The 55,297-nt window shown below is 57.0% G+C and carries 59 protein-coding genes (2 of these 59 only partly in view); 26 read left to right on the top strand and 33 right to left on the bottom strand.

The genetic code is table 11. The features are described 5' to 3' along the window. Together MWU55_RS03880 and MWU55_RS03875 are read right to left on the bottom strand one after the other, a co-directional pair. Positions 1–873: the 5' portion of a heparinase II/III family protein gene (locus MWU55_RS03880; protein ID WP_246934413.1), read on the bottom strand. 819 nt of this gene lie to the left of the window's left edge; only the first 873 of its 1,692 coding nucleotides appear in the window; its start codon is at positions 871–873; its stop codon lies off the left edge, out of view. 178 nt (positions 874–1,051) lie between these two features. Next, positions 1,052–2,311, bottom strand: a complete 1,260-nt coding sequence (locus MWU55_RS03875; RefSeq protein WP_246934412.1) for an RsmB/NOP family class I SAM-dependent RNA methyltransferase — start codon at positions 2,309–2,311, stop codon at positions 1,052–1,054. Positions 2,312–2,379: 68 nt separating this feature from the next. Here MWU55_RS03875 and MWU55_RS03870 point away from each other — a divergent pair, with 68 nt between their 5' ends. Beyond that, the gene (locus MWU55_RS03870; RefSeq protein ID WP_246934411.1) at positions 2,380–2,607 is read left to right on the top strand and encodes a DUF1674 domain-containing protein; all 228 of its coding nucleotides are present in this window, start codon (positions 2,380–2,382) and stop codon (positions 2,605–2,607) included. Positions 2,608–2,622: 15 nt separating this feature from the next. Here the strand turns inward: MWU55_RS03870 and truB are convergent, their stop codons facing one another. Further along, a complete protein-coding gene (gene truB, locus MWU55_RS03865) occupies positions 2,623–3,528 on the bottom strand; it encodes a tRNA pseudouridine(55) synthase TruB (protein ID WP_246934409.1) in 906 nt (301 codons plus the stop codon). Further along, entirely contained in the window at positions 3,528–3,950 is a 423-nt protein-coding gene (rbfA, locus tag MWU55_RS03860) for a 30S ribosome-binding factor RbfA (RefSeq protein WP_246934407.1), read from the bottom strand. Before rbfA ends, truB begins: the two co-directional genes overlap by 1 nt. A 97-nt stretch (positions 3,951–4,047) precedes the next feature. Between rbfA and dapB the strand changes: the two genes are divergently transcribed. Further along, a complete protein-coding gene (gene dapB, locus MWU55_RS03855; protein WP_246934405.1) occupies positions 4,048–4,857 on the top strand; it encodes a 4-hydroxy-tetrahydrodipicolinate reductase in 810 nt (269 codons plus the stop codon). Between the two features lie 22 nt (positions 4,858–4,879). On the opposite strand, the gene deoA is transcribed toward dapB, so the two are convergent. After that, entirely contained in the window at positions 4,880–6,187 is a 1,308-nt protein-coding gene (deoA, locus tag MWU55_RS03850; RefSeq protein WP_246934403.1) for a thymidine phosphorylase, read from the bottom strand. 88 nt (positions 6,188–6,275) lie between these two features. Between deoA and MWU55_RS03845 the strand changes: the two genes are divergently transcribed. Next, positions 6,276–6,782: a DUF1643 domain-containing protein gene (locus MWU55_RS03845; RefSeq protein ID WP_246934396.1), complete on the top strand. Its 507-nt coding sequence runs from the start codon at positions 6,276–6,278 to the stop codon at positions 6,780–6,782. A gap of 9 nt (positions 6,783–6,791) precedes the next feature. Here the strand turns inward: MWU55_RS03845 and MWU55_RS03840 are convergent, their stop codons facing one another. Further along, positions 6,792–7,994, bottom strand: coding sequence for a calcium-binding protein (locus MWU55_RS03840; protein WP_246934389.1), 1,203 nt, complete (start codon positions 7,992–7,994; stop codon positions 6,792–6,794). Positions 7,995–8,176: 182 nt separating this feature from the next. On the opposite strand from MWU55_RS03840, the gene MWU55_RS03835 reads away from it, so the two are divergent. Next, positions 8,177–8,494 carry a DUF5665 domain-containing protein gene (locus MWU55_RS03835; protein WP_246934387.1) on the top strand — a complete coding sequence of 106 codons (318 nt, stop codon included), beginning with the start codon at positions 8,177–8,179 and terminating at the stop codon, positions 8,492–8,494. 130 nt (positions 8,495–8,624) lie between these two features. After that, entirely contained in the window at positions 8,625–8,894 is a 270-nt protein-coding gene (gene rpsO, locus MWU55_RS03830; RefSeq protein ID WP_246934386.1) for a 30S ribosomal protein S15, read from the top strand. Positions 8,895–8,959: 65 nt separating this feature from the next. Here the strand turns inward: rpsO and MWU55_RS03825 are convergent, their stop codons facing one another. Beyond that, positions 8,960–9,646 (bottom strand): SGNH/GDSL hydrolase family protein, encoded by a 687-nt coding sequence (locus MWU55_RS03825; RefSeq protein WP_246934385.1) that lies wholly within the window; start codon positions 9,644–9,646, stop codon positions 8,960–8,962. 214 nt (positions 9,647–9,860) lie between these two features. Between MWU55_RS03825 and MWU55_RS03820 the strand changes: the two genes are divergently transcribed. Further along, complete coding sequence (locus MWU55_RS03820) at positions 9,861–10,577, top strand: sterol desaturase family protein (protein ID WP_246934384.1); 717 nt, start codon at positions 9,861–9,863, stop codon at positions 10,575–10,577. Between the two features lie 179 nt (positions 10,578–10,756). Then, positions 10,757–12,901: a polyribonucleotide nucleotidyltransferase gene (pnp, locus tag MWU55_RS03815; protein WP_246934383.1), complete on the top strand. Its 2,145-nt coding sequence runs from the start codon at positions 10,757–10,759 to the stop codon at positions 12,899–12,901. Between the two features lie 155 nt (positions 12,902–13,056). On the opposite strand, the gene MWU55_RS03810 is transcribed toward pnp, so the two are convergent. Further along, positions 13,057–14,010 (bottom strand): SDR family oxidoreductase, encoded by a 954-nt coding sequence (locus MWU55_RS03810; protein ID WP_246934382.1) that lies wholly within the window; start codon positions 14,008–14,010, stop codon positions 13,057–13,059. Positions 14,011–14,171: 161 nt separating this feature from the next. Here MWU55_RS03810 and MWU55_RS03805 point away from each other — a divergent pair, with 161 nt between their 5' ends. Further along, positions 14,172–15,062 carry an AraC family transcriptional regulator gene (locus MWU55_RS03805; protein ID WP_246934381.1) on the top strand — a complete coding sequence of 297 codons (891 nt, stop codon included), beginning with the start codon at positions 14,172–14,174 and terminating at the stop codon, positions 15,060–15,062. 429 nt (positions 15,063–15,491) lie between these two features. Here MWU55_RS03805 and MWU55_RS03800 read toward each other — a convergent pair whose 3' ends face one another. From MWU55_RS03800 to MWU55_RS03775, 6 genes are read right to left on the bottom strand one after another with little or no spacing between them, the layout of a single operon-like run. Next, positions 15,492–16,025, bottom strand: coding sequence for a redoxin domain-containing protein (locus tag MWU55_RS03800; protein ID WP_246934380.1), 534 nt, complete (start codon positions 16,023–16,025; stop codon positions 15,492–15,494). Then, positions 16,022–16,897, bottom strand: a complete 876-nt coding sequence (locus MWU55_RS03795; protein WP_246934377.1) for a radical SAM protein — start codon at positions 16,895–16,897, stop codon at positions 16,022–16,024. The genes MWU55_RS03800 and MWU55_RS03795 overlap by 4 nt, the downstream gene beginning before the upstream one ends. 57 nt (positions 16,898–16,954) lie before the next feature. Continuing rightward, positions 16,955–17,743 (bottom strand): nuclear transport factor 2 family protein, encoded by a 789-nt coding sequence (locus MWU55_RS03790; protein ID WP_246934375.1) that lies wholly within the window; start codon positions 17,741–17,743, stop codon positions 16,955–16,957. A gap of 21 nt (positions 17,744–17,764) precedes the next feature. After that, positions 17,765–18,142 (bottom strand): DoxX family protein, encoded by a 378-nt coding sequence (locus MWU55_RS03785; RefSeq protein ID WP_246934373.1) that lies wholly within the window; start codon positions 18,140–18,142, stop codon positions 17,765–17,767. Positions 18,143–18,195: 53 nt separating this feature from the next. Beyond that, a complete protein-coding gene (locus MWU55_RS03780) occupies positions 18,196–18,687 on the bottom strand; it encodes a hypothetical protein (RefSeq protein WP_246934371.1) in 492 nt (163 codons plus the stop codon). Positions 18,688–18,690: 3 nt separating this feature from the next. Then, on the bottom strand, positions 18,691–18,990 hold the full coding sequence (locus tag MWU55_RS03775; RefSeq protein WP_246934369.1) for a DUF2218 domain-containing protein: 300 nt from the start codon (positions 18,988–18,990) through the stop codon (positions 18,691–18,693). A 90-nt stretch (positions 18,991–19,080) separates the two neighbouring features. Here MWU55_RS03775 and MWU55_RS03770 point away from each other — a divergent pair, with 90 nt between their 5' ends. Further along, a complete protein-coding gene (locus tag MWU55_RS03770; RefSeq protein WP_246934368.1) occupies positions 19,081–19,959 on the top strand; it encodes a LysR family transcriptional regulator in 879 nt (292 codons plus the stop codon). A 115-nt stretch (positions 19,960–20,074) separates the two neighbouring features. Here the strand turns inward: MWU55_RS03770 and MWU55_RS03765 are convergent, their stop codons facing one another. The 3 genes from MWU55_RS03765 to MWU55_RS03755 all read right to left on the bottom strand — a co-directional run bounded on the left by MWU55_RS03765 (position 20,075) and on the right by MWU55_RS03755 (position 23,710). After that, positions 20,075–20,812 (bottom strand): metallophosphoesterase, encoded by a 738-nt coding sequence (locus MWU55_RS03765; protein ID WP_246934367.1) that lies wholly within the window; start codon positions 20,810–20,812, stop codon positions 20,075–20,077. A 95-nt stretch (positions 20,813–20,907) separates the two neighbouring features. Continuing rightward, positions 20,908–22,500, bottom strand: a complete 1,593-nt coding sequence (gene serA, locus MWU55_RS03760; RefSeq protein ID WP_246934366.1) for a phosphoglycerate dehydrogenase — start codon at positions 22,498–22,500, stop codon at positions 20,908–20,910. A 64-nt stretch (positions 22,501–22,564) separates the two neighbouring features. Further along, positions 22,565–23,710: a phosphoserine transaminase gene (locus MWU55_RS03755; RefSeq protein ID WP_246934364.1), complete on the bottom strand. Its 1,146-nt coding sequence runs from the start codon at positions 23,708–23,710 to the stop codon at positions 22,565–22,567. Positions 23,711–23,973: 263 nt separating this feature from the next. Between MWU55_RS03755 and serB the strand changes: the two genes are divergently transcribed. After that, the gene (serB, locus tag MWU55_RS03750; protein WP_246934363.1) at positions 23,974–24,852 is read left to right on the top strand and encodes a phosphoserine phosphatase SerB; all 879 of its coding nucleotides are present in this window, start codon (positions 23,974–23,976) and stop codon (positions 24,850–24,852) included. Beyond that, positions 24,845–25,603, top strand: a complete 759-nt coding sequence (locus MWU55_RS03745) for a TSUP family transporter (protein ID WP_246934362.1) — start codon at positions 24,845–24,847, stop codon at positions 25,601–25,603. The genes serB and MWU55_RS03745 overlap by 8 nt, the downstream gene beginning before the upstream one ends. 8 nt (positions 25,604–25,611) lie before the next feature. Here MWU55_RS03745 and MWU55_RS03740 read toward each other — a convergent pair whose 3' ends face one another. Further along, positions 25,612–26,616: an asparaginase gene (locus MWU55_RS03740; protein ID WP_246934361.1), complete on the bottom strand. Its 1,005-nt coding sequence runs from the start codon at positions 26,614–26,616 to the stop codon at positions 25,612–25,614. A 246-nt stretch (positions 26,617–26,862) separates the two neighbouring features. Between MWU55_RS03740 and MWU55_RS03735 the strand changes: the two genes are divergently transcribed. The 3 genes from MWU55_RS03735 (at position 26,863) to MWU55_RS03725 (ending at position 29,856) form a co-directional block, all read left to right on the top strand. Beyond that, complete coding sequence (locus MWU55_RS03735) at positions 26,863–27,327, top strand: invasion associated locus B family protein (RefSeq protein WP_246934488.1); 465 nt, start codon at positions 26,863–26,865, stop codon at positions 27,325–27,327. Positions 27,328–27,434: 107 nt separating this feature from the next. Continuing rightward, positions 27,435–28,622: a 23S rRNA (adenine(2503)-C(2))-methyltransferase RlmN gene (gene rlmN / locus MWU55_RS03730; protein WP_246934360.1), complete on the top strand. Its 1,188-nt coding sequence runs from the start codon at positions 27,435–27,437 to the stop codon at positions 28,620–28,622. 283 nt (positions 28,623–28,905) lie between these two features. Next, positions 28,906–29,856: a Hint domain-containing protein gene (locus MWU55_RS03725; protein ID WP_246934359.1), complete on the top strand. Its 951-nt coding sequence runs from the start codon at positions 28,906–28,908 to the stop codon at positions 29,854–29,856. A gap of 49 nt (positions 29,857–29,905) precedes the next feature. On the opposite strand, the gene MWU55_RS03720 is transcribed toward MWU55_RS03725, so the two are convergent. Next, complete coding sequence (locus tag MWU55_RS03720) at positions 29,906–30,748, bottom strand: TIGR00730 family Rossman fold protein (RefSeq protein WP_246934358.1); 843 nt, start codon at positions 30,746–30,748, stop codon at positions 29,906–29,908. 216 nt (positions 30,749–30,964) lie between these two features. On the opposite strand from MWU55_RS03720, the gene dapD reads away from it, so the two are divergent. Beyond that, positions 30,965–31,792: a 2,3,4,5-tetrahydropyridine-2,6-dicarboxylate N-succinyltransferase gene (dapD, locus tag MWU55_RS03715; protein ID WP_246934357.1), complete on the top strand. Its 828-nt coding sequence runs from the start codon at positions 30,965–30,967 to the stop codon at positions 31,790–31,792. Here the strand turns inward: dapD and MWU55_RS03710 are convergent. Next, positions 31,770–32,057, bottom strand: a complete 288-nt coding sequence (locus MWU55_RS03710; protein WP_246934356.1) for a DUF6525 family protein — start codon at positions 32,055–32,057, stop codon at positions 31,770–31,772. The genes dapD and MWU55_RS03710 overlap by 23 nt on opposite strands. A 102-nt stretch (positions 32,058–32,159) precedes the next feature. Then, entirely contained in the window at positions 32,160–33,230 is a 1,071-nt protein-coding gene (locus MWU55_RS03705; RefSeq protein WP_246934355.1) for a transporter substrate-binding domain-containing protein, read from the bottom strand. Between the two features lie 108 nt (positions 33,231–33,338). On the opposite strand from MWU55_RS03705, the gene MWU55_RS03700 reads away from it, so the two are divergent. Together MWU55_RS03700 and MWU55_RS03695 are read left to right on the top strand one after the other, a co-directional pair. Then, entirely contained in the window at positions 33,339–33,677 is a 339-nt protein-coding gene (locus tag MWU55_RS03700; protein ID WP_246934354.1) for a hypothetical protein, read from the top strand. A 2-nt stretch (positions 33,678–33,679) separates the two neighbouring features. After that, positions 33,680–34,315, top strand: coding sequence for an HAD hydrolase-like protein (locus tag MWU55_RS03695; RefSeq protein ID WP_246934353.1), 636 nt, complete (start codon positions 33,680–33,682; stop codon positions 34,313–34,315). A gap of 4 nt (positions 34,316–34,319) precedes the next feature. Here MWU55_RS03695 and MWU55_RS03690 read toward each other — a convergent pair whose 3' ends face one another. Beyond that, positions 34,320–34,901: a hypothetical protein gene (locus tag MWU55_RS03690; protein WP_246934352.1), complete on the bottom strand. Its 582-nt coding sequence runs from the start codon at positions 34,899–34,901 to the stop codon at positions 34,320–34,322. Between the two features lie 163 nt (positions 34,902–35,064). Between MWU55_RS03690 and dapE the strand changes: the two genes are divergently transcribed. The 3 genes from dapE to MWU55_RS03675 are packed head-to-tail and all read left to right on the top strand — an operon-like array spanning position 35,065 to position 39,651. Next, complete coding sequence (dapE, locus tag MWU55_RS03685; RefSeq protein ID WP_246934351.1) at positions 35,065–36,222, top strand: succinyl-diaminopimelate desuccinylase; 1,158 nt, start codon at positions 35,065–35,067, stop codon at positions 36,220–36,222. Then, complete coding sequence (gene rnr / locus MWU55_RS03680) at positions 36,219–38,474, top strand: ribonuclease R (RefSeq protein ID WP_246934350.1); 2,256 nt, start codon at positions 36,219–36,221, stop codon at positions 38,472–38,474. The genes dapE and rnr overlap by 4 nt, the downstream gene beginning before the upstream one ends. 25 nt (positions 38,475–38,499) lie before the next feature. Then, the gene (locus tag MWU55_RS03675; protein WP_246934349.1) at positions 38,500–39,651 is read left to right on the top strand and encodes a lytic murein transglycosylase; all 1,152 of its coding nucleotides are present in this window, start codon (positions 38,500–38,502) and stop codon (positions 39,649–39,651) included. A 6-nt stretch (positions 39,652–39,657) separates the two neighbouring features. Here the strand turns inward: MWU55_RS03675 and MWU55_RS03670 are convergent, their stop codons facing one another. From MWU55_RS03670 to MWU55_RS03625, 10 genes are all read right to left on the bottom strand, one after another. Continuing rightward, complete coding sequence (locus MWU55_RS03670) at positions 39,658–40,605, bottom strand: MBL fold metallo-hydrolase (RefSeq protein WP_246934348.1); 948 nt, start codon at positions 40,603–40,605, stop codon at positions 39,658–39,660. A 127-nt stretch (positions 40,606–40,732) separates the two neighbouring features. Then, positions 40,733–41,425 (bottom strand): ribulose-phosphate 3-epimerase, encoded by a 693-nt coding sequence (gene rpe / locus MWU55_RS03665; protein WP_246934347.1) that lies wholly within the window; start codon positions 41,423–41,425, stop codon positions 40,733–40,735. Positions 41,426–41,505: 80 nt separating this feature from the next. Further along, positions 41,506–42,009: a hypothetical protein gene (locus MWU55_RS03660; RefSeq protein WP_246934346.1), complete on the bottom strand. Its 504-nt coding sequence runs from the start codon at positions 42,007–42,009 to the stop codon at positions 41,506–41,508. Continuing rightward, positions 42,009–42,503, bottom strand: coding sequence for an RNA pyrophosphohydrolase (locus MWU55_RS03655; RefSeq protein ID WP_246934487.1), 495 nt, complete (start codon positions 42,501–42,503; stop codon positions 42,009–42,011). The genes MWU55_RS03660 and MWU55_RS03655 overlap by 1 nt, the downstream gene beginning before the upstream one ends. A 110-nt stretch (positions 42,504–42,613) precedes the next feature. Next, positions 42,614–43,948, bottom strand: coding sequence for a S41 family peptidase (locus MWU55_RS03650; RefSeq protein ID WP_246934345.1), 1,335 nt, complete (start codon positions 43,946–43,948; stop codon positions 42,614–42,616). Between the two features lie 4 nt (positions 43,949–43,952). Continuing rightward, positions 43,953–45,110 carry a peptidase M23 gene (locus MWU55_RS03645; protein WP_246934343.1) on the bottom strand — a complete coding sequence of 386 codons (1,158 nt, stop codon included), beginning with the start codon at positions 45,108–45,110 and terminating at the stop codon, positions 43,953–43,955. A 2-nt stretch (positions 45,111–45,112) separates the two neighbouring features. Then, entirely contained in the window at positions 45,113–46,633 is a 1,521-nt protein-coding gene (gene gpmI / locus MWU55_RS03640) for a 2,3-bisphosphoglycerate-independent phosphoglycerate mutase (RefSeq protein ID WP_246934342.1), read from the bottom strand. Positions 46,634–46,705: 72 nt separating this feature from the next. Beyond that, positions 46,706–47,176, bottom strand: coding sequence for a 23S rRNA (pseudouridine(1915)-N(3))-methyltransferase RlmH (gene rlmH / locus MWU55_RS03635; RefSeq protein ID WP_246934341.1), 471 nt, complete (start codon positions 47,174–47,176; stop codon positions 46,706–46,708). Between the two features lie 14 nt (positions 47,177–47,190). Further along, positions 47,191–47,556, bottom strand: a complete 366-nt coding sequence (gene rsfS, locus MWU55_RS03630; RefSeq protein ID WP_246934340.1) for a ribosome silencing factor — start codon at positions 47,554–47,556, stop codon at positions 47,191–47,193. 177 nt (positions 47,557–47,733) lie between these two features. Further along, positions 47,734–49,092, bottom strand: coding sequence for a mechanosensitive ion channel domain-containing protein (locus MWU55_RS03625; protein ID WP_246934339.1), 1,359 nt, complete (start codon positions 49,090–49,092; stop codon positions 47,734–47,736). A gap of 264 nt (positions 49,093–49,356) precedes the next feature. Between MWU55_RS03625 and leuC the strand changes: the two genes are divergently transcribed. From leuC to leuB, 6 genes are all read left to right on the top strand, one after another. Then, a complete protein-coding gene (gene leuC / locus MWU55_RS03620; protein WP_246934338.1) occupies positions 49,357–50,766 on the top strand; it encodes a 3-isopropylmalate dehydratase large subunit in 1,410 nt (469 codons plus the stop codon). Positions 50,767–50,787: 21 nt separating this feature from the next. Beyond that, positions 50,788–51,252: a hypothetical protein gene (locus tag MWU55_RS03615; protein ID WP_246934337.1), complete on the top strand. Its 465-nt coding sequence runs from the start codon at positions 50,788–50,790 to the stop codon at positions 51,250–51,252. Further along, a complete protein-coding gene (gene leuD, locus MWU55_RS03610; RefSeq protein WP_246934336.1) occupies positions 51,239–51,844 on the top strand; it encodes a 3-isopropylmalate dehydratase small subunit in 606 nt (201 codons plus the stop codon). The genes MWU55_RS03615 and leuD overlap by 14 nt, the downstream gene beginning before the upstream one ends. Before the next feature lie 214 nt (positions 51,845–52,058). Beyond that, positions 52,059–52,937, top strand: a complete 879-nt coding sequence (locus MWU55_RS03605) for a hypothetical protein (RefSeq protein ID WP_246934335.1) — start codon at positions 52,059–52,061, stop codon at positions 52,935–52,937. Beyond that, a complete protein-coding gene (locus MWU55_RS03600; protein ID WP_246934334.1) occupies positions 52,934–54,010 on the top strand; it encodes an endonuclease/exonuclease/phosphatase family protein in 1,077 nt (358 codons plus the stop codon). The genes MWU55_RS03605 and MWU55_RS03600 overlap by 4 nt, the downstream gene beginning before the upstream one ends. Positions 54,011–54,085: 75 nt before the next feature. After that, on the top strand, positions 54,086–55,189 hold the full coding sequence (leuB, locus tag MWU55_RS03595) for a 3-isopropylmalate dehydrogenase (RefSeq protein ID WP_246934333.1): 1,104 nt from the start codon (positions 54,086–54,088) through the stop codon (positions 55,187–55,189). Here the strand turns inward: leuB and MWU55_RS03590 are convergent. Then, a protein-coding gene (locus MWU55_RS03590; protein WP_246934332.1) for a Na/Pi symporter crosses the window boundary here: on the bottom strand, positions 55,186–55,297 show its 3' end. Its footprint extends 1,547 nt past the window's final position; 112 of the gene's 1,659 nt are visible here — the last part of the coding sequence; the start codon falls outside the window, past its right edge; the stop codon is at positions 55,186–55,188. The two genes, leuB and MWU55_RS03590, sit on opposite strands and share 4 nt — an antisense overlap.

Here is a 55,297-nt window from a genome sequence, read left to right as displayed (position 1 = left end):
ACGGGCATAGCCCATCGAAAGATCCTCGTTCGCAGTGGCGCGCACGCCGGAATTCGCCAAAGCATGATCCAGCCGACCATCCAATCCGCGCCCGCCGCCGTGGAATCGCGCAAGGCTACCATCTGAATGGCGCAAGGCCCGCAGCGTAGGTGCAATACGATTGATGGCTTCCAGATGTTCTGGCTCGGGCTCGCGCCCAACTTCGCGCAATGTCAAAGCTGCCCAGTTCAACAATGTGAACACTTCAAGAAGCTCTTCCGGGTTTCGCGTAGGAATCCCGCCTTGCTTATCAATTTGTTCCACACATTCCTGCGCCAATGCGCGGATGGCGGCATCCACCCGCACCTTCACGCCCGTCAGGCTGAAACCGGCATAGATCAGGCCCGTAAGCGCCTCGAACCTGGGCAATCCCGGGGTCGCACCACCCCAACGGCGCGCCAAAAACAATGTCTGCTGGCCAAGAGATCGGAAGAACCTTTCGCTTTGCTCAGATGTCATGCCGCCCATCAGGAACAGGGCATGGCTGATCCATCGGATCAAGCGCCTGCCAGTCAGATCGGGTGTCCAACCTTCGCCGCGCCCGTTGCCATATGCGTCAATCCAACCAAAGACCCAGTCTTGGGCACGGCTACGTGCCTCGTGATCACCGACGCTCGCCAGATCATCCAGCCAGGCAAACCCTTGTGTCTCTTCAATGAAAGCCGGGTTGGGTGGCTTGATGTCCCACAACATATGATCCGGCGCATTGACCAAGTGACCCGCAAACAGAAAATTCCCAGCCAGAAGCTGCCTGCCACGCGCAAAGGAACCGATGGTGCGCGGCTCTGGCTGCGACACAAACCCGGCCGCAGACCGCGCTTTGGCCGCGCGCATTGCGTGCCAACGATTTGCAAAACGGGTGCTTAACCCGGAAGAACCGATCTGTGGAGCCACTGCGACTGCCTCGCCTCATTCATCTTGCCCGGACCTTTTGGTCCACCCCTCTGTGGGAGCTTGAGGTAAGCATACTATGCTCGCCCGCGCCTGTCATGACGAAATCAAGGCCGCGTGATTATTTCCGGCGAAAACACGTAATAAAGAACCCGTCCATACCGCCTTGATCCGCCATGTAATGCGGGAAAAGGCGCAAGCCTTCGGGCCCAATCCAATCGGGGTCAACGCCCGGCAAACGCAAAGCATCAAGGTCCAAAGACAAATCTGCATGTCGCCCCATCGCATCTCGCACTTGCTCTTCACCTTCGTCAATCAACAGACTGCACGTGCAATAAACCAGCCGCCCGCCGGGCTTTAAAAGCCCAAGCGCACGATCGATCAGATGCTCCTGAAGTTCAAAAAGCCCCGGAAATTCGCTTCCGTCTTTCGCGTAAGGCAAATCAGGATGACGCCGGATCGTGCCCGTCGCGGTACAGGGCGCATCCAGCAAGATCGCATCAAACGGCCCGCCCTCGTATTCCAAGGCATCACTGGTCACAAGTTCTGCTGATAGCTTGGTCCGCGTCAGGTTTTCCTCGACCCGTTTCATCCGTCCGGCCGAAACATCAAGCGCCGTGACTTTTGCCCCCATCGCGGCCAGTTGCATGGTTTTACCACCCGGCGCGGCGCACATATCCAGTACGGCCTCGCCCGCTTTCGCAGCCAAAACCTTGGCAGGCAAAGCCGCAGCGACGTCCTGTACCCACCAATCGCCAGCCTCGTATCCCGGCAGGTTGGTGATCTGGCCATGGTCCGCCAGCCGCACCGATCCAGTGGGAAGAAGGATACCCTTCAGAGCTTTTGCCAACGCCCCGGCATCGGTTTTCGCAGTTAGATCAACAGGAGCCCCGGCAAACTGCACCGCTTCCATCGCGGCAACAGCGTCCTTTCCATAATCCGCCAGCAACGGCTTGCGCAGCCACTTTGGCAGACGGGGAATAGGCAGCGTATCCCACTTAGAACGATCGCGGTCGATCTTGCGCAACACGGCGTTCACCAAGCCGCGCGCATGTTCCGTTTCCGCCTGTGCTTTCGCAATTTCGACACAAGCATTCACTACACCATGCGCCGCACCACCATTGCAGATCTCGGACACGCCAAGCCGCAGGATATTCAAAACCCGAAGTACCGGACGCTGACGCAGAAACGGTCCAAGCATCCGGTCGCACCGGTCCATGTCACGTAGTGTCTGCATAACCAGGCGTTGAGCCCGCGCGCGTTCTTCCCCGGACAGTTTCGCCAACCGTTTGGGCAAAGCTTCGGACAACAACCTTTTTTCGATTGTGACGTCATCCAGAAGATCCACCACAACATATCGCACGTCTTTCGGGTCGCTCATTGCCTGTCCTTTGCGTTTCGCTGTGTTGCGGCCTATATCATCCCCAACACCATCACAAGGATCGCCGCATGTCAGACGATAGCCCCAAGGACCCGCAATCGGAAGAAGCCGCACCTGAAAGCCCGAAACGCGACTTGCCTCCCGCCGCAATTCGCGCTCTTGCCGAAGCCGAAGAGCGTCGCAAGAAGGCCGAAGCCGAGGCGAAAACCCTGCCCACCGAACTGGGTGGACGCGATGGGCCCGAGCCTGTGCGCTTTGGTGATTGGGAAAAGAAAGGCATCGCCATCGATTTCTGATCGTTGGTGATGGTTTTACTGGTTGAACACCCGACTGGGGTGCAGCTCACCGGCCCGATAGGTGCCGACCGCGACAGCCTTGCCCTCGTACGATGCCCAAGCCTCGTCGCCATATTCCGCGTCTGACGTCAAAACCATACCGGGATTGCCATGCTTCAAACGCGTTGCGCCTTCAGCACTCGCTTTCAGCTCGGGCAAGTCCTGCAATCCTTCCTCGAGCGGGCGCAGATAGGCGTCCAGCTCTCCGGTCTTGGCCAGCTCTTCAATCAGCTCGATGGTCACACCATCTTCCGCGTCAAACGGCCCGGACCAAATCCGGCGCAGGTTGCGCACGTGGCCGTGGCAGCCCAGTGCGTCGCCTAAATCACGGGCGATCGAGCGCACGTACCCGCCCTTGCCGCAGGTCATTTCCAGCGTGACGTGATCAGCATCCGGGCGGGACACCATCACCAGCTCTTCGACCCACAACGGGCGGGCAGCAATCTCGACATCCTCGCCATCGCGGGCCAGTTTATAGGCACGTTCGCCATCAATCTTCACGGCAGAGAACTTCGGCGGCACCTGCATGATGTCGCCGGTGAACTGTGCCAGTGCGGCCTGAATTTCCTCGTCCGAAGGGCGCGCATCGCTTTCCAATATCACCTCGCCCTCGGCGTCATCGGTGTTGGTGGCTTTCCCCAGACGCACGGTAAATTCATAGGCCTTCAGCGCGTCGGTGATGTACGGCACGGTCTTCGTCGCCTCGCCCAGTGCAACAGCCAAAACACCGGTCGCCTCCGGGTCCAACGTCCCAGCGTGGCCCGCTTTCTTAGCGTCCATCGCCCAGCGCACCTTGTTCACCACAGCATTCGAGCTGATACCAGCTGGCTTGTCCACGACCAGCCAGCCATGGATATCGCGCCCCTTTTTGCGGCGTCCCATCAGTCTTCTCCGGCCTCGTCGCTGTCGGGCTTACGCAGATCGCGCTGCACGTCTTCTTGCTGCAACAGGCGGTGCGTGTGATCCATCTGGTCAAACGTCTCATCCACCATGAAGCGCAGTTCAGGTGTGTGCTTAATCTTGATCGCACGGCCAACTAGGCGACGCAGTTCGCCCTTGTTGCGCGCCAAAGCCTTCACGGCCTCTTCCCCGCCCTTGCCACCCAAAGGCAGCGCATAGACGGTTGCGATCGACAGGTCCGCAGTCACCCGCACCTCGCCAATAGTGATGGACATGCGAGACAGGTCAGGGTCGTGCACATCGCCACGCATCAGGGCTTCGGACAGGGTCCGGCGGATCAGTTCAGCCACGCGCAGCTGTCGCTGGTTGGGGCCACGTTGGTCTTCAAAACGGTTCTTTGCCATATGCGCCATTTATGCGTTGAAAGACGCGGGTGCAACAGGGCTTTGCCAACCGGCCTTGCGCAGGTTAGACAGCTTCAACGAAAAACGGAGACCAATCATGAGCGATTTGCCGGGCATTGTGGTGATGGGGGCCTCGGGCCGTATGGGTCAGATGCTGATCAAAGAGGTGCGGGCCAACGACGGCGCACGTCTGGTCGGGGCACTGGAACGACCGGGGAATGACTGGGTTGGCCGTGACGTAGGTGAATGTATGGGTGGCCAGCCCATTGGAGTCACGGTTTCCGATGACGCGTTGGAAACCATGGCAAAAGCGCAAGCCGTGATCGATTTCACGGCGCCTTCCGCAACCGTCGACATGGCTGAGATCGCCGCCCAAGCCCGCGCTGTGCATGTGATCGGAACAACCGGATTATCGGATGCCGATCTTGAGCAGATTGCGCTGGCGGGGCGTCACGCAACCATCGTGCGCGCTGGCAATATGAGCCTTGGTGTGAACCTTCTGGTTCAACTCACCAAACAGGTCGCCGCCGCCTTGGACGAGGATTTCGATATCGAGATCATTGAGGCCCACCACCACCACAAGGTCGACGCGCCTTCTGGCACCGCGTTGATGCTAGGCGAAGCTGCCGCCGAAGGGCGCGGTGTGGATTTGACCAAAGTCTCGGATCGTGGCCGTGACGGCATCACGGGTGCTCGCAAACGCGGAGACATCGGGTTCCATGCCGTGCGTGGCGGCGATATCGTGGGCGAACATGACGTGATGTTTGCCGCCCCTGGCGAACGGATTGTCCTGCGCCATCTGGCCACAGATCGCGCCATCTTTGCGCGCGGCGCGGTTAAGGCAGCGCTTTGGGGTCAGGATAAAAAGCCCGGCGAATACAGTATGTTGGATGTTCTGGGCCTTTAAGCCCAGACCGAAACACATACGATCAGGTCAGGATTTCATTCACAACCGGGGTCGCTTTCGGTGACTCCCCAATGTGATAGGCCGCCAAAAGCTGTTCCATGGCCACCTCTGCGTCATCCATGTTTGCCGCATGGATCACCGCGATGGTATCGCCGCGTTCAAGTTGCGTACCCAAAGGCGCTAATCGGGTCAGCCCCACGGCAGGATCTATCAGATCAGATGACCGGCGACGCCCACCCCCAAGTTCAACCACGCTCATGCCGACAGCTCTTGTATCGATGGTGTTGATGAAACCGGCCTTTGTGGCGCGCAATTCGGTGACTACCGATGCGGCGGCAAAGTGCTTTTCCGGCCTATCAATTACATCCGCCGGACCGCCAAGAGCAACCACCATCGCGGCAAATTTCTCCGCTGCCGCGCCGCTGTCCAATGCCACACGGACGCGATCTTGCGCCTGCGCTGGGTCTGTCTCAAGCTCAGACGCCAAAAGCATCTGCGCGCAAAGTGCTATTACGACGGCCTCTAACCGCTCGGTCCGTCGTACACCCGTCAGAAACTCGATCGCATTCAACGTCTCGACCGCGTTTCCAGCAGCGTCCGCTAGGGGTTCATTCATATCCGTCAGAACGGCATGGCACGGAAGCCCGGCCAGGTTCGATACACGCTGGATTGACTGCGCCAGTTCACGCGCGTCATCATAGTTGGACATGAACGCGCCACTGCCGAATTTCACATCCATCACCAAAGAACCCAACCCAGCTGCCAGTTTCTTCGAAAGGATCGAGGCCGTGATCAACGGAATGCTCTCGACCGTCGCTGTCACATCGCGAATCGCATAAAGGCGTTTGTCAGCCGGGGCCAAGTCGCCAGTCTGACCAATGATGGCACAGCCCACATCGCGCACCACACGGTCGAACAGATCGTTGTCCGGCTGCGAAACATACCCCGGGATGGCATCCATTTTGTCCAGCGTGCCACCTGTATGACCAAGGCCGCGCCCCGAGATCATGGGCACGAAGGCGCCACAAGCCGCCAGAATTGGGGCCAGCATCAGACTGACATTGTCCCCCACGCCGCCTGTCGAGTGTTTATCGACAACCGGACCGGGCAGGTCGGGCCACGAAAACACGTCTCCGCTGTCGCGCATTGCCAAAGTCAGCGCAGCGGTTTCGTCGGGCGTCAGGCCCTTCAACCAACTGGCCATTGCAAAGGCCGCGACCTGCGCATCGCTGGCCTCGCCATCAGCGATACCGCCTACCATTGCAGAGATGTCTTCACCGGTCAGGATTTGACCATCACGTTTCTTGCGGATGACTTCGGAAATCAGCATTGTCTGCTCCGTTTTTCTTCACCTTCGGACCAAAATCACAGCAACGCAAGGGGTTGCCAAGGAACAAGTCCCCCATCACAAAGCAATCATGATTACGCGAGAGTTTCAAAAGGGCGATGCCCAATCCACCGCCGTTTACTCGGATTGCGAGAAGTATCGCTATACTCTGACCCGTGTTTGGGACCCCGACGGACGCAAGGCGCTGTTCATCATGCTGAACCCCTCAACCGCGACCGAGGTGCAGAACGATCCAACGGTCGAGCGTTGCGAGCGTCGCGCACGCACGCTGGGGTTTGGGGCGTTTCGGGTCACCAATATTTTCGCCTGGCGCGACACAGATCCGCGAAAGATGCGGGCAGCGTCTGATCCGGTTGGGCCACAGAATGACGCTGCAATTCTGGACAGTTGCCCGTGGGCGGATCAGATCATTTGCGGTTGGGGCACACACGGAGAGCACCTATCGCGCGGCCCGCAAGTTGAGGCATTATTGCGCAGCGCAAACCGCCCGGCATTTCATCTTGGATTAACCAAAGCAGGGCATCCAAAACATCCGCTCTATATTGCCTACGCTCAACAACCAGAACACTGGTTCTAAGCGCATCTCCTAGACAAATACGTCAGGCCGCACTTCGACGTAAATGTCATGCACCGATGCGGTCGGAGCCCCTTTCAGGATGGCAACCACCTGACCGCCAACCGTTACCACACCATCTTCGCCATTGTCTGACGTCTGAACCGCGACGCTTAGATCAGAATTGTCCGATTCTGGGTCCAGTGAAATTCTCAGAAAGTCCTTTCCGGTTTCGAAATCCGTGATCTCGGCCACGTGCGCACGATCATCACCTTCGGGATACAGCCAGAAGACATCATCCCCTTCACCACCAGTCGCCACATCTGACGCGCCAAAAATCAGGGTGTCGTTGCCATCCCCTCCATCCAAAACGTCGGATGCGTGATCATTGTGCCAGTCATAGTCATGGCGTTCAGCGCCGCTTTCTTCCATCGCGTGCCCGAAGTGATCAATTACGTCATCCCCTTCGCCACCGGAAAGCACATCAGCGCCCAAACCGCCTTTCAGATCATCATTCCCTGCGCCGCCGCTCAGAACATCATCGTCCGTTGCATCCAAAGCCCCAGACAGGTCGTCTTCATGACTGCCGCCAAACAGCTGATCATCCCCGTCGCCGCCGATCAGAATGTCATCACCAGACCCACCATCCAAATAGCTATCCGCACTTTCCGTGGCATCCAGCGTATCCGCACCCTGCCCGCCAAACGCTGCCAGTGCACCATCACCAGCTATGATCGTATCATCGCCAGAGTTGCCGAATAGATAAGCCGCCTCATCCCCCGCAACGATCGTGTCGTCCCCCGCACCTGCATCAATAACATCAACAGCGCCATCGCCGGACACCACAGGAGTTCCATGAAAGTTCGAGATCTCACCCGGTTCCGCATTGTCATCGGATGTGTCGAGTATCACGTGGTCATCGCCATCAGTCAGAACACGCTCATCCGTATCCGGCACAAAATGGTCCAGATGTTCACGCCCGTAATGCGAATCGGTTTCAGTTCCTAAAAGCTGATCCAGTAAGGTCTGTTCTTTTTCCGGGCTGTCGCCATCCCCAAGACCCGAATTCGGCGTCAAAATCCCAGTTTCACCACCTCCTACGGGAATTTTGTTGCCTGTGTCATACAGGTCGCCACCGCCCCCATTTCCTTCGGTGTCATCATCCAACAACTCGGTGAAGCTTTCGGTCATGAAAGCAACTGGCAAAAGGCTTAGAAACAACAGTCCAAATAGCATTCAATACGCCGCCCGTTTTAAACTCGGTTCACATGTCATCCAGCCTGATGATGCTGTTCACCGCTTGCGAATGTATGAAACAGCACGCATTCTTCGATAGGATAATGTCGACAAGTCTAATCAATTCCAAAAGTTAACAATGTGTTAACGGCCCGGCATGCCGCCATAATAGGGACCATGTGATGTCAAATTCGGACACTGAAACCTCTGATCAATTGACCCACCGCGAAGAGCAGCTTGCGCTAGAGGTTCGCGCCCTACGGGCCGAGGTCGAGCGCATGAACAATCATCGTTTCATCCGCCTGCATGACAGCCTGTATAAGCTGGGCCTTTTTCAGCTGTATCGCGGATTGGCCTTTGGTCTTGGGTCCGTATTGGGGGCGACCATCCTTGTTTCCTGGCTGATTTACATGCTGGGGTCGATCGATTTTATCCCGGTTCTGGGGGATTGGGCCAACCAGATCATCGACGAAATTCAGGTCTTACCACCTGAGCAATGATTTCCTTTGCGTTTGACGCAGATTCCTTCTATACGCCCACATCCGCATGAAAACTGCGGATATCTCCATGGGCCTTGCTGGACGACATCCCGGTCTGCGCCATCCACTCTAACCTATGAAGGAGACCCCGATGTCGATTACTGCTGAAGAAAAGAACCGCCTGATCAAAGAATTCGGAACCAAAGAAGGCGACACCGGTTCGCCTGAAGTTCAGGTTGCCATCCTGTCGTCGCGCATCGCGACCCTGACCGAGCACTTCAAAACCCACAAGAAAGACAACCACGGTCGCCGTGGCCTTTTGAAGATGGTTGCCCTGCGCCGTAAGCTGCTGGACTATGTGCGCGGTAAAGACGAAGCGCGTTACCAGGACCTGATCAAGCGTCTGGGCCTGCGCCGCTAAGGCCCGCCCTGTTTGAACAGATACGCCCGTCTCGAAAGAGGCGGGCGTTTTCTTTTGCGCTATAGCTACCTGCCGCGATCCAGCTTCCTGATCATCACGGCCAGACGTTTGGCGATCACCGCACTGCCCTTGAAAGACGGATGGATCATATCCTTTGTGTGAAAGGTTTTGTCGCCATGCGGCACCAAATCCTTGTTGGATAGAAAATAAACATCCTTCATCTGGCGGGCCATTTTCTGAAGCCGTGCCTCATAGGCGTCACCATCGTCGCGGCAATGCTCGATCGCGGAATCCACTCCGGGTGTGCGCAGATAGCCGATCACAATCACTTTTGCACCGGTTGCTCGAATGCGATTGATCAGATTGGGGACGTAACCGTACTGCCCGTTGATTGTGACCATCAGATTAAGTTTCCGACCGCATCTATGACAACCACACCCGAACCAGAGGTCATTGCCACCACCGTTCAGAACCACCCAATCCCAACGACCGCCCCGAAACTGGCGGTCAATCTTCATGCCCATACTGCCTGAGATCGGCAGGTTATACATGATGCGCGCGCCGCCAATGGATCTATTGACCACGGGTTCGTGCAAGTAGCGGCCCAACATATCCCCGATAGATCGGTTCGTGGCTTTGTGCCACGCCATCAAGCTATCACCCATCACAAGAATGCGTGCAGATCGTTTTTCTGCCAATGCTGGGCTGGCCATGAAAAACAGGCACAATAGAAGTGTTAAATGCTTTTTCATCATAAGGTTTCCGGGCTTGAAAAGTCATGCCCCGCAGAGCCAATGGCCCCAGGCGAAACACTTCAACTGTGAAGTATACCACATCCGCATGTCAACTTTGGATTGCATCACCAAACCTATTCGCAAACTGAGACAATCAACAAATTGACGTTTGGTTTTGCTTGAAATCATCCGTCTTCATCGCCCAGCCTGTGGCAAGGTGAGGAGAAAACCGATGACAGAAGCAATCCGCGTCCTGATGAATATGGGCACCCTTCACAGGCTGTTTCCGTTCTGGCTCTTGGGTCTTTTTGCGGTGGTGAACTGGTTTAATCCCTGGCTGCTTCTGGCCCTTGTCTACGGCGTGATGGCTCAGTTCTTTGTCGAATACGCCATGCATCGCTTCCTTCTGCATCGCGAGCCCCCAACCGATCAAGGCGTCTTTAACGAGCTTTACCGCAGCCATATCGGGCACCACGAATTCCCTAGCGATCCTGAGTTTTTCACCGGCGGTGATCACTGGTATCCGCTTCGGTTCGGGGCCATTTCATGTGTGATTCACACCGTATTGCTGTGGCCTTTCATTGGGCTTGGACCTGCGGCTCTATTTTCTTACGTGGCCTTATTCGTCGGATCCGTCAGCGCGTTCACTTTTTATGAATACTGCCACACGCTGGCGCATCTTAGCGTTCCCAAAGGCTGGTTTGGGCGCAGGGTAACCCGGTCACATTTGGCGCATCACTTTCAGGATCACGAGGCAACGTTTCATGTCAGTTTCGGCATGACTTGGATCGACAAATTGTTTGGCACCAAACACGATCCAGATGTCGCGCGCGAACGCTTTGATCGTGAAACCATCCTGTCCATGGGCATGGACCCCGAGGATCTGCGCCTTGTCACGGCCCGCAAGGCGTTCGGCATCACCAAACACCCACGCCGCCGGCAAAGTTAGGGTGCTTCAGCGCTAACGGTTTTGCTTTCCAAACCCCTTGTTTTCCTGTAAGGCGCACGCATCTGAGACGTGACGCTCTGACCCCGGCGCATGAAAAAGGTAGAGGGGTCGGTGGCAATGGGGCCACCATGACACTGGAGACCCGGAGGGCCGGGAGTGCTCCTACTTAGGAAAACATGATGTTTGACGTAACTAAAAAATCGATGGAGTGGGGCGAAGAAACCCTCACTCTGGAAACGGGCAAGGTTGCCCGTCAGGCCGACGGTTCGGTCATCGCCACTCTGGGCGAGACCTCTGTCATGGCCAACGTGACCTTCGCGCGCCAGCAAAAGCCCGGTCAGGACTTTTTCCCGCTGACGGTTCACTACAATGAGAAATATTATGCCGCTGGTAAAATCCCCGGTGGCTTTTTCAAGCGCGAAGCGCGTCCGACCGAAAAAGAGACGCTGACCTCGCGCCTGATCGACCGTCCGATCCGCCCGCTGTTCGTTCCCGGCTTCAAAAACGAAGTTCTGGTGATCTGCACCGTGCTGTCTCACGACCTGGTCAACGACCCCGACATGGTTGCAATGATCGCAGCCTCTGCAGCCCTGACAATTTCGGGCGCACCTTTCATGGGTCCGATCGGCGCTTGCCGCGTTGGTTTCGAGGATGGCGAATACATCCTGAACCCGACCTGCGATGACATGCACGATCTACGCAACAACCCAGACCAGCGTCTGGACCTTGTTGTCGCCGGCACCAAAGACGCCGTGATGATGGTGGAATCGGAAGCCTACGAACTGTCGGAAGCTGAAATGCTGGGCGCAGTTAAGTTCGCACACGAGCAGATCCAGCCGGTCATCGACCTGATCATTGATCTGGCCGAAGACGCCGCGAAAGAGCCGTTTGACTTCCAGCCTGCCGACTACTCGGACCTCTACGCCGCTGTGAAAGCTGCCGGCGAAGACAAGATCCGCGCAGCTTACGGCAACACCGACAAGCAAGAACGTGTTGCAGCTGTTTCGGCCGCCAAGGAAGACATCATCGCCTCGCTGACCGAAGAGCAGCAAGAAGATGCAAACCTCGGCACCGCGCTGAAGAATCTGGAATCGGCTGTTGTACGTGGCGATGTAGTGAAAACCGGCAAGCGTATCGACGGTCGCGCACTGGACACTGTCCGTGGCATCGACAGCTCGGTTGGCATCCTGCCGCGTACGCACGGTTCGGCCCTGTTCACCCGTGGTGAGACCCAAGGTCTGGTTGTAACCACACTGGGCACCGGCGACGACGAACAAATGATCGACGCGCTGACCGGCACCTACAAATCGAACTTCCTGCTGCACTACAACTTCCCTCCCTATTCGGTTGGTGAAGTAGGCCGCTTTGGCCCTCCGGGTCGTCGTGAGATTGGTCACGGTAAGCTGGCTTGGCGTGCACTGCAGGCTGTTCTGCCGTCGGCAACCGACTTCCCTTACACCATCCGTCTGGTGTCAGAGATCACTGAATCGAACGGCTCGTCCTCGATGGCGTCGGTCTGTGGTGGGTCGCTGTCCATGATGGACGCGGCTGTTCCGCTAAAGGCACCTGTTGCTGGTGTGGCCATGGGTCTGATCCTGGAAGATGACGGTTCCTACGCTGTTCTGACCGACATCCTGGGTGACGAAGATCATCTGGGCGACATGGACTTCAAAGTGGCTGGTACCGAAAACGGCATCACCTCGCTGCAGATGGACATCAAGGTCGCAGGCATCACGCCCGAGATCATGGAGAAAGCCCTGGCACAAGCCAAGGATGGCCGTATGCACATCCTGGAAGAGATGGGCAAAGCCCTGACCGCTGGCCGGACCGAGTTCTCGGCTCACGCCCCGCGCATCGAGACCATGAACATCCCGACCGACAAGATCCGTGAAGTGATCGGCTCGGGCGGTAAAGTCATCCGCGAGATCGTGGAAGTTTCGGGCGCTAAGGTCGACATCAACGACGACGGCGTGATCAAGATCGCATCGCCCAACGGCGACGCCATCGCCAAGGCTTACGAGATGATCCACGCGATCGTCGCAGAGCCCGAAGAAGGCGCGATCTACACCGGTAAAGTTGTGAAGATCGTCGACTTCGGCGCCTTCGTGAACTTCTTCGGCAAGCGCGACGGCCTTGTGCACGTCAGCCAGATCGAGAACCGCCGCCTGAACCACCCTTCGGACGTTCTGAAGGAAGGCCAGGAAGTCAAAGTCAAACTGCTTGGCTTCGACGACCGCGGCAAAGTTCGCCTGTCGATGAAGATCGTCGATCAGGAAACCGGCGAAGAGATCGCCCCTGAGCCGAAGAAAAAAGACGACGACTAATCCTTAGTCTTCCGAATTAGAAAGCCCCGGTGGAAACACCGGGGCTTTTTCTTGGGATTGAATGCCTGCTGTGAGCCCAGAGTGTCGAAACCTGCACGGCGCACCAGTTTCAGCTCTCCGGACTGGTGTGTTGACAGCCGAATTCTATCAATCTGTCAGAGTTTCCACTCGAACCCGACGGCTTTTTCAGACACTTGCCAAAGCCTTTCCATGACAGTTTTATCATGAGCGTGAACATTCAGTGTGCCTTTATCGACTGGGCCGACCGCTTCCATGCGGCCCGTCGGACCGTAGAGGGCGCGTTGCTCGGATAGGGCTTGTTCGGTCGCGCACATGACTTCAGGATATGAGCCTTGTTCTGCAGTCTGGACCATTGGCGTCTTGGTCATCAGCCACCAGATGAAACGCATCGTGCGGCTGCCGCTTGTTGTGATCAGAGATGTCGCTGATGAGCCAGGATGGCAGACGAAAACCTCGACATCTTTGCGCCCTGCAGCGGCCAGCCGGTCCTGCAATTCGTATGCGAACATCATCTGCGCCAACTTGCTTTGCGAATAGGCGGTGTTTGCGCCGTAGCCATCATCCCAGTTAATATCGTCGAACTTGATGGTCTTCAGGCCCATGTTGTAGCCGAGGCTGGCAACAACCACGATCCGGCCTTTGCATTCGGCGATGCGGTCAAAGAGCAGACCATTGAGCAGAAAATGACCGTAGTGGTTGGTGCCAAGCTGACTTTCAAACCCATCTACGGTCAGCTTGCGTGTCGGCACCTGCGCGATAGCCGCGTTATTGATCAATGCGTCGATGCGAGGCACCGTCTTAAGGACCTCTTCGGCGGCCTCGCGCACGCTGTCCAAGACGGACAGGTCAATCCGGATGAAGCTCACGTCGGCTTTCGCGCCGATTTCCTGTTTCAGGTCCACGATTGCCGCTTCGGATTTCTCGGGCGAGCGGTTCAGCATCACCACCTTGGCGTTCTTCTTCAGAAGAATGCGCGCGGCTTGAAAGCCTGCGCCCGCGTTGGCGCCAGTGATTATGTAGGTCTTGCCTGACTGGTCATCGAGGCGCTCGGGTGTCCAACCTTTTGGTCCAAATGTCGCATCTGCCATTTTCTGTCTCCTGCCAGCCAAAGCTGGCGGTTTGGGGTGTCGTCGATTGAAAACACAGATAGAACCTGTCAGGGCCATGAAACAGGCGATATCCTCTCGATTACTTGCCTAATCGTCTCAACTCCGTTGCAAAGATGAAGGTCTTCTGCCAGCTAAAGAGCATGAGCAAAGAACAGATCAAAGCCATTATTGAGCGCCGTCTGCCCGCGGCAGGCCTTGTCGATACCGCGCTGAGGGGCGTCCAGCTTTTCCGAGTAACCGAGGCCATGCCCTGCGCCCCCGCCGTCTACGAGCCCGCAGTCGTGGCAATACTTAACGGCACCAAGGAAGCTATACTGGATGGTGAGCACCACATCTATGACTGTGACAATTACCTGCTGTGCCCAATGACTCTGCCGGTCGAGGCGGGCACGCCACAGGCTTCCGAAGAAGATCCTCTGCTCGGCGTAGTAATCACTTTGGAGCCAAGAATGATGCGCGAGCTCACTATGGAGATAGAGTCCGCTGCCGGCAGCGGCAGACAGTCTCGGGGAGTAGCGCCGTCGGCTTTGGCATTGGCTTCTTGGGATGCTGGGTTCACCGAGGCTTTGCTGCGGCTTCTCGAGCTGCTCGAGAATTCGGTTGATCTGGAGGTGCTGGGACCGGGGCGACTACGCGAATTGTGTTATGCGGTTCTCATGGGCGAGGCAGGGACCGCCGCAAGACGTGCCTTTGGTGTCGGCAACGAAATCGCACGCACCATCGACTATCTCTCAAACCACTTAACAGAGCAGGTCACCATCGACGATATGGCCGACAATGTGGGTATGAGCCGCGCGGTCTTTCATCGGCGCTTCAAAGAGGCCACGACAATGTCCCCTATCCAGTTCGTGAAATCGATGCGGCTGAACAACGCCGCGATGAAGATCGCCGAAGGAAAGACCGTGTCGGAGGCGGCCTGGGAAGTGGGCTATCAAAGCTCATCTCAATTCAGCCGCGAGTTCAAGCGGATCTACGGCCAGTCACCCCGCCAATGGAGCCACGACCGACAACTAACGACTGGGGTGGCTTAAGGCCACGATAGCGGACCTCGATTGAGGCAAAACTAACGGCGACTTTGTTCCGCGTTGTGTTAGTTCGCCTAACTCGTGATTTCGCTTGCGCAGCGAATGGCGGGTTCGACGGGCCGTACCGCAGCGATGGGGTCCGGTGACCAACGGCAGCTCTGGGCCGTGAGTGACGAACGCCGGGGGATTTTGGTAGATGCTGCGGCGCATCCGACGACCGCTCTGAGCCCTCACCGTGAAATCGAATTTCTCGCTGCGTGCGCTCGCGGCACGAGAATTGCCGCGGTTGCGTAATTCCAAACGCTACCACGCGACGTAAAATCCGGCCATTCAGGCAATTCGCAGCGAGAGTTCGATGGCGAAGGGGCAAATTGCGGACGAAGCTGCAGTTCACCCAGCACTTGTGAACGGCAGCAATTCCATCTCGAGGCCGAACTACGTCAACAATCCTCTGATTGGATATTTGTGTTCTGGGTTCCGAATGAACTCCAGCCCGCCGACAAGTGTTTCCAGATGCGGGCGCACGAACGGGCCGTTGGAGATATCAGTCACTTGCAGCGTGCCATCACCATTGATGATGAAAAGCCCGGGTTCTGCGAATGGTCGCGGGCTTTCGGCATCCGAACGTGGTTCGGAAATATACAATCCCAGCGATTTCATTTGCGCAACTGACAGATCATAACCAATCGTCAGATCGACCCCCAGTTTGGCGATATGGGGTTCCGCGCGGTCCAGGCTGTCGGCAGAAACTGCAGCGACGTCAATGCCGATCCCATTCAGGCGCGGAATGAGTGGTTCCAGCTCTTGTAGATAACGGCTGCAATAGGGGCAGTGTTTCCCGCGATAGACGACAACCATTTGCCAATCATGGGAGCCTGACGGCTTCCCAAGGCTGAGGTCTCCACCGCCCAAACGGGCAATTTTCAAAACTGGAAAGGTCTCCCCTGCGGCGAGTTTCGTTGCGGTCATGATGTTTCCTTCAGGTCTTGATCACTGACGTGATGAACGATTTCGTTGAAGCGAAGTTGCAGGCCATTGTTGGCCAGCGCTTCGCGGATCACGGGTTCCAGCATGTCGCGATATTCGAAATTCTGCGATTTGGCATAGACGGCCTGTATGTCGGCGGGTTGATCCTTGAGGAATTCGCGCAAACGTGGCCGCACATAGGATGGCAAGTTCAGGTATTCGACTTTTACCTCTGTCGCGCCCGCGGCGCGAATGCCCGCAAACAGCTCATCAATCAGTTCTGGTCGCAGGTACATGTGAGGCAGGAACGGCCCGACAAAGACGTAGGACTTGATCCCCACATCCGTCAGCTTGCGCAACGTATCAAGCCGCGCACGGGCTAGCGGGGCCATTGCATCTAACTGTCGGCTCAGATTGTCGTCAGAGGTGGTGATGCTCAGACCAACTTCTGCGTGTTTGATCCGCTTCAAGGTTTCAAGGTCATCCAGAACATTTGGGGATTTGGTCAGGATGCTGACACGCCCCTGATAGTCATGTTCGGCAAAGACCTTTAGAATACCGCGCGTCAGACGATATTTGCGTTCCACTCCCTGATAGGGGTCCGTAACCGTGCTGATCGCGATCCGTGGATGTGGGTCTTTCTTGAGCAGCCGGTGGATTTGCTTTTCCATCAACTCAATAGCGTTGGTTTTCACGTAGACGTAGTTACCCCAATTGCCGTTACTCTCACCAACGAAGCGCCCCATGAAGCTGGCAAAGCAGTACATGCAAGCAAACTGGCAACCCGTGTAGGGATTTATCACAAAATCCGCACTCGGCACCTTGGTGCTGGCGATGATGGACTTTGCAGTGGTTTCGTGGATTTGAAGCGCCATGTCGCGGCTCCTGCAATAGGGAGATGCGCGGGCCCCATATCGGGGACCGCAATTTGCTTAGAATTTGCCTGAGTTGTTCCAGGTTTCTTTCGGCCCAATCTTTTCCTGAACATCCCAGTGCTCGACGATCTTGCCGCCCTTGAGCCTGAACAGATCAAAGAATGCCCAGTCATCGCCGCCCTGTTTCACATGGCTGTAGATCACGACAAAGTTGCCTTGCCCCAACAAGTGATGAACCTTGACGTATTGCGCGGCTTGACCACTCTCCATCACTTGCTTGAGGTGCTTGCCAAAGCCCTCCAGCCCATTGCCCACTTCGGGATTGTGCTGGTCGTATTGTTCGGTCGAGATGTAGTCGGTCACCAGATCTGCGCGCCCGCCCATCAGCACGTTGTCGACAAATCCTTGCACCACCGCCTTGTTGGCTTCGGTTTGATCGAGGTCTTCGATCTCGATCGGGCCATCAACCATTGTGCGCCCCGAAACCGTGGGCCATTTGTATTCGGCGATGACGTCCCAATGCTCGACGATCTTGCCGTTTTCGTCAGTATCGAAGATGTCCGCTGTGACCCACTGCGCTTCACCGTTACCAAGGTTCTGATGGACGTGGCAAAAGACAAAATTACCGTCTTCAATTGTGCGCAAAACCTGAATGTCGCGGATTGGATTGCGTTCTAGAAATGGCGTGAAGAACTCAATGAACCCGTCCTTCCCATCGCGCACACCAGTCGAGTGCTGGGTGTAGCGGTCGCCGGTGTATTTATCCAAGGCTTCGACCATTTTGCCGTCGCGGATGCCTTCCAGATATAGGCCTTTTGCGTTCGAGACGCGGATGCTGTCTGTCATGTTCTTTCTCCAATGTTGGAATTAGATGAGCCCTAAGAACCCGAGTAAGGCTGCCCGCCCTGACCATGCAACGATGGCGGACAAAGTGCCTGTGATCATCGCAGGAACACCCTCTTTCCAAGTGTCCCAAATCAGGTGACATCCGATTGCACCGACCGAAGTCCCAAGTAGTGCCAGCGCACCCAAGGTACCGATCCACGACCCCTGGAACCAAATGGCAATCGCGCCAAACAGCTCAACCACGCCAGTCAAAGCCATGATCTGGCGGTTCAGACCATATTTGATGAACATTGCCAGCTGGGTCTCAAAGATCATCTTTTGCCAACCGAAAATCTTGATTGAGCTGGCGAACAGGAAGAAGGCAGACAAGAGGCCAATAAAGATGGTGATTAGGGTCATGTGGGAGTTCCGTTTTGAGAGTGCTGGCCCCGTTCTGGAGCCAGCAATTTGCATTATTGAAGGTTGATAACCACCTTGTTGCCCGGCGTGAAATCGGCGCCTTCGCCAAAGGCCACAACAAGACGCCCAGTTGTTGTAACAGTAGCGGTTGCGCCATCAGCAATCGCAGCTGTGGAAGCGTCAGCGTCGATGTTCGCCGAAGCCGGGCCTGCACCAGTGAAGGTGTAGTAATAGCGATCAAAGCGCTCGGGTGGCATCGGGTTGTTGGCGGGCTTGGCCATATCACTGACAGTCATGGTCAGTGTGGACATATCTTCCGCCACGTCGATCTCATAGAAATTGACGAAGTTCGGGATTTCGACATCTGCGCTCACCGTTGCGGCCTGATTGGCGTAGACATCGGCGCTGAAGGCGATGGTCGAGATTTCGTTCCCACCAGTCATTTGCGGGTCTTGGAAAGTGTTCGCAACGGTAAACATGGTGTCGGCAGAAGCTGCACCAGCCGTCAGGGCCACCGCGGCGGCCAGAATTGACTTATGAAACATGGGTTAGTCCTTTGGTTGATGCGCGGCGCGGTGCCACGTCAGGATTGCGTTCTCACGAAAGGCGATGCGTTCTATCCATCCACCAAACACCTCTTCCATTCGGTCGATATGATCCGGGCAGGATTGGATGCATGCGGCGAAGCCATCGCCGCTTGCGATAAGATCGCAAGTTCCGATCGGCAACGTCACTTGCGCCTGGTCCGATCTGGCTTGAACGGGCACGCGTTTTGAAAAATGCGCACAAAGCCGTTTGAGATACTCAGCGCCATGCTTCGTTCCGAATTGGCTGGTGGATATGATCATTTGTCGTCCTTTCGTGAGAACAAACTAGCCATTCCTGTGCCTTTCAATAATATGGAGATAAGTGAAATCATTATTCAGTCAGGATAAAAGATGATTGATGATCTACGCGCGATGGCAATATTCGCGACCGTTGCCGAAACCGGCAGTTTCTCAGCGGCGGGGCGGCAGTTGCGGCTGGCAACATCCGGGATCAGCCAGCATGTTACCAAGCTTGAGGATCGGCTAGGCGTAACGTTGTTCTACCGATCCACGCGGTCGCTTTCGCTCACGAACGAAGGCAAGCGCTTGTTGGAGCATGCCCAACGAATGATCACCGCCGCAGAAGATGGGCTGAACAGTATTGTCGACATCAGCAATGAACCAGCTGGTGCGCTCATCATTACTCTACCGGCCTTCATGGCGGGCAGCACCTATGAGCAAGCCATCTGGAGCTTCACCCGGCAGCATCAGGCTGTCGCAGTCACGATCAGGTATCTGGACCGCAACTTTGACCTGGTTGCCGAGGGGATCGACCTTGCCCTGCGCATGGGTGAACTACCGGATTCGGCCCTCCGATCACGCCGCCTGGGTAGCTTCGGTCGCAAACTCGTCTGCGCGCCATCGTATCTGCAAACGCTTCCTCCGATACGGTCGCCAGATGACCTCAAGAACGCGGACTTTGTGGCCATGGAGGGGTTGCAGGAACAAATTTCACTGCTGAAAGACGATGAAGAGAAGGTGCTGCACACGGGCCGCGGGCGTGTTCTTGTGGACAATTTCGCAGCATTGCGATCCGCCCTCTGCGCCGGATTGGGCATTCAACGGCTACCGGCCTTGGTCGCTGACACAGACCTGAAGTCCGGCGCACTAGCCGAGATACTACCCGATTGGAAGATCCCCGATCTAGGCACCTACGGTGTCTGGCCCGACACCAGCCGCCGCAGTTCTCTCACTCGACTGTTGATAGATTACATTGTCGCCGAAACATGACCATGTGTTTGAGGCGATGCCAGCCTGAAATCATGTAAGCGGCCATTGGTGCATTGTGCAGCATCCGGAACAAGGGTCCGCATAGCAGCCATCGAAACTTGGCCTGATCCCGTCGTTATCTACGCACTACCGCTTCACGTCCCTCGGCCCCCAACAACCACACATCCCGCCCTTCGATCACCACGGCTGCGATGTCTTTGCCATGCCCCGCGCCGGTATCAATGTTCACCCGGTTGCCGTAATGCGTGACCGCATCCACAGGCGTGTGACCATGCACGATCAGCGGGCCGTGGTCTACGTCTGAGGTGTGGAACTCCTTGCGGATCCAGCACAGGTCATCTTCAGTCTGGTCGTCAAGCGCGACGCCCGGGCGGATGCCAGCATGGGCGAAGTAGAGATCACCGAGCTGATAGCTTGTTGGCAGGTTCGCTAGATAGCCTCGGTGACTTTCGGGCACAGCCGCGCGGGCCTTTGGGTGTAGCTGAAAGGTGCGGATCCCATCGGGCACCTCAACGCCGTAGCTGGCCAGAGTTTCGATCCCGCCAAGGCGTTCATGCAGCCAGTTGTAATTATATAGAAGCTGTGTATCCACCATGGGCTGTTCGCGCAGGAACATCTCCATCATGCGGTCGTGATTGCCCTTCAGCACCACCCAGTTTTCGCCACGCGCTTGGCCATCCATCAGATACTGGATCACACCCTTGCTGTCCGGTCCACGATCCACGAGGTCTCCGATATGCACTACCGGCGCATCCTTATCGCAGCAGCGCGCGCGGTCTTCTGCGATCAGTGTATGTGCCGTTTGCAGCTTGTCGAGATGGCCGTGAATGTCTCCGATCGCATAGGCGCGCATGGGCAGTCTTCCTTCTTTTGTCGCCACCCTAGGCATATGGCCCAAAAAGAAAAGCCCCGGCGTAGGACCGGGGCTTTCCTGAGTATGATTGACGCTTAAACGTCGAACTCTAGCGGACTGACCGAATTGAAAAGGCCCGTGTCGGTGAGCTTCTTCAAAATAGGTTCAGGGATCGCATTGTCTACGTAAAGCAGCGCAATCGCATCGCCACCGGTTTCTTTCCGGCCCAGAGTAAAGTTGGCGATATTCACGCCGTTCTCGCCCATGGTTTTCCCCAGCGTGCCGATGATGCCCGGCACGTCATTGTTGGTGGTGTAAAGCATATGATGACCGATCTCGGCGTCGATGTTGATGCCTTTGATCTGGATGAAACGCGGCTTGCCGTCCGAGAACACGGTACCCGCGATCGAACGCTCGCGGTTTTCCGTAACCACAGTCACCTTGATATAGCCGTCAAACGTGCCGCCCTTTGCCTGAGTGGTGGTCGAGGTCTTGATACCACGATCCGCAGCAATAACAGGTGCCGACACCATGTTCACATCGGGCGTTTGCGGTTTCATCAAACCCGCGATCACAGCGCAATCCAGGGCCTTCAGGTTCATTTCAGACGCGACACCATCGTAAAGGATGTTCACGGCTTTCACCGGTTCGTCCGTCATCTGACCTACGAATGCACCCAGATGCTCGGCCAGTTTGATCCACGGACCCATGACCTTGGCTTCCTCGGCAGTCACAGACGGCATGTTCAGCGCGTTCTGAACGGCGCCGGTAAGCAGGTAATCCGACATCTGTTCAGCCACCTGAAGCGCCACGTTTTCCTGCGCTTCGGTTGTCGCAGCGCCAAGGTGCGGGGTGCAGACAACGTTGGGCAGGTTGAACAAAGGGTTCTCGGTCGCGGGTTCTTCGGCGAACACATCGAATGCCGCACCAGCAACGTGAGCGGATCTCAGCAGGTCAGCCAAGGCTTCTTCGTCCACCAGACCACCGCGGGCACAGTTGATGATCCGCACACCAGCTTTGGTTTTCAGCAGATTCTCGCGGCTCAGGATGTTGCGGGTCGCGTCAATCAAAGGCACGTGCAATGTGATGAAGTCTGCGCGGGCCAGAAGTTCGTCCAGCTCGACCTTCTCAACACCCATCGCGTCTGCTTTCTCTTCCGACAGGAAGGGATCATAGGCGACCACTTTCATCTTCAGACCCAGCGCGCGGTCACAGACGATGCCACCGATGTTGCCTGCACCAATGACGCCAAGCGTCTTGTTGGTCAGCTCGACACCCATGAATTTCGACTTTTCCCACTTCCCAGCATGGGTCGAGGCCGAGGCCTCGGGGATCTGACGTGCTACGGCGAACATCATCGCGATGGCGTGTTCAGCGGTGGTGATCATGTTGCCAAACGGCGTGTTCATCACAATCACACCGGCTTTCGACGCGGCGACTTTGTCTACATTGTCAGTACCAATCCCGGCGCGCGCGACAACCTTCAGGTTGGTCGCGGCTTCAAGGATCTTCTCGGTCACTTTGGTGGCCGAGCGGATCGCCAGACCGTCATAATCGCCGATCTTGGCGGCAAGTGCGTCCTTGTCTTTGCCAAGGTTGGGTTCGAAATCAACTTCGATGCCGCGATCACGGAAAATCTGAACGGCGGTTTCCGAAAGCTTGTCGGATACGAGTACTTTGGGGGCCATGGTGTTGGTCCTTCTTCAAAGATGTAGGGGAAAGTCCCGCGCGCCCTTGCGCGGGACGGAAAGCTTATTGGGCTTCGATTTCGGCGTTAAACGCCCAATCAAGCCACGGCATCAGGGCCTCGACGTCCGACGTCTCGACCGTGCCACCGCACCAGATGCGCAGACCGGCAGGCGCGTCACGATAGGCACCAACGTCCAACGCCACACCTTCTGCTTCCAGACGTTTGGCAACGGCCTTGGCGAAGGTTGCGCCATCTTTGATGCGGTCATCGGTGAACTTCAGGCAGACCGAAGTGTTCGACAGCGTGGTCGCATCTTCGGCAAGGAAATCGACCCAGTCACGCATCTCGACGAAGTCAGCGACGGCCTTGGTGTTGGCGTCTGCGCGGTGGATCAGACCTTCCAGCCCACCAACCGAACGCGCCCAATCGAGGGCGAATAGGTAGTCTTCGACGGCCAGCATCGACGGCGTGTTAATCGTTGCGCCGGTGAAGATGCCTTCGATCAGCTTACCGCCTTTGGTCAGGCGGAAGATTTTCGGCAGCGGCCATGCAGGCGTGTAACTTTCCAGACGCTCTACAGCGCGCGGGGAAAGGATCAGGATGCCGTGTGCAGCCTCGCCGCCCAGCACTTTCTGCCAAGAGAATGTGGTCACATCCAGCTTGTCCCACGGCAGGTCCATCGCAAACGCAGCCGAGGTCGCGTCGCAGATGGTCAGACCTTCTCGGTCGTCCGCAATCCAGTCACCGTTCGGAACGCGCACGCCCGATGTGGTGCCGTTCCAGGTGAAAACAACGTCATTGGCGAAATCAACAGACGCCAGATCAGGCAGTTGGCCGTAATCAGCGGTCTTCGCGACGGCGTCGATTTTCAGCTGCTTCACAACATCGGTGACCCAGCCCGAACCGAAAGATTCCCATGCCAGCATCTCGACCTTGCGGGCGCCCAGAAGCGACCAAAGGGCCATTTCAACCGCGCCGGTGTCGGACGCAGGAACGATGCCGATTTTGTAATCCGCGGGGATGCCCAGAACCTCGCGCGTGCCTTCGATGGCCGCTTTCAGCTTGTCCTTGCCGATGGCGGCACGGTGCGAGCGACCCAAGGCGGCGTCGGCCAAGGCATCAAGATTCCATGTGGGGGGTTTGGCACAGGGGCCAGAAGAAAAACGCGGATTTGCCGGCCGCGTCGCCGGTTTTGTAATATCAGTCATGATACCCTCACAGATATGTGCCCTTCGTTGGGGAAGGGTGTCCCACTGACCGAGGTAAGGCGCAGCGCTTTTCTGCACAAGCATAAAAGCGTCGGAATTTGCATGTGATGTGTCGAATTCAGACGCCGAAAGACCACTATCGGAAACTTGCGCCCCAGCTGGAAACGCCGCAATCGCCTAAGAATTGCTGATTAGAGCTTGTGATCCGGACGTGATCTGCCGCATGAAACGCCTAACTGAATTGCCCAGACAAAGGCCCATCCATGTTCATCGCCACGCTGATCGCCTCGCCCACTGCCCGCAACCTCGAGCCCGCATTGGTCGAAAACCTGCGCAACGCGTGGGGCGGAGGGGATGCCGTGTGGCTGGCACCGGACGAAGCCGCCGAGTTTTCGCTGGACGCACTGCCTGACAATCAATGGGACGTGTGGGAAGACCTGCAAAAATTGGGCGTCGACCTGATCGTGCTACCCGCTGAAGGGCGCAAGAAGAAGATGCTTCTGGCGGATATGGACTCGACCATGATCCAGCAGGAATGCATCGACGAGCTGGCGGACGAGGCTGGCGTCGGCGAACGCGTCAAAGACATTACCGCGCGTGCGATGAATGGCGAGCTGGACTTCGAAGGCGCCCTGACAGAACGTGTCGGGCTTCTGAAAGGTCTGCCGGAAAGCGTCATCGGCGACGTTCTGGCCAATCGCATCACCTTGATGCCCGGAGGCAAGGCGCTGCTGTCCACGATGAAAGCAAACGGCGCTTACGCGGCGCTGGTGTCCGGCGGTTTCACAGCCTTCACCGCCCATATCGCCGAGACACTTGGCTTTGACGAAAACCGCGCCAACACGCTGAACGTCGACGGCGGCGCGCTGACCGGCACGGTGGGCATGCCCATCTTAGGACGCGAGGCCAAAGTACAGGCGCTGAAAGAGATCACCACCCGCCTTGGCCTATCCCATGATGATGTGATGGCCGTGGGCGATGGTGCCAATGATCTGGGCATGCTGGGGCTGGCAGGCGCGGGTGTTGCGCTGCATGCCAAGCCCTCGGTCGCGGCCGAATGCGATATCCGCATCAACCACGGCGACCTGACCGCACTGCTCTATATCCAAGGCTATGCCCAGTCAGACTTCGTAAATGGCTGAGTTCTCAACGGAAATCTTGCTGTTCCTGCTGGCGGCAGGTTTTGTTGCGGGCTTTATCGACAGCATCGCGGGCGGCGGTGGCTTGATCACTGTCCCGGCCCTTCTTCTGGCGGGCGTTCCCCCCGTAACTGCGCTGGCAACGAACAAAGTGCAGGGGTTGTTTGGCGCAGGCATGGCCGCGGTGACCTATGCACGCAAAGGGCATGTCAATCTGCGTAGGCAGATGAGACCAGCCGCCATATCCTTTGCAGCCTCTTTGGTCGGCGCGTTGTCGGTCAACGCTCTTCCGACCGAATTGATCCGCTGGATCCTGCCCATCCTGATGGTCGCCATCGCGCTGTTCTTCGCGCTGAAACCGGGCTTGGACGACGTAGATCGTCTCCAAAGGCTGACACCGGTTTTGTTCTCGCTGACTTTCGTCCCTGCTGTTGCCTTCTACGATGGGCTCTTGGGGCCGGGGGCTGGTGCTTTCTATATGCTGGCCTTCGTCGCGATGGCCGGTCACGGGATCCTGAAAGCCACGGCGCATACGAAGCTTCTGAACTTCGCCTCGAACGTGGGCGGACTGGCCGGGTTTTTGCTGGTGCTCTCGCCGCTTTGGCTGATCGGACTGGCGATGGGTGTGGCGCAGATGGCTGGGGCCTATGTCGGCTCGTCGCTGGCGTCCCGCATCGGCGCGCGTCTGATTAAGCCGCTTCTGGTGATCGCCTCATCCGCTATGGCGCTGAAGCTGATCACCGACTTGATGTGAGCGGCGGGTTAAAGCGCCAGCACGGCTTCAGACGGGCGGATAAAGCCCGTGTTCAGCCCAGCAAAATTCAGAACATCTGGGTTCAGGCGCTTCTTCACATCCGGATGCGCCAGGTCCAACACACCAAGCTTCACAAGAATGGCCGCGATGGCACATTCAGATGCGCGGGTTGATCCATCTTCGATCTTCAGCGCCACTCCCATCTCGAGTTCTGGAATAATGGCGACGAAGAAGGCTTCGGCCCCAGTCTTCAAAGCAACCTTCCCCGGCGCTGAGCGCATCAGCTCGGTACAAGCACGGGTTTCACCGGCCACAAGATCGGGGTGAAGCATCATCGCTTCGCGCAATCGGACCGAAGCCCTCGCGCGCGCATCTCCGCTTTCTTTCGCGCTCGCGAAACCGGCCATTGCCCGCCCCATGCCCAAAAGCGTACTGGCGTGGTTCGGTGCGGAACAGCCGTCGATGCCGAAACCGGGGCTGACCTCGTCAGTCACCTCTTCGAATGCTTGTTTGATTGCCACCTGAATGGGGTGATCCACCTCGACGTATTCCGGGTCGCTAACACCCATGTGGCGGCTGAGCGTCAGGAACCCTGCATGCTTACCCGAACAATTGTTGTGAATGCGGCAGGGGCTGTCATCGGTTTTGATCAACCCGACCTTGGCTGGCTTGTCAGCGGGCCATTGCGGGCCACAGCGCAGATCGTCATCACGCAATCCCATATCCGTCAACCAGCGCGTCACACGATCTGTGTGAATGGCCGCGCCCTGATGGCTGGCACACGACAATGCAAGCTGTTCGGTCGTCAGGCCAGCCGCATCCGCAGCGCCACTTTCAACCAGCGGCAAGGCCTGCAACATCTTGGCAGAGGACCGTGGCAGGATCACTTGATCCGGGTCCCCCCACGCGTGAACAATCCCTCCTGTCTTGTCCACCACAACCGCATGCCCACGGTGTTGACTTTCAAGGATATCGCCGCGCCAGACCTCGACCAGCCGCTCTGCCTTACCCATTCTTTTCTCCTTCCGCCCGGAAACTCGCGAAAATCCGCCGCCGGGGCTTTCATTACCCTGTCTTTTCACGCTAAACTGCGCCTGCAGACATGGAAACGACCTGAGCGGTCTGGTCAAGGGCCACTTAAGATGGCAGGGACAACGCAACGGTCCGAGGCAGAGGCAGCGGAGGCTGTATTAGACATGAATCGTTTGATCTTGGGTGCAATTGGCGCCTTTGGCTTGTCGGTGGCAGCGACAGGTGTCATGGCGCAACAAAGCTCGAACCGGGTGGCCGCGAACACCGATTGGAGCGTTTTCGTCGAGAAAAACCCGACCGAGTGCTGGAGCGTTTCCAGCCCGAAAGAGACCGTGAATACCAAAAACGGTCGCGCGGTTGCAGTAAAACGCAGTGATATTCTGCTGTTTGTCAGCTATCGCCCGGGCAAAAATGTGAAAGGCGAAGTGTCGTTCACTGGTGGCTATCCGTTCGCTCCTGGCTCAACGGTCGATCTGACCATTGGCAGCAACAACTTCCAACTGTTCACCGATGGCGAATGGGCATGGGCCGCAAGCCCCGCAGATGATGCAAAGATCATCAAGGCGATGAAGGGCGGTGCCAAAGCAGTTGCATCGGCACAATCTTCGCGCGGCACCAAAACGCAGGACACGTTCAGCCTGCTTGGTTTTACCGCCGCCGTGGACGAAGCCGGAAAGCGCTGCACCAACTGATCCTCTAGGTCAGAAATCTATTTCAACACGCCATGGTGAAATCCGTGGCGTGACAAGCTATATATGTTGCCCTATAGACTGCCGCCCTGCACGGTAAGGAACGCGACATGGATACCAAGGCCCCGATTACTCAGGATGTGATGACCATCCCCCGCAAGACCGTTGAAGGTGGCAAACGCAACCTCGTGGGTCTGACGCGTGACCAGATGCGTGATGCGTTGATCGAAATCGGCACGCCGGAAAAGCAGGCCAAGATGCGCACCGGCCAGATCTGGCAGTGGATTTATCAGTGGGGCAAACGCGACTTTGCCGACATGACGAACCTTGCCAAAGCCTACCGCGCACAACTGGACGAGCACTTCGTGATCGAAGTCCCCGAGGTTGTCAGCCGCCAAGTGTCCGAGGATGGCACACGCAAATACCTTGTCCGTATCGCAGGCGGCCACGAGGTCGAGGTCGTGTATATCCCCGAAGAAGGCCGCGGCACGCTGTGCATCAGCAGCCAAGTGGGCTGCACGCTGACCTGTTCCTTCTGCCACACAGGCACTCAGAAACTGGTGCGCAATCTGACTGCCGGCGAGATCGTCGGCCAAGTGATGATGGCGCGCGATGATCTGGATGAATGGCCTGTCCCCGGCGCCCCCAAAGACGAAACACGTCTTCTGTCCAACATCGTTCTGATGGGCATGGGCGAGCCTTTGTACAACTTCGACAACGTACGCGACGCGATGAAGATCGCGATGGACGCCGAGGGCATTCAGCTATCGCGCCGCCGCATTACATTGTCTACTTCGGGCGTCGTGCCCGAAATCGCCCGCACCGCCGAAGAAATAGGCTGCCTGTTGGCCATCAGTTTCCACGCCACAACGGATGAGGTCCGTGACGTGCTGGTGCCGATCAACAAGCGCTGGAACATTGAAGAGCTGTTGGGCTCGCTGGCGGCCTATCCAAAAGTGTCGAACAGCGAGCGGATCACATTTGAATACGTGATGCTTGACGGCGTGAATGACTCGGACGACGACGCGCATCGTTTGATCGCGCACATCAAACGCCACAACATCCCCGCCAAGATCAACCTGATCCCGTTCAACGAATGGCCCGGCGCGCCCTATAAGCGGTCATCAAACAACCGCATTCGCGCCTTTGCCAACATCATCTATCAGGCAGGTTACGCCAGCCCGATCCGCAAAACCCGCGGCGAGGACATCATGGCGGCTTGCGGTCAGTTGAAATCAGCCACCGAACGCGCGCGCAAATCGCGTAAGCAGATCGAGGCTGAGGCTGGGTTGAACTAAGTTAGAACCGGTATCCAAAAGTCCGCTGACAATCAGTGAAGCGCAGACCAACCCTGCGCTTTTCTACTCTCATGACCAGACAAACTGATTGATCCACCTCTTCGCGTCTTGCGGAAAAGCTGGATTGCTCGTCGCCATCCCTGTCACAACTTCACATCACATTTAGTGAAAATGTAGCGAAAATTGACAGAACGCGCGCGAACTGGCTAGATACTAAGGCTTTCTTAAAGAATGGGGAGAGGCAGGCTCAACCCCAGCGAGAGTGAAAGCGAGAGCAGGACCCATGGCGCTTTTGACGCTGACCTTCCCGCCTGGAACCGTTGCAGCGGTGTCCAAGTCGAGTGGCGACTGGTATGTCGACTCTGTCAATACGACGGATGTGGTCATCATTGTCGACGATGCCGACAATGATGGCACGATTTCAGACGATGAATGGGACGCTGCCGTATCTGGAAACGGCAATGACATTGGCGATGCCGGCTTTCTGTATCAGGGCGGCGGCACCTCAGGTTTCCTTTATGCCACCAATGGTACCACGACATTCACTGTTGGCGAAGATGTCACCGACATCCGCCACAATATGTCGAACCATTTCGAGGCAGATGTCTCTGCCGTTGTCTGCTTTGTAAAGGGAACACGGATCGCAACGCCCGAGGGTCACCAATTGATCGAAACCCTCCACGAAGGCGACAAAGTTCTGACTGCCAATGGCGAAGCCCACAGGGTACGCTGGATCGGTCGCCGCGAAGTATCCGCTTTTGAATTGCTTCATGCCCCAAAGCTCTGCCCCGTGCGCATCCGCGCTGGCGCGTTGGGAAATCAGCTTCCGGTGCGGGATCTGCTGGTTAGCCGCCAACACAGGATCCTGATTAAATCCAAAGTCGCTGAACGCATGTTTGGCACGAATGAGGTTTTGATCCCCGCCGTCAAACTTATCGAGTGCTCGGGCATCGATATTGACGACCGCCCCCGGCCAATCGAGTACTTCCACATCCTTCTCGACAGGCATGAAATCCTGCTGGCAAACGGCGCCCCCGCGGAAAGCCTGTTTACCGGGCCGGAAGCGATGAAATCACTGTCCCCAGAAGCAATTGATGAGATCAATACCCTATTCCCCGAAATACTTGAGAGGATTTCAAATCAGGGCCCGGCGGCTCTTGTGCCATCAAACAAGAGGGTAAACCGTATGCTCAAGAGGCACAAAAAGAACAACAAGGCGCTGGCATGCGTCTAGCCCTGCCCACATCCGTGCGTTTGCAGATTCTTAGATTAGGCCCAGTTGATCACCGCCCCGGCAAAGCATCCCGTGCATCACGGTTTGGCCAGTTGTCCATCGCATCCACAGCTTCTTGAGCGGTTTCCACGAACCGGAACAGGTCCAGATCCTCGGCGCTGATGGTTCCGGCATCAGACAGCGCTTCCCAGTTCACAATCGTGGTCCAGAACTCTTTACCGAACAGCAGGATCGGAACCTTCTTCATGCGTCCGGTCTGGATCAGCGTCAGGCTTTCGAAAAGTTCGTCCAAGGTGCCAAAACCACCGGGGAAGATAGCGATGGCTTCCGCCCGCATCAGGAAGTGCATCTTACGGATGGCGAAATAGTGAAAGTTGAAGCACAGGTCCGGTGTTACATATTCGTTGGGCGCCTGTTCGTGTGGCAGCACGATGTTCAGGCCTATGGACACGCCACCCGCGTCTTCGGCGCCGCGGTTTCCAGCTTCCATCACACCGGGGCCGCCGCCGGTGACCACCACGTTCTCGCGGTGATTGTTCACCTTCGAGCGCAGTGTCAAAAGGCGGGCGAACTCGCGTGCTTCGTCGTAAAACTTGGACAAATCAGCCAGAGTCTTCGTTCGAGCAGCGTCTTTCTTAGCAGGTTCGGGAATGCGCGCACCACCGAATAGGACAACGGTCGTTTCAACACCGTATTCCTGCATCATCAGTTCCGGCTTCAAAAGTTCCAGCTGTAAACGAACTGGGCGCAGCTCATCACGGCACAGAAATTCGGGATCATCAAAAGCCAGCTTATAGGCGGGCGCCCGTGTTTGGGGGGTGTCCGGAATTTGGTGTGCTGCCTCGCGGTCTTGATGGCTATCGCGAAGCGGATGGTTGCGGTCGTCTTTCATTAAACTGGTCCTGTCACATTTGCGTTTCTTCCCCAAGGGGTAGCGGCTTTAGCGCTAAAGGACCAGTCCAACATGCTCACTGTTGCGCGATGAAAAGGTCGCTTGGGGTGTGCTTGACGCCGCAGATTGGCGCACCGCCCCCAATCTTCATTGCGAAAAAGGGGTATGGGCCTTATAGGCCTTGTGCAACATTCACGCGCCTACGGAGATACAGACATGTCGAACGCCCAACTCGAATCTGCCATTGAAGCCGCCTGGGAGGCGCGCGACACAATTACCCCCGCAACAACGGGCGAAACCCGTGAAGCCATCGAGGATACGCTGAACGCTCTGGATAGCGGCAAATTGCGCGTGGCCGAGCGTCAGGACAATGGTGACTGGCACGTAAACCAGTGGGCCAAGAAGGCTGTACTGCTGGGTTTCCGCATCAAGGATATGGAAGAGCAAACAGGCGGCCCGCAAGGCGGCGGCTGGTGGGACAAGGTCGACAGCAAGTTCAAAGGCTGGGGCGACAATCAGTGGAAAGCCGCGGGCTTCCGCGCCGTGCCAAACGCCGTGGTCCGCAAGTCGGCCTATATTGCGCCAGGAGTGGTCCTGATGCCGTCTTTCGTGAACCTTGGTGCTCACGTTGATGAAGGCACCATGGTCGACACTTGGGCCACCGTTGGTTCCTGTGCCCAGATTGGTAAAAACGTACACCTGTCAGGTGGTGTTGGCATCGGCGGCGTGCTGGAACCCATGCAGGCCGGCCCGACCATCATCGAGGATAACTGTTTCATCGGTGCGCGTTCAGAAGTCGTAGAAGGCTGCATCGTTCGCGAAGGCTCGGTTCTGGGCATGGGCGTTTTCATCGGCCAGTCGACCAAGATCGTTGACCGCGAAACCGGCGAAGTGATGTACGGCGAAGTGCCGCCTTATTCGGTGGTTGTTGCCGGTTCGATGCCCTCGAAAAACAACATCAACCTCTATTGCGCCGTGATCGTGAAACGCGTGGACGCCAAGACCCGTTCGAAGACGGGTATCAACGAGCTGCTGCGCGACTGATCTCGGGATAGTGATCGCCCCAAACATTTGGGGCGTCTTTTTGAAGAGACTTCGTCTCAAGGCGCGCCATGTGATGCATGGCGCGTTTTTCACATCCACCTGAGCACTTCATCGCATTACGCCACGCGCGTTTTGCGGAAGGCGTAGACCATGGCAGAGCAGCCTCTTGAAGCCAGCGGCGCAGCGACACAGGCAGGGCATCATACTCACGCATTGGATTTGCCACCCGCTTGCGTGGTTTTAAGGATGATCGCAGATTGTTCATCTGGGGAAATACTTTGCAATTGTTCGTTACGTTATTTCATAACAAATATGCAATTCAGATTTCAGGAGCTCTCAACGCTACAAGAGGCTCATTACTCTGGCCTTAGCGCGGGCCGCCGAACCATTTTTCAGATAGATCAGAATAAGCGCCAGTCTCGATCAGGCGTAGTAGCGCGACGTTGATCTCTTCACGCAAGGGGCTGCCCGTCGGCAAAGCGATACCGTAGCTTTCCGGGCGGAAAACACTGCCCAAAACCTCGCCATATCGCGCACCTTCATTCTGCGCGTAATACGCCAAAATGGGACCGTCAAAAATCACGGCGTCCAACTCTCCTTGCTCGAAGTCGCCCAATAGCGCGTCGAGCGAATCGTAGCCCGCGTAGACCATGCTGCGCTCTTCCAAGAACATGGCGGCGGTTGATCCTTCGGTGGTGCCAACGCGTTTCCCGTCCAGATCAGACACCGAATGGATCGACCCAGAAATCGCGCTGACCGTGATAGATGCGGTGATGTGGGCCACGAAGACCGACACGACAAACAAGCTTGAGATCACCAAGAAAGTGCCGAACAGGCGTCCGAATGTCGAACGCGGCATGCGTTCTTCAAAGCCACCATTCACAACCAGATTAAGCGCCCACCAAAAGGACGGGAACATGGCTTGGCGCGCGCTTCCTTCGAAATAGGGCTGTTTGTCGCGCTCGAAGAACCACATCAACATGCCACCGCCCAGAAGCAGCGCAAATGCGGCTAGAATGGCCAAGGCGAGATCGAGGCTAAGCAGCGTCGACCAGATGCTGATGCCGTCTTGATTGCGTGGCACCATAATCCGCAATCCGCCGTGATAGATCGGCTGCGAGAAATCCATACGCGCTTCGCGATCTCGGGTGATCGAGATGTTGGCGATCGCCCCGTCCGCCTCAATGCTTTCAACTTGGCCCAGCATTTCTGGGAAGCTCTCTGTGATTTCGAAACTGACAGTCTGTCCCATCTCGGAGGCGATGGCTGTCATTAGGTCGATCGCAAACCCTGTCGGGCCTTCCTCGCCAGACATGGCAAAAGGCGGTCGTTCAACCGTTACAAAATCCAGATCAGATGCCTGTGCATATGACACCGTGGTCATACAAATCGTTGCCAGACACACAGCGGCCAAGTGGCGCAGCCTTTGTGCAATCATCGCGCTTATTCCCCAAACTACATTCCCCCAATACCCTGACCGATGCGAACTGCCAACTGTTTGCGTTTGTCACTTGCGCTTTCCGTGGCGTTCTGCCACGCATTTTTCATGACCAAGACCACCAAAACAAAGAAACCTCACAAGGTATATACACTCCTGGTTGAGGTGGGCCGTAAAGACGATGATGGATTGCCCGATGGCGCAACCGGCGCTGCGTTGGTTTGCTATGCCTCAGGCATTGATGAAGCGGAAGCTGTGCGCGAGACCGTTGCGATTCTGAAGCAGGCGGATTTGGCGCCGCTGGATGTCAGCGGATACGGATCGCTGGATGATCGTTTGGCCGAAGGTCATGACATCCCCCCGGAAGAGCGCAAGTTGATGGGCCGCGCATTGGCCGAAAACAGCGTGATCGTCGCGCAGATGACACCGTTCTTCGACGAGGATTGAAGATGGGCACCATCTTTTGGGATCTGGATGGAACCCTAACTGACCCTAAGCCCGGAATTACAGGCAGTGTCATCAAGGCGCTGCAAGACTTGGGCATCGCCGCACCAAAGGCGGACGATCTTGAATGGGTGATTGGTCCTGCCTTGCTTTGGAGCTTCGAGAAACTTGGTGCCCCAGACCCTGACGCCGCGCTGGCGGCCTATCGTCGGCATTACACCACGGGCGGTGGAATGTATAACTGCATGGTCTATGACCGCATCCCCGAGGTTCTAGATCAACTTGTGCAATCACGCGCGATGCACATCGCGACGGCCAAACCACATGCTTATGCGCGAAAGATCACCGAACATTTCGGACTGTCGAAACACATGACGCATGAATTCGGGCCGGAACTGGATGGCACCCGAAACGACAAGGCCGAGCTTTTAGCCCATGCGTTGACCATTACCGGAAACGACCCTGCGAACTGCGTGATGATCGGGGATAGGCACTATGACATGAACGCCGCGCGCGCCAACAACATGGCGTTCATCGCGGTGGGCTGGGGCTATGGAGGGCAGGATGATCTGTCTGATGCCGATGCCCATGTGCAAACGCCCGACGAATTGCCGGGCGCTGTTGGATCACTTATCGGGTAAAGCGTTAGGGCCTTACAATCGTGACAAAGCTGTCTGGAACCGATGGATCCTGCATCAACAGCTTATCCAGCGGGATCGTAATGGCTGCTTTCCGCCCGTTCATGGCCTTCTCGCCATTCGTCTCGATGATGTTGCCCTCGATCTCCATCTTGATCCGGCGACCTACAAAGGCCTGCTGCATCATCGCGATCATTGCCGGGTCAATCCCACCTTCCGAAATCTGAGCTTTCATCTCGGCCAGATCGAAAGACACGCGAACATCACCATTATCCAGACGTTCGATCCGTGCGGATTCGTCCGGCGCCATGCCGTCAGAGTTGTCTTTGGCGGAATCAAGTTCGGCAATCACTTCGTCGATCGTTCCAGTCTGTTCGATCTCGCATCTGTATCCGCCATCATCAAGCGGCGTGCCTACACCGTCTTTACACAGGTCTTGGCCACTTGCCGCTATCATCTGATACCCATCGGGGCCCATCACGATAACCGATGACACAGTGGCCGTGTCGTCCTCGATGCTCAGCTTCATGTCAGCATCAACACAAGCCGTTAGTGGCAAAAGGCATAAAAGGAACAGGAGTTTACGCATAGGGCGCTCCGATCAATGGTTTGAATTCGCCTGCAGGTTAGCGGCGCAGGCGCGGCGGGTCCAGCGCGCTATGATGCGAAAGCTTGATACGCGGTGTTTCGCAGGCAAGGCCCGTTTTCACCGGTCGCTGCACCTGCTAAGAAAGGTGGGAATGGAGATTTCGATGACGAACACCCAACCTGCTCCGCTGGACCCGGTAGATTTGACCCAAAGACTTGTGCGCTGCGCTTCGGTTACGCCGGACGAAGGGGGTGCACTGACGTTACTTGAGGGCATCCTGACCGGGGCTGGATTTACCTGCACCCGCATTGACCGGGGTGAGGTGTCGAACCTGTTTGCCCGGTGGGGATCGAAGAACGCGCGCACATTGGGCTTCAACGGGCACACCGATGTGGTGCCGGTCGGGGATGCGGATGCGTGGAGCGTTGATCCCTTCGGTGCGGAAATTCGCGATGGATATCTATACGGCCGTGGAGCGACGGACATGAAATCCGGCGTGGCCGCATGGGTGGCTGCTGCCGTAGATTTCACCCGCAATGCGCCCGAGGATGCATCGCTTGTCATCACCATCACTGGCGACGAAGAAGGCCCGGCCACAGATGGCACTGTGGCTATTCTGGACTGGATGGCCGCACAAGGCGAACAGATGAACGATTGCATCGTCGGTGAACCCACCTGCCCCAATGACATGGGTGAGATGATGAAGATCGGGCGTCGCGGTTCGATGACAGCTTATTTCACCGCGCGTGGAGTGCAGGGCCACGCGGCCTATCCACATCGTGCGCTGAACCCCGTGCCAGCCTTGGCGCGTCTGATGGCCGACCTTGCTGCGCATGAGCTGGACAACGGCACCGATCACTTCGATGCCTCGACATTGGCCGTGACCACCATCGACACCGGCAACCCAGCAACCAACGTGATCCCCGCCGAAAGCCGTGCGACCGTGAATGTTCGCTTCAATGACGCCCATAGCTCCGACAGCCTGACTAAGTGGTTGCAGGCCGAGGCCGAACGGGTCGGCAAGGACACTGGCGTAGATATCGAGATGGTCGTGAAGGTGTCCGGCGAAAGCTTCGTGACTCCTCCGGGTGAGCTGTCGCAGTTAATTGCGGATGCCGTTCAGTCTGAAACGGGTCGTGAGCCCGAAGCGTCGACATCGGGTGGAACTTCGGATGCCCGCTTCGTCCAACATCATTGTCCTGTGGTCGAATTCGGCCTTGTCGGGAAAACCATGCATGCGGTGGATGAACGGGTCGAAGTCGCCCTGATCCCGCAGCTTAAATCCATCTACAGTCGCATCATTCAGGATTACTTCGCATGAGCAAACTGCCCACCAAGAAAGACATTCTGGACTGGATCGCGGAACATCCGACTCAGACTGGCAAACGCGACATTGCGCGTGCGTTCGGCATCCGAGGTGCTGCCCGAATTGATCTGAAACGCATCCTGAAAGAGCTCGAGGCGGAAGGTCACCTTCAGAAACGCAAGAAGACCTACCGCGAGAAGGACAAGCTGCCCCCGGTATCGGTTTTGCGTATTGAAGCGCCTGACGCCGATGGTGATCTGTTTGCAACTCCGACCGAGTGGGAAGGCGAAGGCCCGGCACCCTGCGTTCTTTTGATCACGAAAGACGGCGATCCGGCCTTGGCCCAGGGCGAGCGCATTTTGGCCCGTCTGACCGAGGTGAAAGAGGATACCCACACCTATGAAGGTCGACTGATCCGTCGGATCGGGTCTAATCCCATCCGCATCTTGGGGATATTCCGAAAAGGTTCTGAAGGTGGTCGCATTGTGCCCATCGACAAAGGTGCGGACAAGGAATGGCGGGTTGATCCCGGCGCGGATGAAGGTGCCAAGGATGGGGAACTGGTCGAGGCACAGCAATCCGGCCCGAAATCCCGCATGGGCCTGCCCCGTGCGCGCATTGTGGCTCGTTTGGGCGATCCAACCGCCCCCAAGGCCGTCAGCCTGATCGCCATCCATCAGCATGGCATTCCTGATGCCTTCCCTGACAAGGTAATCGAAGAAGCGGACGCTCAGAAACCCGCAGGTTTGAAGGACCGCGAAGACCTGCGCCACCTGCCCTTAATCACCATCGACCCGGCAGATGCGCGCGACCACGATGACGCAGTTTATGCCCATGCCGACGACACGCCCGGAAACCCCGGCGGCCACGTGGTCTGGGTCGCCATTGCCGATGTGGCACATTACGTGACACCCGGATCGGCACTGGATCACGAGGCACGCAAGCGCGGCAACTCCAGCTATTTCCCCGACCGCGTGGTGCCCATGCTGCCCGACCGTCTGTCGGGCGATCTGTGCAGTTTGCACGAAGGTGTTCCGCGTGCCTGTCTGGCGGTGCGTATGGTGTTGGACGCCCAAGGCAACAAGAAAAGCCATAGTTTTATTAGGGGGCTGATGAAGTCCCATGCATCTCTGAACTATGCCGAGGTTCAGGCCGCACAGGATGGCCAGCCGAACGAAAAATGTGCGCCTTTGATGGATGATGTGATCGCTCCGCTTTACGCGGCCTATCGCTCTGCCAAGCTGGGACGTGAGGCGCGGCAGCCGTTGGATCTGGACCTTCCCGAACGCAAAATCATTTTGGATGAGGACGGCAAAGTTGCCTCGATTGCGTTTGCAGACCGCTTCGATGCGCATCGTCTGATCGAAGAATTCATGATCCTCGCGAATGTCTCAGCCGCAGAAGAACTGATGCACCTTCAACGCCCGCTCCTGTTCCGCGTGCATGAAGAACCCAGCCCCGAAAAGCTGGAAGCATTGCGCGAGGTTGCTCAGGCGTCTGGCTTTACCTTGGCCAAAGGGCAAGTCTTGCAAACGCGCCACCTGAACAATCTGCTGGCGCAGGCAGAAGGCAGTGAGTTTGATGAACTGATCAACATCTCGACCCTGCGGTCAATGACGCAGGCCTATTACTTCCCGCAGAATTTTGGCCATTTCGGACTGTCGCTTAAGTCCTACGCGCATTTCACATCGCCCATCCGTCGCTATTCCGACCTGATTGTGCACCGGGCTTTGGTGTCGGGTCACGGGTGGGGGGATGATGGTTTGTCACCTCAAGACGTCGAGACGCTGGAAGCCACCGCACAGCATATTTCGGAAACGGAACGCCGGTCGATGCTGGCCGAGCGTGACACGACGGACCGCTATTTGGCAGCCTATCTTTCGGAACGGATCGGCGGCGAATTCACGGGCCGCATATCCGGTATTGCCCGGTTTGGGATGTTCGTGAAGCTGGACGAAAGCGGTGCTGATGGGCTCGTCCCGCTTAGCACATTGGGCAACGAATTCTTCCGCTTCAATGCCGACGATCAGACCCTGACCGGAGAGCGTTCGAACTTCACTTTAGGTCTGGGACAGCGCGTTGTTGTCCGCCTTACCGAAGCCATTCCAACCACCGGCGGGCTTGCGCTTGAGTTATTAGAGGTTGAGGGGCGAAAACTGCCGAGAACCTCAGGGCGAAAAGGGGGGAAATCTGGCCGACGAAAACCCATGACCAGCGCCAAGAAGAACGCCAAGGTCAAACGAAAGGTGAAACGATCCCGGCGATAACGCCGGTTGGGGATGCGAGGGCAACGTGACGGAAGCAATTGGGGCGGCACAGGGCAGCTTTGATACATGGCTGTCTGACTATATCGGACGCGTTTCAGCAGATGGCATTTCCCCAAATGTCATCAAAAGCAGCCGAAAGCTTATGGTGCTGGATCCAAAGATTCACGAAAAGCAATCCAACCAATCCGAATTCGTCCTGACCATCACCGACTATCTTGATCGTGTCGTCACGCCTGAACGGGTCAGCAAAGGCCGCGCAAGTTTCAGAAATCAGCGCCAGATACTGAACGAAATTGCCGAGACCTATCACGTAGATGCTCAGGCGATTTTGGCGATCTGGGGTGTTGAAACGGATTACGGGCGGGTTCGAGGCGAGCATTCGGTGTTGTCCGCGCTTTCGACCTTGGCGCATTCCGGACATCGCGCCGCTTTCTTTGAAGGCGAACTGACCGCTGCACTGACCATCATTCAGAACAGCGATATCAAACCAAGAGACATGCTTGGGTCTTGGGCAGGGGCCATGGGACACGGGCAGTTCATGCCTTCAAGTTTTCTGGATTTTGCCGTGGACCACGATCAGGATGGCAAGCGGGATATCTGGTCTAGCGACCCGACCGATGGGTTGGCCTCGATTGCCAATTATCTGGCCAAACACGGATGGCGCGAAAGCCAGCCTTGGGGCATCGAAGTTACCTTGCCCGACGGGTTTGACTTTTCGTTGACCGGACCTGAACACAGGCACTCAATCAGTGATCTGAACAACATGGGTCTGCGCACGCGGGACGCCTCCAAACTACCGGACTATGGCGAAGCATCCGTACTTTGTCCGTCTGGCGCGACCGGCCCTGCCTTTGTGGTCAATCACAATTTCCGCGTGATCCTAACCTATAACCGGGCCGAGGCTTACGGCATTGCCGTTGGGCATTTGTCGGATCGCCTTGCCGGGTCGCGCACAGCAATCTCGCGCTGCCCTGAAAATCTGACGCCCCTGACCCGCAGCCTGATGACGGAGCTGCAAACCCTTCTGACCAAAGCAGGATTTGACACGCAAGGGGCCGATGGTTTCACCGGCCCCAATACAAGGTCTGCATTGCGAGACTATCAAAATCATGCCGGGCTGATCCCGGATGGTTTCGCGACAGAAACGCTATTGAATCAGCTGCGCTCAAAAACCTAATCGGTCTTATTCGAACTCCATCTCAGCATAGACTTGGCCAGCGTTTTTGGTGGCCAGCTCTTCGAAGGTGTCGTGATGGGCGAATGGCGATTGGTCGACGTAATAAGCTTCGTCCAGCGTGCCGCCCTCTTCCAAAAGCTTGCCAACTTCGCCGCGCAGATGCTTGAGGTATCCAATTGTGTGGTCTTCCACCTGCGCCATGTTGGTCGGGTAGCCATGGCCGGGGATGATATAGGTCGCACCGATGGGGGCAAACACGGTTTCCCAGGTCTCAATCCAGCAACTGGTGCAGGTGTCCTCAAAAATCGGCGGGATGCGATTGTGAAAGGCCATGTCGCCCGCGATCATCAGGCTTTCCTCGGGCAGCCAGACCTGAATGTCACCGGGGCTGTGGGCTGGGCCTGAATAAAGCACCTCGATGGTTTTACCACCCATCGTGATGACCTCTTTTTCCTCGAAGGTACGGGTCGGGCCCATCGGCTCGGTCCCTTCCCAGTTTTCCTGCGCATAGCGCTTCATACCTTCGAAAATCTGGCCCGAGTATTCTTCGAATTCATGTGCAGCATCCGCATGGGCCAAAACCTCGACCCCCTGTCCGATCCAATAGTTATTACCCAGCATCGCGTGACCCTGCCCGTTTTCGTTGATCACAAGCTTAACCGGCTGATCGGTCACCGTTTTGATCTCGGCATGGAGCGCTTCGGCCAGTTTGTAGTTCGCACCTGCATTCACAACGACTACGCCGTCACCTGTCACGATGAACGACAAGTTGTTGTTGTGGCCTACGTTTTCATAGGTCGGAGGAGCTGTCGCACCGATCGCGGACCAGACATCCGGGATCACTTCAACCGGTTTCTCGTACAGCACCGAGTCGGGATACTGATCTGCGATGTCTTCATCTGCAAGCGCAGGTAGGGCGAGGCAGGTCAGGATGGCGGTCGTGATGCGAAACATGTGGGTCCTCCGGAAATAAGTCTCGGATAGATTGTCACATTCGCATGTGTTGTTCTAGTGGAAAGAGAACACCCTTTTGCCGGGGGATTTCATGCCTCCGGCAGGGATGCTTTCGACAAGAAAAAGCTTAGCCATTCACAGCTTCAGCAGCGGCGCGCAGGGCGCGGATGTTGTCGCCATAGACTTCGGGCGTGTCGACCGAGCCGCCTTTGAACACCGCCGAGCCTGCGACGAAGCAATCAGCGCCAGCTTCGACCAGCGGACCGATGGTGGTGGGGTCTACGCCGCCGTCCACTTGGATGTGAATGTCGCGATCTCCGATCATCTCGCGTACCTGTCGTACTTTATCCACTGAAGACGGGATAAATTTTTGCCCGCCAAAACCGGGATTCACGCTCATCACCAGAACCATATCGCAGAGCGGCAGCAGGTGTTCGATCACCGAAGCAGGCGTGCCCGGGTTCAGACTGATACCAGCCTTGGTGCCGGTGGCCTTGATGGCCTGAAGCGTGCGGTGCGGGTGTGGGCCAGCCTCGTAATGTGCGACGATCATATCGGCACCAGCTTCGGCATAGGCTTCGATATATGGATCAACAGGCGCGATCATTAGGTGCACGTCCATGAAGGTCTTCACATGCGGGCGGAAGGCTTTCACAGCGGGCGGACCAAAGGTCAGGTTCGGCACGAAATGCCCGTCCATCACGTCCACATGCACCCAATCCGCGCCTTGCGCTTCGATGGCCTGAATTTCCTGCCCGAAATTGGCGAAATCGGCGGAAAGGATCGACGGCGCGATCTTGATGGAACGATCAAAGGACATGGCGGGTCTCCGGGCAGCTATGCGTTGCCGCCCTTATAGAGAGTTTCGCGCATTTGCGAAGAGAGAAAGCGAGCGCGTGATTACCGCCTAGGCAACTCCGGATCACAACGCTTGCCTTGGATGCAGGCAGTCACTTTCCGAAGTGTTTCGCGATCGGGTTCACCAAATGCAAACCCGCCGCAAGGATTGGTTTCCAGCAAGTACCGGCCACCCTCTCGCTTCAGGAAAATGAGGTACTCGACACCATTCACAAGGCCGCCGCACCACGGGCCATAGCATTGCACATTGATGTCGATGTCACGCACAAACTGCGCGGCAAAACCGGCTTTGGTCAGGCTTTGGCCGTCGATACGGCCCGTCAGGAGATTGTCTGGCTTGACGTCTTCCTGACGATCCCAGTCTACTTGCGGCAGCTTGCTTTCGTCGAAGGTTAATTTGCCCAGCGCCACGACATAGCTGTCATCCGACTTGGCCGCATCATTATAGGCCGCGATTGCGTTATAGGGCATACAAGACAGAGCAAACCCCGCGCTTGGAACAGCCAAAAACGCAGCGACAAGCGGGGCGACGAACAAAGCACGCATTACAAATACTCCTGAAATCCTTTCATCACTTTGGCATAAAGCGCACGTTTAAAGGGTACGATATTTTCGACCACCTCATTTGTGGCCATCCATTGCCAACGGCTGAACTCAGGGTGATCGGTTTCAATGTTTACCTGAGCATCATCCCCGTGAAAGCGAAGAAGGAACCAGCGCTGCTTCTGCCCACGATACCGCCCTTTCCAGATCTTGGGCACAATGTCATGCGGCAGATCGTAGGGAAGCCAATCAGGCAGTTCGGCCTCGATGGACACAAGGTCCGCCGTAATGCCCGTTTCTTCCCACAGCTCGCGCAAAGCCGCTTCGCGGGGTTCTTCGCCGTCATCCACCCCACCTTGCGGCATTTGCCACGCAGTTTGGGTGCCCAGTTTCGGTGCATCAAGACGTTGACCGACAAAGGCTTTGCCTTCGGCGTTCAGGATCATGATGCCCACGCAGGGACGGTAAGGAAGGTTGTTGATTTCTTCGGGTGTCATTTGGACCTCATACATTCAGCGCGATCCTACGGATCGGGGCAGAAATGACCAGAGCAGGAAAATGAAAAAGGGCCACCCGAAGGAGGCCCTTTCAACACAATCTCGACAGATCAATCGGCCAAAGCGATGGTCGACAGACCCTTGATCAGATCAACCGCATAAGACAGCTGGAAGTCGTCATCGCGCAGCTTTGCTGCTTCTTCTGCGGCTTCGCGTTCTTCCTCAATCTGGCGGCGTTCGTCATCGGACAGGCTGTCATTGTTCAGGCTGCCACGCAGATCAGCCTCGGTCCGTTGGCGACCGTTCTCTTCTTCGCCATCTTCGCTTTCGGGCTGACGCGGAGGCTGTTCAACGACGATATCAGGCGACACGCCCAGCGCCTGGATCGAACGACCCGACGGTGTGTAATACCGCGCGGTCGTCAGGCGCATGGCCCCTTCGGACGCAACCGGCATCACAGTTTGGACCGAACCTTTGCCGAAGCTTTTTGTGCCCACGACGATCGCACGGCGGTGATCCTGAAGGGCGCCGGCCACAATCTCGGATGCGGAAGCCGAACCGCCGTTGATCAGTACAACCATCGGCTTGTCCTCTGCCAGATCGCCGGCTTCTGCATTTACGCGTTCGCTTTCTTCCGGTGTGCGGCCACGGGTCGAAACAATCTCGCCGGTTTCAAGGAACGCATCGGACACAGCGATGGCTTGGTTCAGCAGGCCGCCCGGATTGTTCCGCAGATCCAAAACGACACCATCGACATTCTCAAACCCGCCAAGGGTCTCGACTTCGCGGGCCAGACCTTCGGCCATGTTGGAATAGGTTTGGTCGTTAAAGGTGGTGACGCGCAGAACAACGGTATTCCCAACAGAACGCGCAGTGGCGGCAGTCAGCTTGATGGTGTCACGAATAATCGAAACATCAAAAGGTTCGTCCACACCTTCGCGCACGACAGTGATTATGATCTCGGATCCGACAGGGCCGCGCAGTTTGTTCACCGCCTCGTCCAGTGTCAGACCCAGCAGGCTTTCACCGTCGACATGAGTGATGTAGTCGCCGGTCTCCATCCCAGCATCATCAGCCGGAGTGCCGTCCATCGGGGACACAACACGCACGAAACCTTCTTCCTGCGTCACTTCGATACCAAGCCCGCCGAAAGACCCACGGGTTTGCACGCGCATGTCCGCTGCGTCCTTGGGCGACAGATAACTGGAGTGCGGATCAAGCGATGACAGCATGCCGTCAATTGCCGCTTCGATCAGATCGGCGGAATCAACTTCTTCAACATACTGGGCGCGAATACGCTCAAAGATATCGCCGAATAGATCAAGCTGCTCGTAAACGCTCGCGTTCTCGCTTGCGTCTTGTGCCACCAAGGGGCCTGCGATCTGAGTGGTTAGAATGGCGCCTGCCAAGGTTCCGCCCAGTGCCGCCATCACGAATTTCTTCATACCATCAATCCTTGCCTGCCGCGAACCAGTTCGTGGGATCCACGGGCGTTCCATCTTTTCTAAGCTCTATATAAAGCGTTTCCGTGCGTTCTGCGCCAGTTCCTTCCTCCGCAGCGATCAAAAACGCTTGATCACCTTCGGCCTCACCAGAAGGTTCTGCCCCGCCCATAAGCCCCACCGGGGCACCTTCGGACAGAACTTCGCCCACATCGCCATACAACTGACCGAGCCCAGCAAAGACCAGTAGGTAACCGTCTCCGGGTTCAAGAATCGCAACATTTCCATAGTCCAGAAGCGGACCAAGATAGCGAATCGTAGCGGGCCAAGGCGTTGTCACGATGGACAGAGGGCGTGTCGCGACGATCAAACCGGGGCGTTGAATGCCTGCCGCATCGCGTTCGCCAAACCCACGGATCACGCGACCCAGAACGGGCATCTCCAATCGCCCGCGAACGGATTGAAAGCTGGGCAGAGACGTCGCACTGGCTGTCGCGTCAGGGTCTGACATCAGGCCTTGTGCAAAACTTGCAAGAGTATCTGCGCTTTCCACCAGAGTTTTCATCCGCGCCTCATCCGCGATGAAACGGCGCGGCAATTCCGTGCGGCGCGCAATGGCAAGGCTAAGTTCAAAGCGTGCTTCCTGAACGCCCGCCAGACCGGCCTGCAGCGTTTCGACCGCACTTTCCTGTAGCGCGCGAAGGGTGCGTTGTTCTTCCAAACGGGCGCGTAGATCTTCGGCCTGCGCTTGCAGTGCCGGGGTCACTTCGGACAAAATCATGCCAGAACGCGCGGTGCCTACGGGGCCTGATGGATGCACAAGAAGCGCGGGCGCTTTTCCAATGGTTTGCAAAACGCCCAGCAACTGGCCCAACCGGTCGCTTTCCGCGTCAAACGCAGCTTGCAAAGCCGCCTCACGCAGGTTGATCCGCCGCAGGCCGGTCCGAAGCGAGGAAAGACCTTCTTCATAGGCTTGAACAGTTTGGGTCAAGGCCGCGATCCGATCCCCGGATTTCTCAGCCTCTTGCAAGGCAATGGTCGCCTCTTCCAGCATCGCCATGGCCGCGCGGGCTGTGTGGCTTGGGTCAGTTTGCGCCTGAACGGGAAGCACAGCGCATAGCGCCAAACCAACGCCCGCAATAAGGGGCTGGAGGGTACGCCGCAAGCTCACCGGCTGATCAGGCTTTCGCCAGTCATTTCGGCGGGTTTCGGAAGGTCCATTAGCTCCAACAACGTTGGGGCCAAATCAGCAAGGCGGCCGTGGTTCAGCGATATGCCGTCCGGTCCACCGAAAAGCACCACAGGCACGGGGTTTGTGGTGTGTGCGGTATGCGGACCGTTCGTTGCATCATCCCACATGGTTTCGCAGTTGCCGTGGTCTGCGGTGACGATCATCGCGCCTCCAACATCTTCCAGCGCTGCAATCACCCGACCCAATCCTTCATCAACGGCTTCACAGGCAGCAATCGCTGCGTCCAGATCACCCGTATGCCCAACCATATCCGGATTTGCATAGTTGGTCACGATCAGGTCATAGCCTTCGCGGATCGCACCCACAAAATGCTCGGTCACATCTGGCGCCGACATCTCGGGCTGCAGGTCATAGGTCGCAACCTTGGGACTGGCGGCCATATAGCGCGTCTCACCCTCGACCGGGTCCTCCTTGCCACCGTTCAGGAAGAAGGTGACATGGGGATATTTCTCGGTCTCGGCCGTGTGGAACTGGGTCTTGCCGTGTTTGGCGACCCATTCGGCCAGCGTGTTCGCAATATCCCGCTTGGGAAAGCAGGTGGTCATGTAGGCGTTGTGGCTATCCGAGTATTCGACCATGCCCAACAGCGCAGAGAGGTTCGGTCGTGTGCCCACGTCAAATTCATCAAATTCCGGCTCGCCAATGGCGCGCAGAAGCTCACGAGCCCGGTCGGCGCGGAAGTTGATGAAGAACAGGCCATCGCCATCTTGCAGGCCGACGTATTCGTCAATGATCACCGGGCGGATGAATTCATCCGTTGTTTCGTTGTTGTAAGCCGAGGAAATCGCCGCATCGACCGAGCTGAAGATGTTTCCAGCCCCATGGGTGATGGCTTTATACGCCAGCGAAACACGTTCCCACCGATTGTCGCGATCCATTGCGAAATAGCGCCCTGACAAGGTAACGATGCGCGCGCCTTCTGGCAGGTCTGCTTGAAACGCAGCCAACTGTTTGCGGGCGGACTGAGGTGCCACGTCGCGCCCATCGGTGATGGCATGAATGGCAACCGCTAGGCCCGCCTCCGTCAATGCCTTCGCCGCAGCAACCAAGTGATCCTGATGGCTGTGAACGCCGCCGGGGCTGACAAGCCCTGCGATATGGGCCGTGCCGCCAGCCGCTTTGACTTTGGCCGCAAAGTCCTGAAGTGCTTGGTTCTTGAAGAAGCTGCCATCCTCGATCGCCAGGTCGATTTGGCCCAGATCCATTGCCACCACGCGGCCCGCACCGATATTGGTGTGGCCAACTTCGGAGTTGCCCATTTGGCCGGTGGGCAGACCCACATCCGGCCCATGGGTGATAAGCGTGTTGTTGGGGCACGTCGCTATCAGTCGATCGAAATTCGGCGTCTTCGCCAAAGCGGGGGCGTTGAAGGCGGTGTCCTCGCGCAGACCCCATCCGTCAAGAATGCACAAAACAACAGGTTTTGGGGTGGTCATTGCGGGGTCCTTTGGCTGCTCACGCGTATATCTATGGGGTCAGAGGGGCGTGTGCAATGTTTGAGGCTCCGCCTACACCCGATGATACGGACTTCCCGCCAAAATCGAAGCCGCACGGTACAGCTGTTCGGTCAGCATGACCCGCACCAGCATATGGGGCCAGACCATTTTTCCGAATGAAACACTGGCATCCGCCTTCGCACGCAGGCTTGGGTCGATCCCATCCGCGCCACCGATGACAAAGGCAACATCCCCGCGCCCTTCGTCGCGCCAGCGGCCAAGTAGATTGGCAAAATCGGGCGAGGACATGACCTTACCGCGCTCATCCATCGTGCAGATCAACGCGCCTTTGGGGATAGCACGCTCTAACAGGGGCGCTTCGGCGGGCATGCCGCCACCCTTCTTGTCTTCGACTTCATGTATGGTAAGCGGGCCAAGACCCAAAGCGCGCCCGGTTCGGTCGAACCGAGTGACGTAGTCATCGATCAGCTCAAGTTCAGGGGATTTGCGCAGCCGTCCGACTGCGCAGAGATGCACGCGCATTCATCCGCCCCTTATCAGGTTGCGGCGTCGGCCGCGCCAGGTTCCATCCACATCTTCTCAAGCTGATAGAACTCGCGCACTTCTGGGCGGAAGACGTGAACGATCACATCGCCCCCGTCGATCAGCACCCAGTCGCCCTGACCTTTTCCTTCAACCTTTGAAATGACGTCCATCTCTTGTTTCAGCTTATCCTTAAGCTTTTCCGAGATTGCAGCCACCTGACGTGTCGAACGGCCCGAGCAAACCACCATATTGTCGGCAATTTGCGACTTGCCGTTGAGGCTGATCACCACAACGTCTTCGGCTTTGTCATCTTCAAGGGACTTCAGGACAAGGGCCAGCATCTGCTCGCTGGCGGTTTTTCGGGGGTTAGCCGTCATTGCGGTTTCCCCTGCGGTCGCGCCTGTTGCGACCTCTGTTGGCAAAGACAGGACATTGTCCTCCTAAACATAGCACACCGTTCCGCCCCGGTGCTGGGCATAGAAGAATCGTAACACCGGCAGCACATAAGCTCAATCCACACTATTTCAAGCTCGCGTGAAGGGTGTGTAAACAGGTCACGGGTCGATTTTCGGACCCGCATCTTCCAGCATCCGCACCTCGCGCTGCGGGAACGGGATCGAGATGCCGTTCTCTTGGAACGCATCCCAAAGCGCCAGATAGACATTGCCCCGAATATTGGTCAGCCCGCCAGACGGATCATCAATCCAGAACCTGAGGATATAATCCACCGAGCTGTCGCCAAATCCGACGATATGACAAACGGGCGGGCGGAAACTGAGCACGCGATCCACGCTTCGGGCTGCCTCGATCGCGATGCGGCGCACTTGGTGGGGGTCGTCGTCATAGGCGGTGCCAAAAAAGATATCCAAGCGCACGAAGGCGTTGGTGTGGGACCAGTTCACCACCTGCCCGGTGATCAGATCCTCGTTCGGGATCAGATATTCGCGCCCGTCCCGCGTCACCACCGACACATAGCGCGCGCCCAGCTGTTCGATCCAGCCAAACGTGTCGCCAAGGCTGATCACGTCGCCGGGCTTGATCGACTTGTCCAACAGAATGATCACACCCGAAACAAGGTTCGATACGACTTTCTGCAGACCAAAACCAAGGCCCAAACCGATGGCACCCGACAGGAAGGCGAGCCCGGTCAAATCAACGCCCACCGCTTTCAGCGCTATGAAGAACGCAGCACCATAAAGCCCCATCTGCAGGAACTTGACGGCCAGCACCTTCATCGAGGGGGAAATGTCCTCATTCTCCTGAATGCGGGCCGCAGTTCCTCGGCTGAACATTCGGGCAAGCGCAAACAGAATGCCAAGGATCACGACCACGCGGAGGACAGTCCACAGGGAAATTCGGAAGTCCCCAACCTCAAGCGCGAGGTTGTCCAGAACACTGGCGGTTTCCTGCGTTATGCCCAGAAAATAGAGCGTGACGTAGATCCACATGCCCCACATCGCCATCCGGCGGATGGGACGGTTTTCGATCACGAAAGCAGCCAGACCAACCAACAGCCATGCCGTGACGATGGTGGCCACAAGGGCGATCAGATAACTCCGCGAGGGCCACGTGACCTCGCGCATCACGGAAACCGTTCCCCATGAAAGCACGATATAGATCATCATCGCGATGCGATTGCGAAGATGGATGGCGAAACGAAGCTTCCGCTTGGACCAACCTTCACGCGCCCTTAGCCAATCTTCGACTTTTGGACGCAACAGACGCGAGGCAATGAACGCCGCTGCCACAAGCCCCAACATGATCAGGACCTGATAAAGCCGCCATGTCTGGCCAAGACTAAGAATGAAGTCACCCCCGTCTTCCCACAGCGATTTCAACTGTTCGGTCAGGTTCTGCCCCGGAGTTTCCGCCGGGGCTTCGGGTTTGACTTCGGCTGCGGGATCCTGCTCCATTCCACCTCCTTTTTGGCAGCATGACACGGGCGGGCGCGAAAGGTCCAGAGGCTCTCCCCTTGCCCTGACGACCGGGAAGGGTTATCTGACCAGCATGACTCGGATTTTTGACATGGATGACCACGCGTTCTTGCCGTGGCGCTTCTTCGGCGCCCAGAACGCGGTGCTTGCCTGCCTATAAGCCTTTGACGCCCGTTCACGCGGGCGAGCAATCCCTGTCACCTTACCCCTATGACCATCCACACGATATCCACGGAGAGCGATATGACCGCCCCGAAGACACTCTATGATAAAATCTGGGATGCCCACGTAGCCCATGAAGCTGATGACGGCACCTGCTTGCTTTATATCGACCGCCACCTGGTTCACGAAGTGACCAGCCCACAGGCGTTTGAAGGCCTGCGTATGGCGGGCCGCAAAGTACACGCGCCGGACAAAACCATCGCTGTACCGGATCACAACGTTCCGACCACAGCAGGCCGCGAGGACCCGGCACAGATGACCGAGGAAAGCCGCATTCAGGTGGCTGCTCTGGACACGAACGCCAAAGAGTTCGGCATCAACTATTACCCGATGAACGACGTCCGTCAGGGCATCGTGCATATCGTTGGCCCGGAACAGGGCTGGACCCTGCCCGGCATGACTGTTGTTTGTGGCGACAGCCACACCGCGACCCACGGTGCGTTCGGCGCGCTGGCCCACGGGATCGGCACTTCGGAAGTGGAGCACGTACTGGCGACGCAAACGCTGATCCAGAAGAAGTCCAAGAACATGAAGGTGGAAATCACCGGTAAGCTGAAGCCGGGCGTGACCGCTAAAGACATCACGTTGGCCGTGATCGGCGAGACCGGCACCGGCGGTGGCACCGGCTATGTCATCGAATACTGCGGCGAAGCGATCCGCGATCTGTCGATGGAAGGTCGCATGACCGTCTGCAACATGGCCATCGAAGGCGGCGCGCGCGCTGGCCTGATTGCGCCCGACGAGACCACCTTTGAATACGTCAAAGGCCGCCCGCACGCCCCGAAAGGTGGCCAGTTCGAGCAGGCTTTGGAATACTGGAAGACGCTCTTCACCGACGAAGGCGCGCATTTCGACAAGGTCGTCACACTGAAAGGCGAAGAGATCGAGCCGGTTGTCACCTGGGGCACTTCGCCCGAGGATGTTCTGCCGATCTCTGGCGTTGTGCCCAGCCCTTCGGATTTCGAAGGCGGCAAGGTCGATGCGGCAGCGCGTTCGATCGACTATATGGGTCTAACCCCGGGCCAGAAACTGACCGATATCGAGATCGACACGGTCTTTATCGGCTCCTGCACCAACGGCCGTATCGAAGACCTGCGCGCCGTGGCCGAAGTGGTCAAAGGCAAGAAGATCAAAGACGGCATGCGCGCCATGGTCGTCCCCGGTTCGGGTCTGGTCCGCGCACAGGCGGAAGAAGAAGGCTTGGCCGATATCTTCAAGGATGCTGGTTTCGAGTGGCGTCTGGCAGGATGTTCCATGTGCCTTGCCATGAACCCCGACCAGCTGTCCGAGAACGAACGCTGCGCCTCGACCTCGAACCGTAACTTCGAGGGTCGTCAGGGCTATAAAGGCCGCACCCACCTTGTGTCGCCCGCCATGGCCGCTGCAGCCGCGCTGACCGGCAAGCTGACCGATGTTCGGGAGCTGATGTAAGCAAAGAGTGAAGAGGTTTTCATGACGATCAAGCGACGAAATTTCCTGACGATGCTTGGGGCTGCCGCAACGGCGCCCCTGATCCCGGCCCGTGTATTAGCGGCTGCCCCTACGGCGGCTGTTGGTTACAACCGGTATCAATACGGTCTGGCGGTCTTTCACGCCCGCACCCGCGCATCCTTAGGCGTCGCTGATCTGATGTCCCGTCTGAACGTGACCGGCGCAACTGCCGAAGCGATGATGGCGGAAATGAAAGCCTCGGGCATCATCTCGCCCGTTCTGAATTCGGCAGCCGGTGCTATGCGGGCGATCAGCCCAAACAGCGCCGATCCACGCTCGGTCACCGAGCGACTGGCGAATAAAGCGTGCCAAATGATGCGCGATACTCTGACAGAAGGCGGGGACAATGTGCCCCCGCAAGACGCGACAGAAATTCAAAGCGCGCCCGATGAGGCGACGCAGGAGACCGAAAATGGAAAAGTTTGAAAAACTCCAAGGCATCGCGGCCCCTATGCCGCTGGTAAACATCGACACGGACATGATCATTCCGAAAGTGTTCCTGAAGTCGATCCAACGCACAGGTTTTGGCAAGAACCTGTTTGATGAGATGCGCTACAACCGCGACGGCACTGAAATCGAAGATTTCGTGCTGAACAAACCGCAGTATCGCGACGCAGAAATCCTAATCGCCGGCGACAACTTCGGCTGTGGCTCGTCGCGCGAACACGCGCCATGGGCGATTGCTGATTTTGGAATCAAATGCGTGGTTTCGACCAGCTTCGCCGACATTTTCTTTAACAACTGCTTCAAGAACGGCATCCTGCCGATCGTCCTACCGCAAGAGCAAGTCGACACGCTGATGGCCGATGCAGAGAAAGGCGCAAACGCCCGCATGACCGTGGATCTGGAAGCGCAGGAAATCACAACTTCGGATGGCGAAACCATGGCGTTCGAAGTCGATGCATTCAAGAAACACTGCCTGCTCGAAGGTTTGGATGACATCGGTCTGACAATGGAGAAGAAAGCATCAATCGATGCATTTGAGGCCAAGGCCTCTGCCGCTCGCCCTTGGGTCTGAGACAAAAACATACTAAAGATTAGGGGTCAGTTGGCATTTCTGGCCCCTTTTTGCTGCTCATTTGGTGCAATCCAGCATCATTTTTTGCTGTCTGAACACAATCTGGACACCAAATGCGTGCAAAACTTGCGAAATCAACTGATCCCGCGCAGTATCAAGCTCAACCACCCTGGCTTGAACCCCAAAGGGGCAAGCGACGGAACAAGGATGCGGCATGAATCGCACCGTCCGTATAGCGGAGGAAGAGGCATTGGTAAAACGACTGATAGGCGCCATTGTGCGTGCTTGTCTCATAGTGATGTTGATTGCGACACCCTCAATCCTGGTTCCAGGAGTAAGCCAAGAGGGTGGTCAAATTGTAGCTATTCTTGCCCTTGCGGGTGCGGCGCTGACCACGTTCGAATACGCATCCACCTATCCCAGCATTGTCGAATTCCGAGACGCTCGTCCCTTTAACCGCATCCGTTTCTTGTCGCTGTTTGCGTCAATACTGTGCCTTTCCATTATCGCCCGCTCGCCAATCGATCCATCGCTCCCGGTCGAGTTTCTGACCGCGATTGGCATTCTTGTTGGGCAAGCGATTGATTTCCCCTATAGCCCCGTTCGTGCGGTGGTATCTCTCCTCCCGCCCGACGCTCCGTTTGCAGATCTTGTGCAGCTACGGGCCTTTGCGGGGATGAGCTATCTGATTTCTCTTGTGTCCGTTGCGATATTTCTGATCGCACTTCGCCTGACCAACTGGCCTTTCTATCGTCAATCCAGTTTCAATGTCTGGGTAAACCTACCCACGTTTGACCCAACCAGCGGGGGCGACATCGTGCGCCGTTTGAAACGCGACGCTCGCTGGAACATTGCGCTTGGGTTCCTATTGCCCTTCCTGACACCGTTCTTAGTCTTAGAAACCGCTGCCCTTTTCGACACGTTCGAAGTCATCGAGCTTCAAACGATGATCTGGACCGTCACTGCTTGGGCCTTTCTGCCCGCGAGCTTGTTCATGCGTGGGATCGCCATGCAGCGCATTGCTGTGATGATCAGCGACGAACGCAAGCGCAATGGCACGCCTGCCCGCAATGGACAACTTGTAACCGCATGATACGACCCTTTCTGGCGTTGTGGTTGATACTTTTGCCCGGCATGGCTGCGTCCGACAGTTTACGTATAGCGACATATCACGCTGACCTGCGCAAAAAGGGGCCGGGGCTTCTTTTGCGCGACATCTTGAAAGAGGATCCACAAATCGTTGCGCTGGCAAAGGTGATTTTCCACGCGCAACCTGATGTCTTAGCGCTTCAGGGGTTTGACTATGATCTTCAAGGGCACGCGTTGGCGGCATTTCAGGCCCAACTGGATCAAATCGGCTATCCTATGCCGCACAGCTTTGCTGCCGCCCCAAACACCGGGATCGACACAGGTTATGACCTTGATGGCGACGGACGACTTGCCGAGCCCGGGGATGCGCAAAGCTTCGGAAAATACACCGGGCAAGGCGGCATGGCGGTGCTGTCCCGTGTTCCAATCGGCCAAGTGCGCAACTTCTCGGACCAATTGTGGAAAGACATACCCAACCCGCTTTTGCCCAAGCCCGAAGAAGATCAACTGCCCGCACCGGACTCGCTGACAGTTCTGCGACTAAGCAGCGTGGCACATTGGGATGTCGAACTGCGACCTGAAAACGCGCCTGCGTTCCATCTGCTAACCTTCCACGCCAACACGCCTGTTTTTGATGGGCCCGCAGACCGTAACGGCCGCCGCAATCATGACGAGGTTACGTTCTGGGCAAAATATCTGGATGGCGTTCTATCAGTTCCTGCCCCGGTGGCCCCGGTGATCATCGCAGGCAATGCCAATCTAGACCCGGTGGATGGCGATGGGCGGCACAAGGCGATCAGCGAGCTTCTAACCCACCCGAAACTACAAGACCCAACCCCGCAAAGCGCCGGGGGGATGGTTGCTGCAGATCAAAACCATCAGGCCAACCCGGCGTTTGATACGGTCGACTGGCCCGATGGAAAACCGGGCAATCTGCGGGTCAGCTACGTCCTGCCAGATGCCCGATTGCAGGTAACCGACAGCGGGGTGATCTGGCCCACGCCAGACGACCCTTTCGCACAAACTGTGGAAACCGCATCCCGCCACCGGCTCGTCTGGGTCGATATCGACTTTTAGGCCGTTGTTTTCTTGACCCTGAGCGCCCAGCAGGCTAGGCCCATCTGCGACGAATTCAGTGCAAGGAATGCCCCCATGACGAACCCCTCTCTGCTAATTCTGCCCGGTGACGGTATCGGCCAGGAAGTGATGGCCGAAGTGCGCAAAGTAATCGACTGGATCGGTGACAAGCGTGGCGTGAACTTTGACGTGAGCGAGGATCTGGTGGGTGGTGCTGCCTATGACAAACATGGCGTGCCGCTGGCCGACGAAACCATGGCGAAAGCCCAAGAAGTTGATGCCGTTTTGTTGGGTGCCGTTGGTGGTCCGCAGTATGACGATCTGGACTTTTCGGTGAAGCCCGAGCGCGGCCTCTTGCGCCTGCGCAAGGAAATGGACCTGTTTGCCAACCTGCGCCCGGCACAGTGCTTTGACGCCTTAGCCGACTTCTCGTCCCTGAAAAAAGATATCGTGTCGGGTCTGGACATCATGATTGTGCGCGAGCTGACCTCGGGCGTTTACTTCGGCGAGCCGCGCGGCATTTCCGAAGTCGACGGCCAGCGCGTGGGCGTGAACACCCAGCGCTACACCGAAGCCGAGATTGAACGCGGCGCACGTGCTGCTTTCGAACTGGCGATGAAGCGCGACAAGCGTCTGTGCTCGATGGAAAAAGCCAATGTGATGGAATCGGGCATTCTGTGGCGCGACGTGGTCACCGAGGTGTCGAAAGACTATCCAGAGGTCGAGCTGAGCCACATGTATGCCGACAACGGTGCCATGCAGCTGGTCCGCGCGCCCAAGCAGTTTGACGTGATCTATACCGACAACCTGTTCGGCGACATCCTGTCGGATTGTGCCGCCATGCTTACCGGCTCGCTGGGCATGTTGCCCTCGGCCTCGCTGGGTGCGCCGATGGAGAACGGACGCCCGAAAGCAATGTACGAACCCGTCCACGGATCCGCCCCGGATATCGCTGGCGAAGGCAAAGCCAACCCCTGCGCTTGTATCCTGAGCTTCGCGATGGCCCTGCGTTACAGCTTTGACATGGGCGCAGAAGCCGACCGTCTGGAAACTGCAGTTGAGAAGGTATTGGCAGACGGTGTGCGTACCGGCGACCTTCTGAACGATGCAGGCGTGAAACCAGTATCGACCTCAGAAATGGGCGACGCAGTAATTGCTGCACTGGACGCGAGCCTTTAAGAACTTTCCCCCTCGGCCTTTTCCGGGGCCGAGGGGAACCCCTGCCGCGCGACCGACTGATAATGCGCCACGCGTTCGGCATGATGCAGGCTTCGATCAAGCCACCTC

The sequence above is a fragment of the Aliiroseovarius sp. F20344 genome (assembly GCF_023016155.1).
In the GTDB taxonomy this organism is placed as follows: Bacteria; Pseudomonadota; Alphaproteobacteria; order Rhodobacterales; family Rhodobacteraceae; genus Aliiroseovarius.
This window is presented reverse-complemented; position numbering and strand designations above follow the sequence as displayed.

What these genes read in the sequence shown, in the direction of transcription:
- MWU55_RS03625 (WP_246934339.1), bottom strand. Translation starts at nt 49,092, where the DNA reads ATGGAGCAGGATCCCGCAGCCGAAGTCAAACCCGAAGCCCCGGCGGAA.
- MWU55_RS03805 (WP_246934381.1), top strand. Translation starts at nt 14,172, where the DNA reads ATGAGCAAAGAACAGATCAAAGCCATTATTGAGCGCCGTCTGCCCGCG.
- MWU55_RS03820 (WP_246934384.1), top strand. Translation starts at nt 9,861, where the DNA reads ATGACAGAAGCAATCCGCGTCCTGATGAATATGGGCACCCTTCACAGG.
- gpmI (WP_246934342.1), bottom strand. Translation starts at nt 46,633, where the DNA reads ATGACCACCCCAAAACCTGTTGTTTTGTGCATTCTTGACGGATGGGGT.
- MWU55_RS03705 (WP_246934355.1), bottom strand. Translation starts at nt 33,230, where the DNA reads ATGATTGCACAAAGGCTGCGCCACTTGGCCGCTGTGTGTCTGGCAACG.
- rnr (WP_246934350.1), top strand. Translation starts at nt 36,219, where the DNA reads ATGAGCAAACTGCCCACCAAGAAAGACATTCTGGACTGGATCGCGGAA.
- MWU55_RS03710 (WP_246934356.1), bottom strand. Translation starts at nt 32,057, where the DNA reads ATGAACAATCTGCGATCATCCTTAAAACCACGCAAGCGGGTGGCAAAT.
- MWU55_RS03615 (WP_246934337.1), top strand. Translation starts at nt 50,788, where the DNA reads ATGACGATCAAGCGACGAAATTTCCTGACGATGCTTGGGGCTGCCGCA.
- rsfS (WP_246934340.1), bottom strand. Translation starts at nt 47,556, where the DNA reads ATGACGGCTAACCCCCGAAAAACCGCCAGCGAGCAGATGCTGGCCCTT.
- MWU55_RS03800 (WP_246934380.1), bottom strand. Translation starts at nt 16,025, where the DNA reads ATGACCGCAACGAAACTCGCCGCAGGGGAGACCTTTCCAGTTTTGAAA.
- MWU55_RS03605 (WP_246934335.1), top strand. Translation starts at nt 52,059, where the DNA reads ATGAATCGCACCGTCCGTATAGCGGAGGAAGAGGCATTGGTAAAACGA.
- rbfA (WP_246934407.1), bottom strand. Translation starts at nt 3,950, where the DNA reads ATGGCAAAGAACCGTTTTGAAGACCAACGTGGCCCCAACCAGCGACAG.
- rpe (WP_246934347.1), bottom strand. Translation starts at nt 41,425, where the DNA reads ATGTCCTTTGATCGTTCCATCAAGATCGCGCCGTCGATCCTTTCCGCC.
- MWU55_RS03790 (WP_246934375.1), bottom strand. Translation starts at nt 17,743, where the DNA reads ATGACAGACAGCATCCGCGTCTCGAACGCAAAAGGCCTATATCTGGAA.
- MWU55_RS03870 (WP_246934411.1), top strand. Translation starts at nt 2,380, where the DNA reads ATGTCAGACGATAGCCCCAAGGACCCGCAATCGGAAGAAGCCGCACCT.
- MWU55_RS03875 (WP_246934412.1), bottom strand. Translation starts at nt 2,311, where the DNA reads ATGAGCGACCCGAAAGACGTGCGATATGTTGTGGTGGATCTTCTGGAT.
- MWU55_RS03835 (WP_246934387.1), top strand. Translation starts at nt 8,177, where the DNA reads ATGTCAAATTCGGACACTGAAACCTCTGATCAATTGACCCACCGCGAA.
- MWU55_RS03720 (WP_246934358.1), bottom strand. Translation starts at nt 30,748, where the DNA reads ATGAAAGACGACCGCAACCATCCGCTTCGCGATAGCCATCAAGACCGC.
- MWU55_RS03660 (WP_246934346.1), bottom strand. Translation starts at nt 42,009, where the DNA reads ATGCGTGCTTTGTTCGTCGCCCCGCTTGTCGCTGCGTTTTTGGCTGTT.
- MWU55_RS03735 (WP_246934488.1), top strand. Translation starts at nt 26,863, where the DNA reads ATGGCGCAACAAAGCTCGAACCGGGTGGCCGCGAACACCGATTGGAGC.
- MWU55_RS03810 (WP_246934382.1), bottom strand. Translation starts at nt 14,010, where the DNA reads ATGGCAGATGCGACATTTGGACCAAAAGGTTGGACACCCGAGCGCCTC.
- MWU55_RS03740 (WP_246934361.1), bottom strand. Translation starts at nt 26,616, where the DNA reads ATGGGTAAGGCAGAGCGGCTGGTCGAGGTCTGGCGCGGCGATATCCTT.
- MWU55_RS03695 (WP_246934353.1), top strand. Translation starts at nt 33,680, where the DNA reads ATGGGCACCATCTTTTGGGATCTGGATGGAACCCTAACTGACCCTAAG.
- MWU55_RS03775 (WP_246934369.1), bottom strand. Translation starts at nt 18,990, where the DNA reads ATGATCATATCCACCAGCCAATTCGGAACGAAGCATGGCGCTGAGTAT.
- MWU55_RS03755 (WP_246934364.1), bottom strand. Translation starts at nt 23,710, where the DNA reads ATGACTGATATTACAAAACCGGCGACGCGGCCGGCAAATCCGCGTTTT.
- dapD (WP_246934357.1), top strand. Translation starts at nt 30,965, where the DNA reads ATGTCGAACGCCCAACTCGAATCTGCCATTGAAGCCGCCTGGGAGGCG.
- MWU55_RS03745 (WP_246934362.1), top strand. Translation starts at nt 24,845, where the DNA reads ATGGCTGAGTTCTCAACGGAAATCTTGCTGTTCCTGCTGGCGGCAGGT.
- serB (WP_246934363.1), top strand. Translation starts at nt 23,974, where the DNA reads ATGTTCATCGCCACGCTGATCGCCTCGCCCACTGCCCGCAACCTCGAG.
- rlmN (WP_246934360.1), top strand. Translation starts at nt 27,435, where the DNA reads ATGGATACCAAGGCCCCGATTACTCAGGATGTGATGACCATCCCCCGC.
- MWU55_RS03770 (WP_246934368.1), top strand. Translation starts at nt 19,081, where the DNA reads ATGATTGATGATCTACGCGCGATGGCAATATTCGCGACCGTTGCCGAA.
- MWU55_RS03670 (WP_246934348.1), bottom strand. Translation starts at nt 40,605, where the DNA reads ATGTTTCGCATCACGACCGCCATCCTGACCTGCCTCGCCCTACCTGCG.
- dapB (WP_246934405.1), top strand. Translation starts at nt 4,048, where the DNA reads ATGAGCGATTTGCCGGGCATTGTGGTGATGGGGGCCTCGGGCCGTATG.
- dapE (WP_246934351.1), top strand. Translation starts at nt 35,065, where the DNA reads ATGACGAACACCCAACCTGCTCCGCTGGACCCGGTAGATTTGACCCAA.
- MWU55_RS03845 (WP_246934396.1), top strand. Translation starts at nt 6,276, where the DNA reads ATGATTACGCGAGAGTTTCAAAAGGGCGATGCCCAATCCACCGCCGTT.
- MWU55_RS03825 (WP_246934385.1), bottom strand. Translation starts at nt 9,646, where the DNA reads ATGAAAAAGCATTTAACACTTCTATTGTGCCTGTTTTTCATGGCCAGC.
- MWU55_RS03785 (WP_246934373.1), bottom strand. Translation starts at nt 18,142, where the DNA reads ATGACCCTAATCACCATCTTTATTGGCCTCTTGTCTGCCTTCTTCCTG.
- deoA (WP_246934403.1), bottom strand. Translation starts at nt 6,187, where the DNA reads ATGCTGATTTCCGAAGTCATCCGCAAGAAACGTGATGGTCAAATCCTG.
- MWU55_RS03600 (WP_246934334.1), top strand. Translation starts at nt 52,934, where the DNA reads ATGATACGACCCTTTCTGGCGTTGTGGTTGATACTTTTGCCCGGCATG.
- MWU55_RS03780 (WP_246934371.1), bottom strand. Translation starts at nt 18,687, where the DNA reads ATGTTTCATAAGTCAATTCTGGCCGCCGCGGTGGCCCTGACGGCTGGT.
- rpsO (WP_246934386.1), top strand. Translation starts at nt 8,625, where the DNA reads ATGTCGATTACTGCTGAAGAAAAGAACCGCCTGATCAAAGAATTCGGA.
- MWU55_RS03795 (WP_246934377.1), bottom strand. Translation starts at nt 16,897, where the DNA reads ATGGCGCTTCAAATCCACGAAACCACTGCAAAGTCCATCATCGCCAGC.
- leuB (WP_246934333.1), top strand. Translation starts at nt 54,086, where the DNA reads ATGACGAACCCCTCTCTGCTAATTCTGCCCGGTGACGGTATCGGCCAG.
- rlmH (WP_246934341.1), bottom strand. Translation starts at nt 47,176, where the DNA reads ATGCGCGTGCATCTCTGCGCAGTCGGACGGCTGCGCAAATCCCCTGAA.
- pnp (WP_246934383.1), top strand. Translation starts at nt 10,757, where the DNA reads ATGTTTGACGTAACTAAAAAATCGATGGAGTGGGGCGAAGAAACCCTC.
- MWU55_RS03655 (WP_246934487.1), bottom strand. Translation starts at nt 42,503, where the DNA reads ATGACACCCGAAGAAATCAACAACCTTCCTTACCGTCCCTGCGTGGGC.
- MWU55_RS03725 (WP_246934359.1), top strand. Translation starts at nt 28,906, where the DNA reads ATGGCGCTTTTGACGCTGACCTTCCCGCCTGGAACCGTTGCAGCGGTG.
- truB (WP_246934409.1), bottom strand. Translation starts at nt 3,528, where the DNA reads ATGGGACGCCGCAAAAAGGGGCGCGATATCCATGGCTGGCTGGTCGTG.
- leuC (WP_246934338.1), top strand. Translation starts at nt 49,357, where the DNA reads ATGACCGCCCCGAAGACACTCTATGATAAAATCTGGGATGCCCACGTA.
- MWU55_RS03650 (WP_246934345.1), bottom strand. Translation starts at nt 43,948, where the DNA reads ATGAAGAAATTCGTGATGGCGGCACTGGGCGGAACCTTGGCAGGCGCC.
- MWU55_RS03840 (WP_246934389.1), bottom strand. Translation starts at nt 7,994, where the DNA reads ATGCTATTTGGACTGTTGTTTCTAAGCCTTTTGCCAGTTGCTTTCATG.
- MWU55_RS03700 (WP_246934354.1), top strand. Translation starts at nt 33,339, where the DNA reads ATGACCAAGACCACCAAAACAAAGAAACCTCACAAGGTATATACACTC.
- serA (WP_246934366.1), bottom strand. Translation starts at nt 22,500, where the DNA reads ATGGCCCCCAAAGTACTCGTATCCGACAAGCTTTCGGAAACCGCCGTT.
- MWU55_RS03765 (WP_246934367.1), bottom strand. Translation starts at nt 20,812, where the DNA reads ATGCGCGCCTATGCGATCGGAGACATTCACGGCCATCTCGACAAGCTG.
- leuD (WP_246934336.1), top strand. Translation starts at nt 51,239, where the DNA reads ATGGAAAAGTTTGAAAAACTCCAAGGCATCGCGGCCCCTATGCCGCTG.
- MWU55_RS03690 (WP_246934352.1), bottom strand. Translation starts at nt 34,901, where the DNA reads ATGCGTAAACTCCTGTTCCTTTTATGCCTTTTGCCACTAACGGCTTGT.